This is a genomic window from Mycolicibacterium komossense (assembly GCF_025822605.1).
Lineage (GTDB): Bacteria > Actinomycetota > Actinomycetes > Mycobacteriales > Mycobacteriaceae > Mycobacterium > Mycobacterium komossense.
Map to the genome: position 1 here is coordinate 1 of NZ_JACKTY010000004.1, position 56,423 is coordinate 56,423.

62 protein-coding genes and 1 pseudogene (1 of these 63 running past the window's edge) are annotated in these 56,423 nt (G+C 66.3%); 27 read left to right on the plus strand and 36 right to left on the minus strand.

What is annotated here, in order from left to right; all coding sequences use genetic code 11:
- Positions 1-268 precede the first annotated feature (268 nt).
- Together H7J73_RS00115 and H7J73_RS00120 are read left to right on the plus strand one after the other, a co-directional pair.
- Positions 269-769, plus strand: a complete 501-nt coding sequence (locus H7J73_RS00115) for a hypothetical protein (RefSeq protein ID WP_264065178.1) — start codon at positions 269-271, stop codon at positions 767-769.
- A gap of 124 nt (positions 770-893) precedes the next feature.
- Positions 894-1,715: a phage major capsid protein gene (locus H7J73_RS00120; protein WP_264065179.1), complete on the plus strand. Its 822-nt coding sequence runs from the start codon at positions 894-896 to the stop codon at positions 1,713-1,715.
- Between the two features lie 8 nt (positions 1,716-1,723).
- On the opposite strand, the gene H7J73_RS00125 is transcribed toward H7J73_RS00120, so the two are convergent.
- Both H7J73_RS00125 and H7J73_RS00130 read right to left on the minus strand, forming a co-directional pair.
- Entirely contained in the window at positions 1,724-2,290 is a 567-nt protein-coding gene (locus H7J73_RS00125) for a hypothetical protein (RefSeq protein ID WP_264065180.1), read from the minus strand.
- 67 nt (positions 2,291-2,357) lie between these two features.
- On the minus strand, positions 2,358-2,630 hold the full coding sequence (locus tag H7J73_RS00130) for a hypothetical protein (protein ID WP_264065181.1): 273 nt from the start codon (positions 2,628-2,630) through the stop codon (positions 2,358-2,360).
- Between the two features lie 238 nt (positions 2,631-2,868).
- Here H7J73_RS00130 and H7J73_RS00135 point away from each other — a divergent pair, with 238 nt between their 5' ends.
- The 5 genes from H7J73_RS00135 to H7J73_RS00155 are packed head-to-tail and all read left to right on the plus strand — an operon-like array spanning position 2,869 to position 4,301.
- Positions 2,869-3,156: a hypothetical protein gene (locus H7J73_RS00135; protein WP_264065182.1), complete on the plus strand. Its 288-nt coding sequence runs from the start codon at positions 2,869-2,871 to the stop codon at positions 3,154-3,156.
- Positions 3,149-3,355 (plus strand): hypothetical protein, encoded by a 207-nt coding sequence (locus H7J73_RS00140; protein ID WP_264065183.1) that lies wholly within the window; start codon positions 3,149-3,151, stop codon positions 3,353-3,355. The genes H7J73_RS00135 and H7J73_RS00140 overlap by 8 nt, the downstream gene beginning before the upstream one ends.
- 9 nt (positions 3,356-3,364) lie before the next feature.
- Complete coding sequence (locus H7J73_RS00145; RefSeq protein ID WP_264065184.1) at positions 3,365-3,580, plus strand: ferredoxin reductase domain-containing protein; 216 nt, start codon at positions 3,365-3,367, stop codon at positions 3,578-3,580.
- Positions 3,580-3,957: a Gp19/Gp15/Gp42 family protein gene (locus H7J73_RS00150; RefSeq protein WP_264065185.1), complete on the plus strand. Its 378-nt coding sequence runs from the start codon at positions 3,580-3,582 to the stop codon at positions 3,955-3,957. The genes H7J73_RS00145 and H7J73_RS00150 overlap by 1 nt, the downstream gene beginning before the upstream one ends.
- A complete protein-coding gene (locus tag H7J73_RS00155) occupies positions 3,954-4,301 on the plus strand; it encodes a hypothetical protein (protein ID WP_264065186.1) in 348 nt (115 codons plus the stop codon). Before H7J73_RS00150 ends, H7J73_RS00155 begins: the two co-directional genes overlap by 4 nt.
- Positions 4,302-4,426: 125 nt before the next feature.
- On the opposite strand, the gene H7J73_RS00160 is transcribed toward H7J73_RS00155, so the two are convergent.
- From H7J73_RS00160 to H7J73_RS00175, 4 genes and pseudogenes are all read right to left on the minus strand, one after another.
- Positions 4,427-5,197, minus strand: coding sequence for a hypothetical protein (locus H7J73_RS00160; RefSeq protein WP_264065187.1), 771 nt, complete (start codon positions 5,195-5,197; stop codon positions 4,427-4,429).
- A 1-nt stretch (position 5,198) separates the two neighbouring features.
- The gene (locus tag H7J73_RS00165; protein WP_264065188.1) at positions 5,199-5,735 is read right to left on the minus strand and encodes a hypothetical protein; all 537 of its coding nucleotides are present in this window, start codon (positions 5,733-5,735) and stop codon (positions 5,199-5,201) included.
- A gap of 143 nt (positions 5,736-5,878) precedes the next feature.
- A complete protein-coding gene (locus tag H7J73_RS00170) occupies positions 5,879-7,429 on the minus strand; it encodes a recombinase family protein (RefSeq protein WP_264065189.1) in 1,551 nt (516 codons plus the stop codon).
- Between the two features lie 11 nt (positions 7,430-7,440).
- Positions 7,441-7,545, minus strand: a pseudogene (locus H7J73_RS00175) (HhH-GPD-type base excision DNA repair protein); the annotation flags it as partial.
- A 137-nt stretch (positions 7,546-7,682) separates the two neighbouring features.
- Here H7J73_RS00175 and H7J73_RS00180 point away from each other — a divergent pair.
- The 9 genes from H7J73_RS00180 to H7J73_RS00220 all read left to right on the plus strand — a co-directional run bounded on the left by H7J73_RS00180 (position 7,683) and on the right by H7J73_RS00220 (position 16,870).
- Entirely contained in the window at positions 7,683-7,979 is a 297-nt protein-coding gene (locus H7J73_RS00180) for a DUF732 domain-containing protein (protein ID WP_264065190.1), read from the plus strand.
- A 36-nt stretch (positions 7,980-8,015) separates the two neighbouring features.
- Positions 8,016-9,206 (plus strand): sensor histidine kinase, encoded by a 1,191-nt coding sequence (locus H7J73_RS00185; RefSeq protein WP_264065191.1) that lies wholly within the window; start codon positions 8,016-8,018, stop codon positions 9,204-9,206.
- A gap of 21 nt (positions 9,207-9,227) precedes the next feature.
- Complete coding sequence (locus H7J73_RS00190) at positions 9,228-10,007, plus strand: LytR/AlgR family response regulator transcription factor (RefSeq protein ID WP_264065192.1); 780 nt, start codon at positions 9,228-9,230, stop codon at positions 10,005-10,007.
- On the plus strand, positions 9,994-10,389 hold the full coding sequence (locus tag H7J73_RS00195) for a hypothetical protein (protein ID WP_264065193.1): 396 nt from the start codon (positions 9,994-9,996) through the stop codon (positions 10,387-10,389). Before H7J73_RS00190 ends, H7J73_RS00195 begins: the two co-directional genes overlap by 14 nt.
- Positions 10,386-12,116: a sodium/solute symporter gene (locus tag H7J73_RS00200; RefSeq protein ID WP_264065194.1), complete on the plus strand. Its 1,731-nt coding sequence runs from the start codon at positions 10,386-10,388 to the stop codon at positions 12,114-12,116. Before H7J73_RS00195 ends, H7J73_RS00200 begins: the two co-directional genes overlap by 4 nt.
- A 139-nt stretch (positions 12,117-12,255) precedes the next feature.
- A complete protein-coding gene (locus tag H7J73_RS00205) occupies positions 12,256-12,597 on the plus strand; it encodes a DUF485 domain-containing protein (RefSeq protein WP_264065195.1) in 342 nt (113 codons plus the stop codon).
- The gene (locus H7J73_RS00210; protein WP_264065196.1) at positions 12,594-14,231 is read left to right on the plus strand and encodes a monocarboxylic acid transporter; all 1,638 of its coding nucleotides are present in this window, start codon (positions 12,594-12,596) and stop codon (positions 14,229-14,231) included. Before H7J73_RS00205 ends, H7J73_RS00210 begins: the two co-directional genes overlap by 4 nt.
- 40 nt (positions 14,232-14,271) lie before the next feature.
- Entirely contained in the window at positions 14,272-15,480 is a 1,209-nt protein-coding gene (locus H7J73_RS00215; protein WP_435405398.1) for an MFS transporter, read from the plus strand.
- 73 nt (positions 15,481-15,553) lie between these two features.
- Entirely contained in the window at positions 15,554-16,870 is a 1,317-nt protein-coding gene (locus H7J73_RS00220; RefSeq protein WP_264065198.1) for an acyltransferase family protein, read from the plus strand.
- 47 nt (positions 16,871-16,917) lie between these two features.
- Here the strand turns inward: H7J73_RS00220 and H7J73_RS00225 are convergent, their stop codons facing one another.
- Together H7J73_RS00225 and H7J73_RS00230 are read right to left on the minus strand one after the other, a co-directional pair.
- Positions 16,918-17,091, minus strand: a complete 174-nt coding sequence (locus H7J73_RS00225) for a DUF5302 domain-containing protein (RefSeq protein ID WP_264065199.1) — start codon at positions 17,089-17,091, stop codon at positions 16,918-16,920.
- A 16-nt stretch (positions 17,092-17,107) separates the two neighbouring features.
- Positions 17,108-17,551, minus strand: coding sequence for a PPOX class F420-dependent oxidoreductase (locus H7J73_RS00230; RefSeq protein ID WP_264065200.1), 444 nt, complete (start codon positions 17,549-17,551; stop codon positions 17,108-17,110).
- Between the two features lie 82 nt (positions 17,552-17,633).
- Here H7J73_RS00230 and H7J73_RS00235 point away from each other — a divergent pair, with 82 nt between their 5' ends.
- A complete protein-coding gene (locus H7J73_RS00235) occupies positions 17,634-18,464 on the plus strand; it encodes a class I SAM-dependent methyltransferase (RefSeq protein WP_264065201.1) in 831 nt (276 codons plus the stop codon).
- 13 nt (positions 18,465-18,477) lie between these two features.
- Here H7J73_RS00235 and H7J73_RS00240 read toward each other — a convergent pair whose 3' ends face one another.
- Positions 18,478-18,840: an Rv1152 family transcriptional regulator gene (locus H7J73_RS00240; protein WP_264065202.1), complete on the minus strand. Its 363-nt coding sequence runs from the start codon at positions 18,838-18,840 to the stop codon at positions 18,478-18,480.
- 36 nt (positions 18,841-18,876) lie between these two features.
- Here H7J73_RS00240 and H7J73_RS00245 point away from each other — a divergent pair, with 36 nt between their 5' ends.
- The 3 genes from H7J73_RS00245 (at position 18,877) to H7J73_RS00255 (ending at position 22,298) form a co-directional block, all read left to right on the plus strand.
- The gene (locus H7J73_RS00245; RefSeq protein ID WP_264065203.1) at positions 18,877-19,605 is read left to right on the plus strand and encodes an NAD-dependent deacylase; all 729 of its coding nucleotides are present in this window, start codon (positions 18,877-18,879) and stop codon (positions 19,603-19,605) included.
- A gap of 201 nt (positions 19,606-19,806) precedes the next feature.
- Positions 19,807-20,907: an AMP-binding protein gene (locus tag H7J73_RS00250; RefSeq protein WP_264065204.1), complete on the plus strand. Its 1,101-nt coding sequence runs from the start codon at positions 19,807-19,809 to the stop codon at positions 20,905-20,907.
- Between the two features lie 2 nt (positions 20,908-20,909).
- On the plus strand, positions 20,910-22,298 hold the full coding sequence (locus H7J73_RS00255; RefSeq protein ID WP_264065205.1) for an aldehyde dehydrogenase family protein: 1,389 nt from the start codon (positions 20,910-20,912) through the stop codon (positions 22,296-22,298).
- Here H7J73_RS00255 and H7J73_RS00260 read toward each other — a convergent pair.
- The 8 genes from H7J73_RS00260 to H7J73_RS00295 all read right to left on the minus strand — a co-directional run bounded on the left by H7J73_RS00260 (position 22,285) and on the right by H7J73_RS00295 (position 31,125).
- Positions 22,285-23,013: a YoaK family protein gene (locus H7J73_RS00260; protein WP_264065206.1), complete on the minus strand. Its 729-nt coding sequence runs from the start codon at positions 23,011-23,013 to the stop codon at positions 22,285-22,287. The genes H7J73_RS00255 and H7J73_RS00260 overlap by 14 nt on opposite strands.
- An 8-nt stretch (positions 23,014-23,021) precedes the next feature.
- Positions 23,022-24,620, minus strand: a complete 1,599-nt coding sequence (locus H7J73_RS00265; protein ID WP_264065207.1) for a gamma-glutamyltransferase family protein — start codon at positions 24,618-24,620, stop codon at positions 23,022-23,024.
- 48 nt (positions 24,621-24,668) lie between these two features.
- Complete coding sequence (locus tag H7J73_RS00270; protein ID WP_264065208.1) at positions 24,669-25,457, minus strand: amino acid ABC transporter ATP-binding protein; 789 nt, start codon at positions 25,455-25,457, stop codon at positions 24,669-24,671.
- Positions 25,458-25,480: 23 nt separating this feature from the next.
- On the minus strand, positions 25,481-26,284 hold the full coding sequence (locus H7J73_RS00275; protein WP_264065209.1) for an amino acid ABC transporter permease: 804 nt from the start codon (positions 26,282-26,284) through the stop codon (positions 25,481-25,483).
- Between the two features lie 27 nt (positions 26,285-26,311).
- Positions 26,312-27,205: an ABC transporter substrate-binding protein gene (locus tag H7J73_RS00280; RefSeq protein WP_264065210.1), complete on the minus strand. Its 894-nt coding sequence runs from the start codon at positions 27,203-27,205 to the stop codon at positions 26,312-26,314.
- A gap of 103 nt (positions 27,206-27,308) precedes the next feature.
- Complete coding sequence (locus H7J73_RS00285) at positions 27,309-27,986, minus strand: TetR/AcrR family transcriptional regulator (RefSeq protein ID WP_264065211.1); 678 nt, start codon at positions 27,984-27,986, stop codon at positions 27,309-27,311.
- A 170-nt stretch (positions 27,987-28,156) separates the two neighbouring features.
- Entirely contained in the window at positions 28,157-28,861 is a 705-nt protein-coding gene (locus H7J73_RS00290; protein ID WP_264065212.1) for a TetR/AcrR family transcriptional regulator, read from the minus strand.
- The gene (locus tag H7J73_RS00295; RefSeq protein WP_264065213.1) at positions 28,858-31,125 is read right to left on the minus strand and encodes an MMPL family transporter; all 2,268 of its coding nucleotides are present in this window, start codon (positions 31,123-31,125) and stop codon (positions 28,858-28,860) included. The genes H7J73_RS00290 and H7J73_RS00295 overlap by 4 nt, the downstream gene beginning before the upstream one ends.
- A gap of 366 nt (positions 31,126-31,491) precedes the next feature.
- Between H7J73_RS00295 and H7J73_RS00300 the strand changes: the two genes are divergently transcribed.
- Positions 31,492-31,617 carry a hypothetical protein gene (locus H7J73_RS00300; protein ID WP_264065214.1) on the plus strand — a complete coding sequence of 42 codons (126 nt, stop codon included), beginning with the start codon at positions 31,492-31,494 and terminating at the stop codon, positions 31,615-31,617.
- 206 nt (positions 31,618-31,823) lie between these two features.
- On the opposite strand, the gene H7J73_RS00305 is transcribed toward H7J73_RS00300, so the two are convergent.
- Genes H7J73_RS00305 through H7J73_RS00315 form a run of 3 tightly spaced genes read right to left on the minus strand, consistent with a single transcriptional unit; the run spans position 31,824 to position 34,731 of the window.
- Positions 31,824-32,813: an NAD(P)H-dependent flavin oxidoreductase gene (locus tag H7J73_RS00305; protein ID WP_264065215.1), complete on the minus strand. Its 990-nt coding sequence runs from the start codon at positions 32,811-32,813 to the stop codon at positions 31,824-31,826.
- A gap of 7 nt (positions 32,814-32,820) precedes the next feature.
- Positions 32,821-33,585 (minus strand): 3-hydroxyacyl-CoA dehydrogenase, encoded by a 765-nt coding sequence (locus tag H7J73_RS00310; protein ID WP_264065333.1) that lies wholly within the window; start codon positions 33,583-33,585, stop codon positions 32,821-32,823.
- Between the two features lie 60 nt (positions 33,586-33,645).
- On the minus strand, positions 33,646-34,731 hold the full coding sequence (locus H7J73_RS00315) for a CaiB/BaiF CoA transferase family protein (RefSeq protein ID WP_264065216.1): 1,086 nt from the start codon (positions 34,729-34,731) through the stop codon (positions 33,646-33,648).
- A 125-nt stretch (positions 34,732-34,856) separates the two neighbouring features.
- On the opposite strand from H7J73_RS00315, the gene H7J73_RS00320 reads away from it, so the two are divergent.
- Positions 34,857-35,678, plus strand: coding sequence for an enoyl-CoA hydratase (locus H7J73_RS00320; RefSeq protein WP_264065217.1), 822 nt, complete (start codon positions 34,857-34,859; stop codon positions 35,676-35,678).
- 139 nt (positions 35,679-35,817) lie between these two features.
- Here H7J73_RS00320 and H7J73_RS00325 read toward each other — a convergent pair whose 3' ends face one another.
- A complete protein-coding gene (locus tag H7J73_RS00325) occupies positions 35,818-37,137 on the minus strand; it encodes a ferredoxin reductase family protein (protein ID WP_264065218.1) in 1,320 nt (439 codons plus the stop codon).
- 115 nt (positions 37,138-37,252) lie between these two features.
- Here H7J73_RS00325 and tet(V) point away from each other — a divergent pair, with 115 nt between their 5' ends.
- Entirely contained in the window at positions 37,253-38,548 is a 1,296-nt protein-coding gene (gene tet(V), locus H7J73_RS00330) for a tetracycline efflux MFS transporter Tet(V) (RefSeq protein ID WP_264065219.1), read from the plus strand.
- Positions 38,549-38,609: 61 nt separating this feature from the next.
- On the opposite strand, the gene H7J73_RS00335 is transcribed toward tet(V), so the two are convergent.
- The 4 genes from H7J73_RS00335 to H7J73_RS00350 form a co-directional block, all read right to left on the minus strand.
- The gene (locus H7J73_RS00335; RefSeq protein ID WP_264065220.1) at positions 38,610-39,317 is read right to left on the minus strand and encodes a CPBP family intramembrane glutamic endopeptidase; all 708 of its coding nucleotides are present in this window, start codon (positions 39,315-39,317) and stop codon (positions 38,610-38,612) included.
- Entirely contained in the window at positions 39,314-40,477 is a 1,164-nt protein-coding gene (locus tag H7J73_RS00340; protein WP_264065221.1) for an NAD(P)H-binding protein, read from the minus strand. Before H7J73_RS00340 ends, H7J73_RS00335 begins: the two co-directional genes overlap by 4 nt.
- An 88-nt stretch (positions 40,478-40,565) precedes the next feature.
- Complete coding sequence (locus H7J73_RS00345) at positions 40,566-41,102, minus strand: gamma carbonic anhydrase family protein (protein ID WP_264065222.1); 537 nt, start codon at positions 41,100-41,102, stop codon at positions 40,566-40,568.
- Positions 41,103-41,110: 8 nt separating this feature from the next.
- On the minus strand, positions 41,111-41,707 hold the full coding sequence (locus H7J73_RS00350; protein ID WP_264065223.1) for a TetR/AcrR family transcriptional regulator: 597 nt from the start codon (positions 41,705-41,707) through the stop codon (positions 41,111-41,113).
- A 91-nt stretch (positions 41,708-41,798) separates the two neighbouring features.
- On the opposite strand from H7J73_RS00350, the gene H7J73_RS00355 reads away from it, so the two are divergent.
- A complete protein-coding gene (locus H7J73_RS00355) occupies positions 41,799-42,839 on the plus strand; it encodes an aldo/keto reductase (protein WP_264065224.1) in 1,041 nt (346 codons plus the stop codon).
- Between the two features lie 121 nt (positions 42,840-42,960).
- Here H7J73_RS00355 and H7J73_RS00360 read toward each other — a convergent pair whose 3' ends face one another.
- A complete protein-coding gene (locus tag H7J73_RS00360) occupies positions 42,961-44,157 on the minus strand; it encodes an ABC transporter permease (protein WP_264065225.1) in 1,197 nt (398 codons plus the stop codon).
- 309 nt (positions 44,158-44,466) lie between these two features.
- On the opposite strand from H7J73_RS00360, the gene H7J73_RS00365 reads away from it, so the two are divergent.
- On the plus strand, positions 44,467-45,228 hold the full coding sequence (locus H7J73_RS00365; protein ID WP_264065226.1) for a fasciclin domain-containing protein: 762 nt from the start codon (positions 44,467-44,469) through the stop codon (positions 45,226-45,228).
- Positions 45,229-45,279: 51 nt separating this feature from the next.
- Positions 45,280-46,506 carry a hypothetical protein gene (locus H7J73_RS00370; RefSeq protein WP_264065227.1) on the plus strand — a complete coding sequence of 409 codons (1,227 nt, stop codon included), beginning with the start codon at positions 45,280-45,282 and terminating at the stop codon, positions 46,504-46,506.
- Here the strand turns inward: H7J73_RS00370 and H7J73_RS00375 are convergent.
- Complete coding sequence (locus H7J73_RS00375; protein ID WP_264065228.1) at positions 46,503-47,303, minus strand: crotonase/enoyl-CoA hydratase family protein; 801 nt, start codon at positions 47,301-47,303, stop codon at positions 46,503-46,505. The two genes, H7J73_RS00370 and H7J73_RS00375, sit on opposite strands and share 4 nt — an antisense overlap.
- Positions 47,300-48,445, minus strand: coding sequence for a thiolase family protein (locus H7J73_RS00380; RefSeq protein WP_264065229.1), 1,146 nt, complete (start codon positions 48,443-48,445; stop codon positions 47,300-47,302). The genes H7J73_RS00375 and H7J73_RS00380 overlap by 4 nt, the downstream gene beginning before the upstream one ends.
- 124 nt (positions 48,446-48,569) lie before the next feature.
- Here H7J73_RS00380 and H7J73_RS00385 point away from each other — a divergent pair, with 124 nt between their 5' ends.
- Positions 48,570-49,217, plus strand: a complete 648-nt coding sequence (locus H7J73_RS00385) for an SDR family oxidoreductase (RefSeq protein ID WP_264065230.1) — start codon at positions 48,570-48,572, stop codon at positions 49,215-49,217.
- Between the two features lie 180 nt (positions 49,218-49,397).
- Here H7J73_RS00385 and H7J73_RS00390 read toward each other — a convergent pair whose 3' ends face one another.
- From H7J73_RS00390 to H7J73_RS00425, 8 genes are all read right to left on the minus strand, one after another.
- Positions 49,398-51,146 (minus strand): DUF3556 domain-containing protein, encoded by a 1,749-nt coding sequence (locus tag H7J73_RS00390; RefSeq protein WP_264065231.1) that lies wholly within the window; start codon positions 51,144-51,146, stop codon positions 49,398-49,400.
- 41 nt (positions 51,147-51,187) lie between these two features.
- Positions 51,188-51,958, minus strand: a complete 771-nt coding sequence (locus tag H7J73_RS00395; RefSeq protein WP_264065232.1) for a DUF427 domain-containing protein — start codon at positions 51,956-51,958, stop codon at positions 51,188-51,190.
- 8 nt (positions 51,959-51,966) lie between these two features.
- Positions 51,967-52,500 (minus strand): DoxX family protein, encoded by a 534-nt coding sequence (locus H7J73_RS00400; protein ID WP_264065233.1) that lies wholly within the window; start codon positions 52,498-52,500, stop codon positions 51,967-51,969.
- 96 nt (positions 52,501-52,596) lie between these two features.
- Entirely contained in the window at positions 52,597-53,850 is a 1,254-nt protein-coding gene (locus tag H7J73_RS00405) for a WS/DGAT/MGAT family O-acyltransferase (protein ID WP_264065334.1), read from the minus strand.
- A complete protein-coding gene (locus H7J73_RS00410) occupies positions 53,847-54,776 on the minus strand; it encodes an alpha/beta fold hydrolase (protein ID WP_264065234.1) in 930 nt (309 codons plus the stop codon). The genes H7J73_RS00405 and H7J73_RS00410 overlap by 4 nt, the downstream gene beginning before the upstream one ends.
- Before the next feature lie 5 nt (positions 54,777-54,781).
- Entirely contained in the window at positions 54,782-55,453 is a 672-nt protein-coding gene (locus tag H7J73_RS00415) for a hypothetical protein (RefSeq protein ID WP_264065235.1), read from the minus strand.
- 50 nt (positions 55,454-55,503) lie between these two features.
- Entirely contained in the window at positions 55,504-56,205 is a 702-nt protein-coding gene (locus H7J73_RS00420) for an Rv1363c family protein (protein ID WP_264065236.1), read from the minus strand.
- Positions 56,169-56,423, minus strand: the final stretch of a protein-coding gene (locus H7J73_RS00425) for an MCE family protein (protein ID WP_264065237.1). 1,203 nt of this gene lie beyond the right edge of the window; 255 of the gene's 1,458 nt are visible here — the last part of the coding sequence; its start codon lies beyond the right edge, outside the window — the gene reads right to left on this strand; it ends in the stop codon at positions 56,169-56,171. The genes H7J73_RS00420 and H7J73_RS00425 overlap by 37 nt, the downstream gene beginning before the upstream one ends.

Below are 56,423 nucleotides of genomic sequence, written 5' to 3' on the forward strand. Positions count from 1 at the left end.
ACAATCGAGCTGGTCATCGCCTACCGATCCGAATCTCGCCCCGCGTCAGGCCGATTTGCTCTGAACCAGTGGACTCAACTCACCCTGACACGCAGGGGTGCGCCGGTCGCCACGGACAAGCTCCCGCAGATGGGAGCTGGAGACGCACAGCGTCTGTAGGCACGACCAGCTCGACGTTAAGAGCTGGCCAGCTCAGTCACCCGCAGGAGGCAGCTAACTGCAGCCAGACCACACCACAACCCTCGGAACGCCCTAAGGAGACCGCAGCATGAGCGACACCATCCCCGAAACCCCCACAATCGACGGAGCCAGCTCCGCTGGACTCCCGGCCACACCCGCTGCGCCGACGCACGACGAGGGCGCCAACGAGCCTCAGAAGGTCAACAAAGAGGCCCAATACCGAGTCCAGCGCAACGAGGCCCGCACCGAGCGGGACGCCCTGGCCGCGAAGGTCGAACAGATGCAGCGCGCCGAGGTCGAACGGCTGGCCTCTGATGGCCTGAGCCATCCTGCTGACCTGTTCTCGCTGTCGGGCAACGAGGTGGCCGACTACCTGACCGATTCGGGTGACGTGGACGCCGCCAAGGTGGCCGCGGATGTCTCTGCCGTACTGGCCGAACGGCCCGGTCTGCGGAGAAACTCACCTGCGTTTGACCCAACCCAGGGCCACGGCGGCGGCAAGGCACCTGAGAAGCGGCTCCCGACGATGGCCGATTTCTTCCAGGCCAGCACCGACCACACACAACTCCCGAGCGTTCGCGCCAACTAGATCTCGGGGCGGGCCGTCTGTGGCGGCTCCCCTCGCAACACAAGCCTCCGTGAGGCACCCGAGGCCGATCTGTGATCGGCCCTATTCCATTGCAGAACAACACATCTAACGAAAGGTGGCCCTCATGGCTACTCAGCACTCAAACACCGCCGATGCCTGGACTCCCGAGGACTTCGGCAAGGTTCTGAACAAGGCGATCCAGGCCCAGTCGACCGCGTTCCGAGCGGGTTCGCTGTTCGGCACCGACAAGGTGCGTGTGAGCTTCCCGCTGTGGAGCTCCGACCCGTCTGCCGCTTGGCTGGACGAGCTGGAAGTGATCGTTCCGACGGACGGTGCGACGGGCTCGGTCACCAGCACGCCGTCCAAGGTCGGCGGCATCACGACGCTGTCCAATGAGATCCGCAACGACACCGACCCGGCGATTGCCGATCAGGCTGCCGCCGGTCTGGCGAACGACATCGCCAAGAAGATCGACGCCGCGTTCCTGGCGAACACCACGGCCAAGGCGAACAGCGGCCTCCTGTCACTGACCTCCTCGGTCGTGGACACCGGTGCCACGATCGCCAACGAGGATCCGTTCATCGACGCTATCTTCGCCGCCGAGGCTGTCGGCGCCAACATTGATCGGTGGATCATGCATCCCGATACCGCGAAGGTGCTGTCGAAGATCAAGAAGGGCACCGGCTCTAACGAGCGGCTGCTGGAGCGCACCACCGATGGCGCGTTCATCGCAGGCATCCGGGTGCTGACCGATCCCGCTGTCGACGCCAACACCAAGGCGTGGGGCCTGGACTCGACCCGCACCAAGATCGTGCTCCGACAGGGCACCGAGATGCGGATGTTCGACGTTCCGCGCCAGGACGCCATCGACGTTCGCGGCATCGCCCGCGTCGGCTTCGCGTTCCTGCATCCGCAGTCGGTCGTCCGTCTGCACGACGCCGCCTGATCGACGGACTAGTGGTTGAACGGGGGGAGGGGTCCAACAAGGCCCTTCCCTTCCTCAGGGGCTGGAACAAAGTCCTTGCAGACCCAACGGTCTCGCCAACTATCTCGAATCAGCAACTGGCCGTTACTGAGTCGGATTTTCTTCGCGCGGGCGAGCATCTCTTCGGCGAGGTTCTGAACCTCTTGGGCTTCCCAGGCAGCCGACATCACTCCGTCCGCCCTCTCGTGCCAGTCCTCGAAGGTTTCCGCAGTAAAGATCTCGGCGTCGCGCTCCGCATAATGGATGAAAAGGTCCTGGTCGTCATTGTTCGCGTAGATGCACGTGAGGACGTCATAGAAAGTGAGGGCGTCGGCGGGCCGGTAGAACTTCACATGCGCCCAGGGCCCTCCGTAAACGCGGAAAGCATCATCTGCGGTTACGGACGAACAGTTTGTGCCGCCGCTCTCGGCGTCGTTGTTATTCCTGTCGCAGATGTCTATGTGCTCCACTGCGCCACGCGGCGTTTTTATTGCCGCGATGGCGTGGCCTGCTTCGTGGTACGCAGTGTGACGCCGTTCGGGGTAGTCCTCGTCCACGTGTCAGAGCTTAGATGCGGAGAGCCGCCGGGGCTATGTGCTGCACTACGCACTCGCTAGAGCGCCGCTACTCGCGGGCACCGCTCTGGCCCGCGTCGCTCGCTCGTAGCAATGCGTTCTTGTGGTCGAGCGCAATGTTGTACGCCTGGTGACCGCTCTTAACGCCACCCGGCGGTGTGAGCACTGTGACTGGACCGCCCTCGAACTGGTGGGTGGCCGCCCACCATCCGGTCTCTAGGCGTGCCATCACGTAGGAGTGGCGTTGCCACGTGAGGATGGACGCACAAGACCCGCGCTCGTTCTTCGGCTCGAGGTCGTTGAACTTGAACTTCGTTGTCACGTTAGTTCTTTCACACCTGATCGTCGTTGTCGTTCTTGGTGATCAGATAGTCACAGGCGAGGCGGTCTCGGGCAAGAGGCGAACGGCACGCGCCCATCATTGATGCCGCTCAGAGAACGGACCCCACTCCAGGGGGGATCCCCTCCCGGCACCCTTCCCGACCGGTCGGTTATGCGGGTGCCGAATCGTGCGAGCAATAAACCCCTGTTTTTCCGAGAGTCAGTTAGAAAGAGGAAATATGCGTACACCTGCGGGTTTGCAGGCGCAGGGCAAGGCTCTGTGGAAGAAAATCACAGGCGAGTTCGACCTGGAAACCGAGCCAGACAGGCTGGAACTGCTGTTTCAGGCGTGCAAAACCGCCGACCAGATCGCCGAGCTAGACGAGGCAGCCGCCGAGGGCCCGCTGACCGTTAGGGGCAGCATGGGCCAGCCGGTGATCTCCCCGTTCATTGCAGAGGCTCGAGTTCAGCGCGGCTTGCTCGCCCAGTTGCTGGGCCGAATGAACTTCTCGGACACCGATGAGTAGGGCCGGTCGCAAGACGAAGCGGAAACGCCAGGCGATCGCCAAGAGGCAACCGTCTACGTCATTCGTCGACATCCTCAAGCGCCGACTCACTTCCCCCGCCGTCTCGAGGCCCTGGAACGAGGACGACGAACGGCGCTACCAGAAGCAGTTCAACAAGGCATCGCCGCTGAGCCATCAGCTCAGCCGCCAAATCATCTAGGAGACAACCATGACCCCGAATCTCACCCCCGGCGACAAAGCCACCGTGACCGGCCCCCTGCGGGTCACCGAGACCACCCCCGGGGGCTGCGTGTTTCTCAAGCCAGGCGAGACCGTCGAGGTGCTCGAACCCGCCAACGCCGAGGGTTCGGTGTTCGTCCAGGGCAACGAGTCCGGGCCGCGCCAGTACATTGCGGCTTCCTCGCTTACCCCGGTGGCGGACTGATGGCATACGCAACCGCTGCAGACGTTCAGGCCATCGCAGGACGGGAGCTTTCGACCGAGGAGATCGCACTCGCTACACGCCGACTGGCTCAGGTGGAGCGGATGATCGTCCGCAGGGTTCCCGACCTCGCCGGCCAAACCGAGGCAGGCGAGATCGACCGCCAGGACGTGATCGACATCGAAGCTGAGGCCGTGCTGCGGGTGCTCCGCAACCCCGAGGGCATCCGGTCGGAGACCGATGGCACCTACGGATACCAGCTTTCCAGCGAGGCAGCCGATAACCGGCTGCGGATCCTCCCCGAGGAGTGGCTGACGCTGGGCATCAAGCCCAGCAAGATGTTTCAGATCTCCCCAGGCCGCGGAGGAGTCGCGCTGTGAGCCTCCTCCGCCGCGGGATCGAGACCGTCAAGGTGTTCCAGGAGATCCAGAACCCGATCACCGACTCAGACGGCAACACCTGGACCCGACCGGCCAAGATTGGAACGCTCGTCCGAGCCGTGGTGCAGCCGCTGGGCTTGCTCGGCGCTCCATCCGAGAACCAGGACGGCGGGTTCCACACCGAGAGCCGTTACCGGCTCCGGTTGATCAACTACCCGAATATTCTTGGCGCTCAGTCGCAGATCGAGTGGCGCGGCAAGCGGTACTCCATCGAGGGTGACGCGATGATCTACAACGGGAGCCACCGAACTGCTCACGTCGATTACGTGATGGCGCGGAGGTAATCCGGCACGAGGCCGTCGTCCTGCTTCTCACCGGTTGGCCCCCGCCTGTTGCCGCTGTCGTGTCGGCCGTCCCAGGATGGGGCCTCCAACACAGCGAACGTCGCCAGTAGTTCGACGTAGGGACGCTAAGCCGCCGCGGCCAGCCCCTCGGCAGCAGTCACACCCGGCGGCAGCAGGCGCGCGGTGCGCTCGTTCACGTCGTAATCGATCAGCCGGTCCCTATGAAGCGGCTTCAACACATCCTTCCGGAACGACGGCAAGCCAGGGTGCTCCAACCAACGGAGCAGATCTGATTCGGCGACATCGCCCGCCTCGGTCAAGAGCAACAAAAGGGTCTGCTGCTTCCACGTCAATCCCTTACGCAGGACACGCTTCTTGTCGCCATGGGTCCACACCCACGTCACCTCACGCTCAACGAGGCCCTCAACGATCTCGGTCGCTTCCTCGGTCGTGAGCGTATGGAGCAGGCGAACCAACTCGGCCATGAGCCACTTGGACGTGTACAAAACTGCGGTGGCGTCCATGTGGTTCGGATCAACATCAGCGCCAGCGTGGCCGACACCCCGGTTGTTCCGGATGTCGTACAGCCCCATCATCATCCGAGGTATGAGAATGCGTGCCGTCCGGCTGTTCGGCACCTGTTGGTAGGTGCGCTCCATGTCCCAGCACGTGTTTGGGAATCTGCTCGGCTTCTCCGCGCGCGCCGGGTATGTCCCGCCCTCCAGCCAGCCCTTGCAAATCGTGTAGACGGCCTCGCACAGCTTGCCGCCGTTTAACTCCGAGGGCTCCCATTTGCGCTCCCGGTAGTTCTTGACGATCTCGTTGAACGCATTCAGTAGGTCGTCACGCAGGGTGGTCGGCAGGACCGAGAACGCGTCGGCCGGAGCGAGGCTCACGTTAGGTCCCCTCGCCGCGCAGCATGCCCTGCACGTACACCAATCCCTCGTGCGTCACCTTGTAGGTCTTGCGAGCCTGCCTGGACTTGCCTGTCTTTTGCACCTGGACGATCCGCGCCGGCTTCTTCTGCATGTTCGCGGTAAGCGCATCTGTGATGTTGCTGATGGCGTGGCCTAGGTTCTTGAGTTCTTTCTGCAGGACCGCCGACTGCCAGGTGCTTTGGCTCTGGATTGTCTGCAACCAGTACGCGGCGACGAGGGCCTTATCAGGGTTGGTCTTCGGCTGAGCCTTATCGAACAGGTCGGCGAAGTGTTCGTACACCGGGGCTTCCTCAGCGATCTCCTCGTCAGTGACCTCCTCGCCGCCGCCGCCGATTCCATTAGCGGCACCGCCGCCATGGCGACTACCCGATGAGACGTTCAGGCTCACGCCGTATCGCTCTGCTGCCCAACGCAGGACACGGCCACGCGCATCATCTTCGAGGTCAGCCAGCGCTGTGGCGAGTGCCGACATGGCTTCGATCTCGGGGTCCGCCATGATGCCTCCTATTGGCCAATGGACCTCAAGAGTATACCCAATGTTGACGCCAATAGAGTTCATGTCGCCTTCGAATACAACCGGCTCGCGGAGGACAGGTGACCCTAGCTCGTCAGGACGACTGCGGCTGCGGAGTCAGGCGGCTATAAGACCCTGTCGAAATAACTGCGTTCACCTTTGCGGCACAAGACATACCGCAGACGGGCGTCTAGGTAGAGCTGCCGTCGCTCCCCTTCGTCGGCAGTCTTCCACGCCTCCGCTTTCGTCTGGCCAGTCTCCTCGGCCACCCAGCCGGCCACGCGGCTCGGCACGGCCGCGAGCTGATCGCGCTTGGCCACCTGAGCCTTCAACCGCTCCATCCATAGCCGTTCATCCTCCGGTGTCGTCAATAGACCCGCGTCGGACTCCATCCGCAGCCGTTCGATAGTCGCGTTGACTTGCTCTAGCTCGGCACTGTGGTCCTCCCCAGGAAAGAACACACTTCGAGTCATAGGTTCGTCACCTCGGTTGTAGGTGAACTCGTGTGCCAATTGGAAATCCACGTCGTCACCCCGCGCCGACACCCCGTTGCAGTTCAACGGAGTGCGTCCGCACCTGTACGTGCGCCACTCTCGCATCTCCCCCGTGGTCTTGAGATTCTTACGGGTGGTCTGCTGAGCCAGCGAGGCCCCGCAGATGCCCTCGGCGACACCACACGCTGGGCACCCGGTGCAACCGCACACGGCAACGCCCAAAACCGGATTTGTCGTCTTGCTCGGTGTCCGCTGGCCCAGCTTCCGGAGCTGGGCAGCCTTCTGTATCTGCCGCCAAGTGTCGGCGTCGAAGGTCGCCGGTCCAAGCCGGATCGGCTCCCCGTCGGCGTCGAGCACCGTCATCGTCTGCTTGCCCCGCCCGGTCATCTTCAAGCCCTGAGTCCTCGGTGAGGTGAGTGCGTCGATCACGACGTTGACCGACCACGGCCGAGCCTTCGCAGGCTTCCCGGCAGCTACCCGCGCACGGTCCATGTTCGTGAGGTGACCGGACTCGTTGAGCCACGCGGCGATACGGATGAAGCTCCAGCCTTCCAGCAGACGACTGGCCATCGAGTGGAGCAACGCCTTGCCGGTCTCGTCGGTGTCGAGACCCTTGCCCTTGCCGCTGGGGTGATCGATCACCTTGAACCCCAGTGGTGGAACTCCCGAGGCCCAGCGGTCCATGCCGCGTAGTGCTCGGTGGCTGTCCTGAGCCCTCGTCTTGAACCTGTTCAACTCCAACTGGGCGAAAAACGAGCCGAGGTAGACAAATAGCTCGGCCATCATCTCGTCGATGCCCTTGACGGCACCGGGCCCCTTGGGCCGATAGTCCAGCGTCAGGCCGTCATCCGCGAACGCGACGACCTTCCGCCGTTCTTCGGCCCAGCGGGCGAAGTCCACACAGTGACGGGTCGACCGGAAAGCCCGATCCATCTTCGACCAGACGATCACGTCCCACGCGGCTGCCCCCTCCTCGGTGAGCCACGGTCCGAGGTCTGGGCGATCTTCGGGTCGTTTCTCAGCTGACACCCCGAGATCCTCGAACTGGCCCACGACCTCGTACCCCTTGGCCTCGGCCCACTTCGTCGTGGCCTCCAACTGCGCCAAGTGCGAGACCTTCTGCGGCCCTTGGACTACCGAGACTCGTGCGCCGACGATCGCGCGTGGAGCTTGCTTCGACATGGTTGCAATCGTATCTCCACTTGCTGATCCAGCATCATCCCCACCAACAGAGCAAACGGATTGGCCGCGAGCAGCGCATCGGCCGCGGGATCCTGCACAAGCTGCAGCTTCGACATCCGGTCAGTCTAAGACGCCCCGACTCATCCATTCGGGCCCGAGTCCGGTCAATTCGGGAGTCTGCGCGCCGGGGGGTGTGCGATCGTAAAGGCCGATAACCGGTGGTCGCCGGCGGATAAGCCCTGAGGAGACGGACATGAGACGGGTCATCGCACCTCTTGTCGGGGCGGCCGTCACCGCCATTGCCTTGGCAAGCTCAGCCCAAGCGATCCCCGACCAGGGCACACCGGCCTTCGACGAATACCTCCAAGGCCTGCAACGCAACGGCTACAACCTCAATCCGGATACTGCGTGGCGGGTTGCCCATCAGGCATGCATCGGTGGCCTCCCGGGATACATCGGTTTGGAACTGGCCGCACAAGGGGTGATCGGCCCGGGCGCGCAAGATCGCGTGATGGACGTGGCCAGAAAGTACGCCTGCCCGGTTCAGTAGCCGACACCTCGTCATCGCGAGGCTAGATTCACCTCCATGTCCGGCGAGTTCGCGTTCGCGTTGGCCGCAGCGCTGCTCCTCGTCGCCGCAGCGGCAGCCGTGATCGTGGTGCGCACCCGCCGCGTCGTCGCCACCCCGACCGAGCGCGCGGTGCACGCCACCTTGCACACCGCCTCGCTCGCCGCCCGCGCCCTGCGCAAGGGACTGGACGCCGACTCCGCTGCCGCGGCGATCCCCTATCTGCGTGATCTCACCGGCACCGAGGGCGTCGCCCTCTACGACGGCGACGCGCACCTGCTCGCGCACGAGCCGCCCGCCGATCCGATGTGGACACCAACGTTGTTGACGCGCTGTCAGCGGGCGGCGCAAGTGTCGATCGCCGGCCAGCGACGGGTACTGGCCGGCGGCGAGGAGCCCGCGGTGGTCGCCCAACCACTACTGCCCGACGACAGCAGTGTCGACGGCGTGCTGGTCATCGTCACCGACACCACACCGGGCCCCGGCATGCTCGGCGCGGTCGGCGAAGTCGCGCGGTACGCGACCAGCCAGCTCGAGCTCGCCGAACTCGACGCGTCACGGGCCCGGCTCGACCGTGCCGAGGTTCTGGCGCTGCGGGCCCAGATCAGCCCGCATTTCGTCTACAACGCACTGAACACCATCGCGTCCTTCGTCCGAACCGATCCGGACCGGGCCCGTGAGCTGATCCTCGACTTCGCCGACTTCACCCGATACTCCTTCCGGGCGGCCGGCCCCTACACACTGCTGGCCGACGAACTGCGCAACATCGATCGCTACGTCACGCTGGAGCGCGCCCGGTTCGGCGCGGCACTGGACGTCAAGCTGCAGGTCGCCCCGGAAGTGCTCAACGTCGTCGTCCCCTTCCTGGCCCTGCAACCGTTGGTGGAGAACGCCGTTCGGCACGGCCTGGCCGGTCGCGCCGGCGGCATGATCACCGTGATCGCCCGCGACGAGGGCGCCGACTGTGTCATCACCGTCGAGGACGACGGCGTCGGGATGGATCCGGAGGTCCTGCAATCGGCGCACGCCGACGCGCTCGGCACCGACCCGAACGGCGACCAGACGGCCCACGTCGGGCTGACCAATGTCGACCATCGGCTGCGCGCCGCATTCGGCAACGATTACGGTCTGGTGGTCGAGACGTCCCTCGGGGCGGGCACGAAGGTGATCATGCGGGTGCCCAAATTCCGTCCCGGTGTCCATGTCTAGCGCAATCGGAGGTCACCGCACGTGACCCGGCTACTCGACGTGCTCGCCGTCGATGACGAACGTCCCGCGCTCGATGAATTGACCTACCTCCTAGACGAACACCCTTGTGTGGGCAGGGTGCACGGCGTCGGTGACGCGAACTCGGCCCTACGGGAACTGACCGAACGCCGTCATGACGCGATCTTCCTCGACATCAATATGCCCGGCCTGTCCGGCCTCGAACTCGCCGCGGTGCTGGCCAACTTCTCCCAGCCGCCCGCGGTGGTTTTCGTGACCGCGCACGAGGACAAGGCCGTCGCTGCCTTCGATGTCGGCGCGACGGACTATCTACTGAAACCGCTTCGCGCACAGCGCCTCGACGAGGCGGTCCGCCGCGTGCTCGCCGCGCGCACAGCCGAGCCGGCGGCCGCGGACGGCGGTGACGAAGTGCTGCCCGTCGAGCTCGGTGGCGTCACCCATCTGGTCCGCAGGGACAGCATCGGCTGGGTGGAAGCCGACGGCGATTACGCCCGGCTGCACGCGTCATCGGGTTCACATCTGGTCCGGATCCCGTTGTCGTCACTCGAAAGCCGCTGGCGCAACCACGGTTTCCAGCGCGTGCATCGATCGTATCTGGTTGCTCTGCATCATGTTTCGGGACTACGCAGTACCGACGGCGGCGTACTGGTCCGGGTCAAGGTCAACGGCGAATCCCCTGCCGTCGAGCTGCCCGTCAGCCGCCGCCAGACCCGGGAACTGCGGGACCGGCTGGTGCGGGAGCCGATGCGCAATTATCGCCCGGGCGCCAATGACCAATCCTGAACCCACTCCGCGCAAACGGGTGGTGCTCGCGCACCGCCGGGGCGCGCGCATGGTCCGGACCCGCGTCGAGCTCCAGGAGCAGACCGAGGTCGGTGACGCGCTGGTGCGCGGCCTGGTCCGAGCGCAGCTCGGTCTCGCCCTACGCCTGGCCACGGTGGTGCTGTGCATCATCGGGGCGATTCCGCTACTCGGAAACGCTTTTCCCGCCTTGGAGGCGCTGACGCTATTCGGCGTCAAGGTGAACTGGCTGATTCTGAGCGTCCTGCTCTATGCCCTGCTCTTTGGCGTCGGCCGACTGTTCGTCCGACTGGCCGAGCAGGGTGAGCGCGATTTCATCGGCATCGTGAACGACGGTCTCGCCGACAACGCCGACGAACCATGACCGCTCTGACAGCTTCCGCGCTGCTGTTGGCGGCGTTGGCGACGGTGCTCGTCGGCGCATACGGCGGCCGACTGTCGCGGACCACCTCCGATTTCCTGGTGGCCTCGCGCACCGTCGGCCCGCGGTGGAACGCCGCCGCAATATCCGGTGAATATCTCTCCGCCGCCTCGTTTCTCGGTGTCGCCGGGTTGGTCGCCAAATATGGTGCCGACGCACTCTGGTACCCGGTCGGATTCACCGCCGGGTATCTCGGCTTGCTGTTGTTCGTTTCCGCGCCGCTGCGCCGCTCAGGCGCCTACACAGTGCCGGATTTCGCCGAGTTCCGGCTGGGCTCGCCGCGGGTACGGACGGTGAGCATGCTCGTGGTCGTGGTGATCTGCGTGCTCTACCTGGTCCCGCAGTATCAAGGAGCCGGGCTCACCCTGAAAATCCTTCTCGGCGTGCCCGTCTGGATCGGACCAGTGGCCGTCGCTGCCATCGTGATCGCCAACGTCGTCGGTGGCGGCATGCGCTCGATCACCTTCGTGCAGGCGTTTCAGTACTGGCTCAAACTGACGGCCATCGCGGTCCCGGCGCTGGCACTGTCGGTGCTGTTCCTGACCGACCGCACCGACCTCGGTGGCCCGCTGCCGCCGGCCGTGCAGCAACAGACCACCGTCTCCGTCGAAACCGATGTGGTGGTCCAGGTCCCGCGACCGGCGGGGATCTCCGTCACGGGAACTCTGGATGGGCACCACCTCGACGACGCCACCATTCCCGGGCCCGGCCAGTACACCCTGGGCCGGGGCACCACGCTGACCTTGGCCGCCGGCGCCAGCACCCCGGTGGTGGCGGGCACTCCGGCCAACAGCGACCAGTGGCTCGCCTCCGGTGGTGGTCTGGGCGGGGGTCACCCGCTCTACCAAGTACTTTCGATCATCATCGCGACATTCCTCGGCACCATGGGCCTGCCGCACGTGCTGGTCAGGTTCTATACCAACCCCGACGGCAGGGCCGCCCGGCGCACGGCCCTGGCCGTGATCGCCCTACTGTCGCTGTTCTATCTGTTCCCCACTTTGCTCGGCGTGTTCGCCCGCCTCTACGTACCGCAGCTGCTCATCACCGGGACCGCCGATGCCGCGGTGCTGCTGCTGCCGAGCGCGGCACTCGGTGGTTGGCTCGGCGCCGGGCTGGCCGCGCTGGTGGCGGCCGGCGCCATCGCGGCGTTCCTGGCCACCTCGTCGGGTCTGCTCGTCAGCATCGCCGGCGCGCTGGCCACCGACGTGCTGCGCGGAGGGGTCCGCGACTTCCGGCTGGCGGCGCTCGTCGGCGGGGTGGTCCCGATCCCGCTCGCCCTGGCGGCGTCGTCGATCGAACTGTCCCGCAGCGTCGGTCTGGTCTTCGCGGTCGCGGCCTCCACGCTGTGTCCACTGCTGGTGCTCGGCATCTGGTGGCGACGGCTGACCAGCGTCGGCGCCATCTGCGGACTGGCCGTGGGCGGCGTCCTATCGGGAACGGCAACCACGCTGGCCGTCACCGGCGGTATCGACGACGGACTGCTCGGCGGCTGGCCGGCCGCGTTGATCGGCTATCCGGCCGCGGTCACCGTGCCCTTGGCGTTCCTGACGATGGTGGTCGCCAGCCGGCTGACGGGATCGACCGCACCCCCGGATGTGGCCCGCATTTTCGCCAGGATGCACGTGCCCGAACGGCTGGGGATGGGCGTCGAACGCCTGCCCCGCGACTGACCGCTCATCGCCGGCCACACACCGTTTGCCGCAGGGCTCTGGGCTTCCGCGGGCCACCCTGCCAAAGTCCTGTGAATGTGATCTCGGTCTCAATATGCTCGTGCGCACACGCAGTTCACATCGAGGTCAGGAGCATCCGGTGTCCACCACCGATCTGCCGTCCGCCCCCACCGGGGAGCAGTTCATCGCCGCCCAGGCCAGCCCGGAATTCCAGGAACTCCGGAGTCGCCTACGCCGCTTCGTCTTTCCGATGACGGCCTTCTTCCTCATCTGGTATGCCACCTACGTCGTCCTCGGCGCCTTCGCCCACGACTTCATGGCCACTCCCGTGTTCGGCAACGTCAACGTCGGTCTGCTGATCGGGCTGGGCCAGTTCCTGACCACCTTCATCATCACCGGTCTCTACGTCCGGTTCGCCAACCGTGAACTCGACCCACGGGCGGCCGCCATCCGCACCGAGCTGGAAGGGGGATCCCAGTGACCACCACGCTTCTCGCCGCCGAAACCGTCGGCAATCCCGTCGCCAATATCGGCATCTTCGCCGCCTTCGTCGTCGTGACGATGATCGTGGTCGTCAAGGCCAGCAAGCGCAACGCCACGGCCGACGAATTCTTCACCGGCGGAAGATCTTTCACCGGACCGCAGAACGGCATCGCGATCGCCGGTGACTACCTGTCAGCAGCGAGCTTCCTCGGCATCGCCGGTGCCATCGCGGTCTACGGCTACGACGGCTTCCTCTACTCCATCGGGTTCCTGGTGGCCTGGCTGGTGGCGCTGCTGCTGGTCGCCGAATTGTTGCGCAACACCGGCAGATTCACGATGGCCGACGTGCTGAGCTTCCGCCTGCGGCAGCGCCCGGTCCGGATGGCGGCGGCCACCTCGACGCTGACGGTCTCGTTGTTCTATCTGCTGGCGCAGATGGCCGGTGCCGGCGGCCTGGTCGCACTGTTGCTCGACGTCAAGAGCCGTGGCGGGCAGTCTCTGGTGATCGCCGTCGTCGGCATCCTGATGATCGTCTACGTGCTGGTCGGCGGGATGAAAGGCACCACATGGGTGCAGATCATCAAGGCGTGTCTGCTGATCGCCGGCGCCGGCCTGATGACCGTGATGGTGCTGGCCAAATTCGGGCTGAATTTCTCCGACATCCTTGGCTCCGCCCAGACCGCGGTGTCCGAAGCCACCACCAAGGGTGTCGCCGGCCGCGACGTCCTGGCGCCCGGCGCCCAGTACGGCGGTTCGACGACGTCGCAGATCAACTTCATCTCACTGGCGCTGGCGCTGGTGCTGGGCACCGCCGGTCTGCCGCATGTGCTGATGCGGTTCTACACCGTGCCCACCGCCAAAGAGGCCCGGCGATCGGTGGTCTGGGCGATCGCCCTGATCGGCGCCTTCTATCTGTTCACCCTGGTACTCGGCTACGGCGCGGCAGCCTTGGTCGGCCCCGACCGAATCCTGGCCGCGGCAGGCGGGGTCAACTCGGCCGCACCGCTGCTGGCCTTCGAACTCGGCGGGGTCATCTTGCTCGGCGTCATCTCGGCGGTCGCCTTCGCGACGATCCTCGCGGTGGTCGCCGGCCTGACCATCACCGCGTCGGCCTCGTTCGCGCATGACATCTACGCGAATCTGGTGCGCCACGGGGATAGGAAAGTGACCGAGCAGGAACAGGTGCGGGTCTCACGGATCACCGCCGTGGTGCTCGGTGTGCTCGCCATCGGTCTCGGCATCCTGGCCAACGGCCAGAACGTGGCGTTCCTGGTGGCCTTGGCGTTCGCGATCGCCGCCGCGGCCAACCTGCCGACCATCATCTTCTCGCTGTACTGGGCCCGGTTCAACACCCGCGGTGCGCTGTGGAGCATGTACGGCGGGCTGATCTCAACCCTGGTGCTGATCGTCTTCTCCCCCGCCGTGTCCGGCGCGAAAACGGCGATGATCCCCAGCGTCGACTTCGCCTGGTTCCCGCTGGCCAACCCCGGCATCGTCTCGATTCCGCTGGCCTTCATCCTCGGAGTCGTCGGCACGCTGGCCTCCTCGGAGCGTGGCGACCCGGCCATCAACGCCGAGATGGAAGTCCGCTCGCTGACCGGCGTCGGCGCCGAAAAGGCCGTCAACCACTAAGCCGGGAAGGGGTAGCCCTGCCGCGACGTTGCGGGGTTACATGACGCAGACTCGGACGGTGACACCGCCGACCAACACCGCGCGAAGGCGCTATGGATTCGCCCTCCTGACCTACGCTTTCGCTGCGGTGATGATCGGCACCACCCTGCCGACACCGATGTACGCGCTCTACGCGGACCGCATGCATTTCGCGGTGTTCACCACCACGGTCATCTTCGCGACCTACGCCGTCGGTGTGCTCTTCGCGTTGCTCGCATTCGGCCGCTGGTCCGATGCGGTGGGCAGGCGGCCGATGCTGCTGGCCGGGGTGGTGGCCGCGCTGATCAGTGCAGTGCTCTTTCTGGTGGCGCACACGGTGCCCGAATTGCTGGTCGCCCGGGTGCTCTCGGGGCTGTCGGCGGGGCTGTTCACGGGCACGGCCACGGCGGCGGTCATCGAGGCCGCGCCGGAGAGCTGGAAGTCCAGAGCCGCCGCGGTGGCGACAGTCGCCAATATCGGCGGACTCGGGCTGGGCCCGCTGGTCGCCGGCATCCTGGTGCAGTACGCACCGGCACCGCTGGCGCTGAGCTTCATCGTCCACATCGTGTTGATGGTGTTGGCCGGCGGCGCCGTGTTGTTCTCCGCCGAGACCTCCGAACGCCAAGGCACGATCGGCATCCAGCGGCTGTCCGTGCCGCCGCAGACCAGGGCGGTGTTCGCCACCGCCGTCACCGCCGCGTTCGCCGGTTTCGCGGTGACAGGCTTGTTCACGGCCGTCGCCCCCTCCTTCATCTCCAACGTCATCGGTATCGGCAACCACGCGGTTGCGGGCGCAATCGTCTGCTCGGTGTTCGCCGCCTCGGCGGTGGCGCAGATACTCGGGCTCCGGATACCGCCGCCGCGCGCGATCGCGGCCGGTTGTGCGCTGCTCGTGGTCGGGATGCTCATGTTGGCTGTGGCGCTGCATTTTTCGTCGCTGCCCGGTTTGATCGCGGCGGCCGTGGTGGCCGGCGTCGGACAGGGCATCAGCTTCGGCCGCGGCCTGGCCGCGATTTCCGATCAGACCCCACCGGAGCGTCGGGCCGAAGTCAGCTCGACCTACTTTGTCGTCGCCTATATCGCCATCGCGGTACCGGTGATCGGTGAGGGCGTGGCGAGCCAGCATTGGGGTCTGCGGACCGCGGGCGTGACGTTCGCGATCGCCGTGGCCGTGCTGTCGGCGGTGTGCCTGGTGGCGGTGCTGATCCAGGAACGTGCCGACAAGATCTAGTCCCCACTGCGCTCGCGATATTTAGGGACTTCTACTCAGGTGCCCGCGGGCCCCGAGAACCTACGTTGGCCGCATGCCATTGAGACTCGGGTTCCCCGGCCCCGCCGAGGTCGCCGCGCAGACCCCGCCCGATCGCGACCGGGCCATCGACGTCATCCGCATCGCCGCGCTGACCGGAGTGGTCATCGGCCATACCGTGATGGCCACCAGCATGATCCGCGACGAGGTGTTCATCTGGGACAACCTGCTGACCACATCCGTCGTGTTCCAGGCTCTGACCTGGGTGTTTCAGATCATGCCGCTGTTCTTCTTCGCCGGCGCCGCGGCCTGTGTGGAGTCCTGGCAACCGGGTGCCGGTTGGGGTGGCTGGCTGATGAAGCGCTGTACCCGGCTGTTCCGTCCGGTGTTCTATTACGTGGCGTTCTGGGTGGTCACTCTGCTGGTACTGCACCGGGTGCTGCCGGTGCACGTCTACGAACCCATCGCCGGGATCTCCATCCAGTTGCTGTGGTTTCTCGGCGCGTACGTACTGATGCTCGCCGCGGTCCCGCTGCTGTACCGGATCACCACCACAGCACAGCTGGCCGCGGCGGTCGCCGGGGTGTACACCACCGTGATGGTGGTCGACGTCATCCGGCTGCACCTGCCCGCCTTGGCGCCGCTCGGCTATCTGAACATGGCGGCCTGGGTGATCCCCGGTCTATTCGGCGTGGCGTATCGCCGCCGGATGATCGACGGTGCGGCCGCGCTCAAGCTGGGCCTGCTGATGTTGGGCGCCAACCTGGCCCTGCTGTGGTTCGGACCGTACGAACTGAGCCTGGTCGGTATCGAAGGACAGCGCCCGGCGAATATGACGCCACCGTCGCTGCTGCTGGCCGGCCACGCAATCATGATGTGCGCGTTCGCGATCGCGGCGGCACCGGCGATCGCCAGGTGGGCGCAGCGTCCCCGGGTTTGGTGGCTCACGGTGATCGGCAACTCCGGCGCGATGACGCTGTATCTGTGGCATATGCCCGCACTGCTGCTGATGCACCTGGCGTTCGACCAGCTGGGGCTCTACCGATATCCAGGTCAACCAGACCTGCTGCCACTGAGCATCATTCAATTGGCCATCATGCTCGTCGTCGTAGGCGTGCTGTTCCTGACGCTGCGCCCGCTGGAGAACAATCCGCTGCCCGGCTGGGATGGCCCGATAGCCACCGAGCCAGGACCGCGCAGCGGGATTGTCGGTGCGATGCTGTGTCTGGCCGGCGCGGTGACGTTGGCAGCGGTGAAGTGGGGCCTCAAGGACGACGGTCTCTACTGCGTGGCGGTCATGGTCGCAGCATTGATCGGCGCCCGGTTGCTCAGCCGCACGTCCCGGCACGCCTCAGTGTTGAGTCAGAGCTGAGTGCGGCTCCCACTCGAACCTATCCGCACTGAGCTCTGACCGATTGCCTAGCCGCTCTTGCGGCGGAACTCGCGGCGGTTCTCGGCCGCACCGTGCGCCTTCAACTGCTTGGCGCCCCCGTCGCGGTGCTCGTTGCCCGACGCCGACTTGGTGTTCTTACGTTCCAGCGCCTCGCGGAACTTACGTTTCGTGTCATCCTCCGGTGCGGAGTCTTTAGCCATACCGGCAGCGTAGCGCTTATCTCATGCCGGGCGGCATACCGTAGAGATGCGAGATCGGCAGCGTGAGCAGCACCCGCCGGTCGGTCACCATCGCCCGCCGGTAGTCGCCCCAGTCGGGGTGTTCACCGGCGATGTTGCGGTACAACGCAATCAGCCCTTCGACGGTGTCGTCATGTGGTGTGGCGGCAGGCGGTGTGAGGATCGCGTCACCCTCGGCGACGGCGTAGGACCAGCCGTCGTCAGAACTCACCAGTACCGATGCCCGCGGATCACGACGCAGGTTGCGCGTCTTGGCGCGCGGTTCGGTGATCGACACCTGGATGACGACGTTCTGCGCGTCGAAGTGATACGACACGTTCGACAGCTGCGGTCTGCCGTCGCCCTTGATGGTGGCTAGCACGCCCAGCGAGTTGCCGCTGATGACGGCGAGCAGTTTGTCATCGAATACCTGTCGGCCCATGCTCCGAGCGTACGTCGCGCACGCAGGGAGGAGACCGTTTCACCCGGGGACGGTTCGCTGCCCGAGGGTAGGGTTTCTGGGGATGAGTGCTGCGATCCGACACAAAGCCGAACTGACCGGTGTCTCCGAGACTGCGTTACTGACCCTCAACGCGCGGGCGCGCGAGGCGCGCCGGGCTGATGCGATCATCGACGACCCGATGGCGATCCGTCTGGTCGACTCGATCGACGCCGATTTCGGCAAATTCGGGTCGGCGCGCCAGGAGATGGCACTGCGCGCGCGAGCCTTCGACCTGATCACCAAGCGCTATCTGGCCAGTCATCCCGATGCAGGAGTCGTGGCATTGGCCGAAGGGCTGCAGACCAGCTTCTGGCGGCTCGACGACAGCTTGCACGCCAGCCGATTCCGTTGGCTCACAGTTGATTTGCCGCCCATCATCGAACTTCGGCGCCGACTACTGCCCGAGAACCCGCGGGTGGCGCTGTGCGCCCAGTCGGCGCTGGACTACAGCTGGATGGACCGCGTCGAGACCGAGCACGGAGTCTTCATCACTGCCGAGGGTCTGCTGATGTACCTGCAGCCCGAGCAGGCTCTGGGGTTGATCGCCGAGTGTGCCAGCCGTTTCCCCGGCGGGCAGATGTTGTTCGACTTGCCGCCGACCTGGTTCACCGCGGTGGCGCGGCTCGGTCTGCTGCGGCCGTCGTTGCGCTACACGGTGCCCGCGATGCCGTTCAGCCGGTCGACCGACCAGCTGGCGGACCTGGCCGATACCATTCCCGGGATCCGGGCGGTCCGCGACCTGCAGATGCCGCCGGGACGGGGCTGGGTGTTCAACACGCTGCTCTCGACGGCGTATCAGGTACGGGTACTGGACCGGCTGCGGCCCACCTTGACCCTGCTGGAATTCGGCTGAACCGGTTGGGTTCTCAGCCGAACTCGGTGTCGAGATAGCGCAGCGCCTCCGCCTTGCCCAGCCCGAGCGCCCGCGCCACTTCCCCGTACGCGTGCGCCGCGGCGGCCATCGCGGCATCGGCCGGATCCGCGTGGGCGATGAAACTGCCGAACCTGCCCCTGGTTTCGAGAATTCCAGCAGTCTCCAGTTCGCGGTAGGCCCGCGCTACCGTGTTCACCGCCAGACCGAGCCGGGACGCCAACTCCCGCACGGTGGGCAACCGGGTGCCCGGCGGCAACCTGCCGTCGCGAACCCCCTCGATGACCTGCGTGCGTAATTGATCGAACAACGGCTTGGCCGCATGCTCGTCAATGTGTAACCAGTCCCCCAACTCCACGTGTCCAGTATCCAACAGACCAGCTATTTTGGTGATGTGCGCATAGCGGTTCTCAGTGGTGCGGGAATCTCCGCCGAGAGCGGGGTGCCCACCTTCCGCGACGACAAGAACGGGTTGTGGGCGCGTTTCGACCCCTACGAGCTGTCCAGCACGCGGGGGTGGGCGGAACACCCCGAGCGGGTCTGGGCCTGGTATCTGTGGCGCCACCATCTCGTGCAGCGGGTGCAACCGAATGACGGGCATCGCGCGGTCGCCGCCTGGGGCAACCATCCCGGGGTCACCGACGTCGCCGTCATCACCCAGAATGTCGACAACCTGCACGAGCGCGCCGGCAGCGCGGCGGTGCATCATTTACACGGCAGCCTCTTCGAATTCCGTTGCGATTCTTGCGGTTCCCGCTACACCGGACCACTGCAGGATGTCGACGAGCCGACGTTGGAGCTGACACCGCCGGTCTGCGCGCTCTGCGCCGGCCTGATCCGGCCGAGCATCGTCTGGTTCGGCGAGCCCCTACCCGAAAGACCGTGGCAGGCCGCCGTCGACGCCGTGAGCATCGCCGATGTGCTCGTCGTGGTCGGCACTTCCGGGCTGGTCTACCCCGCCGCGGGCCTACCCGATATCGCGCTGTCCCGGGGCGCCGTGGTCATCGAGGTCAACCCGGAGGCGACCCCGCTGTCGGGCACCGCGACGGTCACCATCCGGGAAAGCGCCAGCACCGCGCTACCCACCCTGCTGGAGCGCCTGCCGGTACTGCTGGGCGGCTAGCGGCTCGCCAAGATGGCGGGCGGGTATCGCCGCGGCCGACGCAGGCCGAACAGTTGCCGAACGATCCGGTCCGGCACACGCCCTGATCACCGAAGACAGATCCAAAAGTGTTGCCGTTCAGCATATTCAGACCATATCCATGAGTCGCTGAGCAGTCTACGAAGGTTGCCCGCCCCGACGCGGGTACGTCAGGATCGACCCATGCCGGTCTTCGATTTCACTCTGCTGGATGTGCCGCGCGCGGCACCACCTGCCGACCCTGACGAATACCTGCGCACCGCGATCGCCTGGCACTTCGGCGAGGCGACGGGTTCGGCGTTCTGGTTGGCCACCGCCAAGGAGTTGGACTTCGACCCGCTGACCGACGTACAGACCTACGCCGACCTGCGGTGGTTCCCGAATCTCGTCAACGAGCTCCGGGATGTACCGGTGGCAGACCTCATCCCGCGCGGCTACGGCTCACCGCCGCCGGTGCCGCTGATCTTCGAGTCGGGCGGCACGACTGGCGCCCCGAAGCGGACAGTTCAGCTGCCCGACTGGGTGGAACAGGTGCTCCAGTGGCAGGTCCAAGATTTCAGGTCAGCCGGGTTCGCCCCTGGCCGCGACATGCTGTGCCTGATGCCGTCGGGTCCGCACGGCGTCGGATACTTCACCCGTCGGGTCTCGGCTCAACTCGGATCGACGTTTCACGCGGTGGACCTCGATCCGCGCTGGGTGAAAAAGCTCGTCGCCCGCGGGGCGTCCGCCGAGGTGTCGGCGTACGTCGATCACGTCCTCGACCAGGCACGGTTTGTGCTGCGCACCCAGGATGTCGCCAATCTGCAGACCACCCCGCCGCTGCTCGAAGCGATCGCCCGGCGGGATGACCTGGTTGATCTGGTCAACGACACGGTGCGCTTCATGATGCTCAGCGGTGCTCATGTCACCCCCGACTCCATGGACATCCTGCGCCAGATCTTCCCGGCGACCACCATCTCGATGGTCTTCGGCAGCACGATGATCCTGTCCCAGGCCATGACCAGAACACCCGAGGCCGACAGCGCCCACTTCATTTTCGACCCCCGCTCGCCCTACGTCGTGTTCTGGGTCGTCGATCCCGAGACCCGGGAGCCGGTGGCCGATGGCGAACGTGGGCAGGTGGTGATGCACCACATCAGCAAGGGCATGTTCCTTCCGAACAATCTCGAACGCGACTCCGCCATCCGTAGCCAGGGACCGCAGGGACAGGTCGGCGACTCGTTATCCGTGGTGACACCGGTAGGGAGCCATGACGGTGAGACTGTGGTCGAAGGGGTGTACTGAGCGTGACCGATACCGCGCCGACTCACCTTGTCGATGTCGACGCCCTGGGCCCCGGCGGCGAGTACCGGACCCGCACCAGGGAAACCATCACCGACACCGCCGGTGTCGCAGCCGCCGAGCTCAGTATCGTGCCGCCGCTGTACGTGGCCCGCACCATCAGCACGCAACGTAAGACCCGTCCGCTGCCGTTCGCGCGACGGCAGGCCGCGCTGACGGCCACCAGAGCGATTTTCACCGACGCGGTGCTGGCGGGCCTGGACTTCGAGCAGTACGTGGCGCTCACCAGCCGGGTGGCCGGCCTGCCGATCGGCGTCGCCAGGGCCGGCGCGACGTCAGTGGCAGCGGCCGCCGCAACCGCATTCGACAGCGTCGCAGCGGCCATGCCCACCGGCACCGTCGCCGATTGGCGCGATGAACGGACCCGCACTGGCGCCGCCGTCTGGACCCGTCGCGGTGAGGTGTTCGCGGTGCACGCCTCGGGTAATGCCCCCGGCATACACGGCCTCTGGCTGCAGGCGCTGGCCCTCGGCTACCGAGTGGCGGTAAGGCCGTCCCGGCGTGAGCCGTTCACCGGCCACCGGCTGATTCTGGCGTTGCGCGCGGCGGGGTTTCGCGATGTCGACATCGCGCTGCTGCCCACCGATTACACCGGGGCGGACGCCATCATCCGGGACGCCGACCTGGCGATGGTCTACGGCGACCAGGACGTGGTGGACAAGTACGCGACGGATCCGCGGGTCTTCACCAACGGCCCGGGCCGGACCAAGATTCTCGTCACCGCCGACCGGGACTGGCGTGACTACCTCGACGTGATCGTCGAGTCGATTGCCGGCCTCGGCGGTACCGCGTGCGTCAACACCACCGCGGTGCTCTACGAGGGTGACCCGGCACCGCTGGCACATGCTGTGGCCGAACGGCTTTCGGCGATCGCGCCCCTGCCCGACTCCGACGAGCTGGCAGTTCTACCGACCCGGCCGATCGCCGAGGCTGAGGCGCTCGCCGCCTATCTCGGCACGAAGACAGCAGGCGCCACGGCCGTGCTCGGTGCCGATCAAGTGGTGGCCGACCTCGGCGGCGGACGGGCCGCGCTGCGTCCCGCCGTTCACCTGTTGTCGGCGCCCAACGTCGAGCAGCTCAATATCGAACTGGCTTTCCCGTGCGTGTGGATTGCGCCGTGGTCGCGGACCGACGGCCTCGCCCCGCTACGAAACTCCTTGGTGCTCAACGTGATCACCGGGGACGAGGACCTGCTCGACAGTCTGATCTGTGAACCCACTATCACCAATGTCCACAGTGGGCGCCATCTGACCCAGGTGTCGAACCCGGAGATGCCGCACGACGGCTACCTCGCCGATTTCCTGATGCGCAACAAAGCGGTCATCCGCGACTGAGTCCATGACGGCTTTCCGAGGCCGCCGCTCGCTCCCAGTAGCGGTGCCCGATCCCGCCGCAACCGGCCGTGATCACCGCCGCCACGTACACGGGTACGCAGATGTGCAGCTTCATCATCAGACCGCCGGCCAACGCCCCGGCGAAGATCGCCACCACGGCCCAGAGCCGCCGGTGGGTGAACCAGGACAGCCCGCCCTTGAACAGCGTTTCGCTGGCATAGGAGGTGATGGTCGACGTGACCACCACCGTCGTCATGTCGGTCACGGCGAGGAAGCGCGCGATGGACGCCTGCGCCCCCATGACGACCGCGATGGTGGCTGCCGCGGCGATGCCACCCCATGACTGGCCGGAAACCGGCACCAGCAGTAAGACGGTGGCGACACCGGCCAGGACGGCGGCGTTCACCCAGATCGTCGTCGTCACCACCGCATTCCACGCCCGGACGCGGCCACGAATCAGCCGACCGGTCATCGCCGCCCCCAGCACGTAGCCGACCAGGGCGATCATGGGTCCGGCCACCGGCAGGCCTTCCTCGGCAGCGATTCCCATGCCGAGGATCACGACGTTGCCCGTCATGTTGCCGGTGAACACCCGATCCAGCCCCAGGTACCCGACCGCGTCCAGAGCACCGGTGACCACGGTGAGCGTCATCATCACCCACAGGTGCAGGTGGCGGTGCGCGAACGGACGCGGGTTCTCGTGCTCAGTGCTCATCTCCACACCTAAGCAAAGCGGCGGTGCCGGGCGTACTGGGCCACCACCGCCGAACCGTCGGCACGCGGATCGGCCGCGGCGGCCAGCTCTCCGTCCCCGCCGACCACGACGACGTTGGCTTGGCCGAGCGCCTCGGTGTGCCGGGGCACCTCGGTGATCGTCAGTCCGGATGTGTCGAGCGAGGCGGCAGCCGCGACATCGATATCGGACTCGATGACGGCGGAATCCGCTGTGCAACCGAGTATCTGGGGTCCGACGATCGCGCGTGGCGCGGCGACGGCGTCGACCGCCGTGGCGCCGCCGAGCACGCGCAGCAACACCTGGGTGAGGATCTGCGGCTGCCCCTGCCCGCCCATCGTCGCCAGCACGTGCCGGATCCTGTCCCCGTCGGTGGTCATTACCGGCATCAGTGTGTGCAGGGGCCGCTTCCGCGGCGCGAGCACATTCGGCGACTGCGGATCCAACGAGAAGCTGGTGCCACGATCATGGAACAGGATGCCCGTGCCCGGGTCGACGAGTCCGGAACCGAAGGCGTGGTAGACGCTCTGGATGAGCGAGACGGCGATGCCGTCGCTGTCGGCTGCGGCGATCCCGACGGTATCGCCGCGAGGCACCGATCGCACGGCACCGACGGGTTCGCCGACCGGGGTGGCTGCCCTGAGGTCGCCGTGCACGAGTGCCGTGACGTCGACCGCTTGGACGCGGGGGTCGGCCAGCAGCGTCGACCGTAACCTGTTGCCATGGTGGAACAGTCGCATCAGAGTTCCGATTCCGTCCCCCAGCGGATCCACGGTGGCGAGTTCGTCGAGGGCGGCCAGGGCACGCAGAATCATGAATCCGTGCGTGTTGGGTGGGCTGGTCAGGACTGACAGTCCCCCGTGTTGCACGGAGATCGGGTCGGTGGACTCCGGCCGGAAGTCGGCGAAATCACCGGCAGTCAAGACTGATTGGTGCGAGCGCAGGTACTCCACGGTCCGGGCCGCCAGTGCGCCCGTGTAGAACTCGTCGGCCCCACCCTTCCGTAACGTGGCGATCGTCTCGGCGAGGGCCGGCTGGCGAAAATCCGCGCCGGCGCGCATGATTCGTCCCTCAGGCCGGAAGACCCGGTCGAAGTCGCCCTGACCGACTAGGTCGTCGTTCTCGGGATCGACAAGGTGAGCAGCCAACGACTGGGCCACGGGAACGCCGTCCCTGGCGGCCCGCTCCGCGGGTTCGAGCAGGCGGCTCCAGGGCAATCGACCGCCCAAGCGCGACAAGGTTTCCCAGCCTCTGACACCGCCGGGCACGGTGACGGTGTCGGCTCCGCGATCGGGCAGTGCCGACCCGTGTTTGGCGCGCATCGCGGCCGCGTCGGTAGCCGCCCCTGACCAACCGGAGGCGTTCACACACGTGACCACCCCGTCTGGTGTCCGCACCAGGGCGATGAGGTCGCCGCCGAGGGCCACGTTGTGCGGATACACCACCGTCAGGACAGCGGCCGCAGCGATGGCCGCGTCGACGGCACTGCCGCCGTCACGGAAGGCACCCACCGCGGCCTCGGTCGCCAGAGTGTGCGGCGTGGCGATGGCACCACTGAATGACGACGTCGAGCCGTCGAACCTAGGCACGTGTTAACCCCTCATGAGAATGTGTTCCGGTGACCGTCTGTGGGACGGTCAGTGGATCGTCGACAGAAACGACTTGGTCCGTTCGTTTTTCGGGCTGGAGAAGAGCTCCTGCGGTGGGGCGGCCTCGATGATGCGGCCCGCATCCATCACGATGATCCGGTCGGCCACATCGCGCGCGAACCGCATTTCGTGGGTCACCACCACCATCGTCATCTGCTCGCGCGCAAGTTCACGCATCACTTCGAGTACCTCACCGACCATCTCGACGTCGAGCGCACTCGTCGGCTCGTCGAAGAGCATCACCTTCGGTCGCATGGCGAGCGCACGCGCGATCGCGACCCGTTGCTGTTGACCGCCGGAGAGTTGACTCGGACGGGATTCGCCCTTGTCCCCCAAACCCACTCGTTGCAGGAGAGCTCGCGCATCCTCCTTGGCCTCGGCCTTGGGCCGGCCGAGCACCCGGACGGGGGCATTCCACACGTTCTCCAACGCCGTCATGTGCGGAAAGAGGTTGAAGTGCTGGAAGACGAAACCGATCTCACGTCGACGGCGGGCGAGTTCGGTGGTGCTCACCTTCCGCTGGGAGCCTGCCTCCCGGTGGGCGATCGACACACCGCCGATGAGAACCTCGCCACTGTCCAAGGACTCCAGGTGGTTCAACGACCGCAACAGGGTGGTCTTGCCCGCGCCGGACGGCCCGATCAGGACGACCACCTCTCCTCGCTCGACATCGAGATCGACCTCGTCGAGTACCCGCCGTCCGCCGAGCGTGCAGCACGCCTTCCGGACGACGACGATCGGGTCCTCTGGCGGCGTGGGTCGGAGTTCCGCATTCATAGTGATTTCCTTGCGCAAGAGGATCATCCGTGTGGCTGCAGGGTTGGGGTGGCCGTGGGACCTACCGCGGCTCCGCGCCGGGTGCCGAGCAATCGCTGAGTGATCGGCACCCGTGCCGCGATACCGAGCTGGCGGGTCAACCGATTCTCGATCCCCGCCTGGATGAACGTCCAGACGGTGGTCAGGGCGAGGTAGTAGATGGCCGCGACGATGAAGATCTCGAAGGTGTGGAACGTCGCGGAACTGATCGACTGCGTGACCAGAAACATCTCGCTGACGCCGATCACGGACAGCACCGATGTGGTCTTCATCATTCCGTTGAAGGAGTTACCCATCGGCGGAACCATGACCCGCAACGACTGCGGGCCGATGATGAACCGCATCAGCTTGGCCGGCGTCATACCGAGGGAGGCGGCCGCCTCGAACTGTCCTTTGGGCACCGAATCCAAACCAGCCCTGATGATCTCGGCGATGTAGGCGCTCTCGTTGATCATCAGCCCGAGGATCGCGGCCTGTACCGCGGCCTTCACCGACAATCCCAGTAGCGACACGTCGTGGAACTGATAGAGGCCGATCGCCGCCAGACCGGTGTAGATGATGACCAATTGCACCAGCAGGGGCGTCCCGCGGATCACCCAGATGTAGAGCCCCGCGCACCACCGCACCGCGGCCACGCGCGATCGACGCATCAACGCGATGGCCAGCCCCACGACGGTGGCCAGCACCATGGCGATCACGGAGATCGCGATAGTGAGGATCAGCCCGTCGAGAAACGCCGCACTGGGCCGCAGGAGCGAATTCCAGAAGAATACCCAATCAAATTGCACGACAGACCCTTTCGACCAGCCGGCCGGTCAACTCTTGATGTTGAGGTCGGTCATTCCCCACTCGCCGAGGATCTTGCCGTAGGTACCGTTTGCCTCCAGCTCGCCAAGTGCCTGCGCGATGGCGTCGTGCAGGGCAGTGTTGCCTTTGAGCGTCGCGGCACCGATCTTGATGGTGCCGAACGGCTGTCCCACGGACTGGATCTGCGCGCCGGTCTTGGTGGCGTAGTAGCCGAGCGTCTCCGCGGTGTCCATGTATGCGTCGACCTGGCCGTTCTGCACCTGCTGGATGGACACGTCGGCCTGGTTGCTCCGGGTGATGTCCACCGGCGCCTTACCGGCCGCGGTGCACTTGCCGGACTGTTCCTGAGCCAGAGACTCGGCCGTGGTGGCCACCGCGAGGATCACCTTCTTGCCGCACAGACTCTCATCGAGACCGGTGATCGCTGCGGGTTTGGCCTTCGAGACCGCGATGCCGGTACCCGAATAGACATAGGGCACGAAGTCGACGACGGCCTCGCGCTCAGGTTTGATGTAGAGCTGCGCCATGATGACGTCGCATTGCTTGGCCTGCAACGTCGGGATGACGGTGGCGAACGACGACTCGTGGAACTCCGACTTGAGGCCCATCTGAGTGGCCAGCGCTTTACCGAGATCGACCTCGCTGCCGACCAATTCGCCCGATTCGTCGTGGTAGACGTTGGGCGGGGTGCCGTCATTCGGCGCGCAGATCGTCAGCGTGCCCGCCTCCAGTATCGCCGGCGGTGCCACCTTCGCCGGGCCTGCGGGCGCCGGTTCCGCCTTCTCCGACGACGCTGAACACCCGACGATTCCGAACACTGCCGCGCCGGCCATGCCGACGATGAACGCCTTCTTCAACTTTCCTCCAAAGATCAGTTTCAGCGGGGTGACTGCAGGCCACACCCGTCGTCCTATCGAACGATAGGGGCCTATCGATCGATAGGGAACTGTTTGGACAAAGTTTTACTTGGTTGTCACAGCGGCTGATTGTTCGGCGGAACCGCGGCTAGGTGGACGCGGCCGGCTCGAGTTGGTGCAGTCGAGTGCCGGTGGCGGCGCGAATGGCCGCCAATCGTGACTGATCGACGAGCAGGGAGCGCACCACGAAGTCCGCTGCCTGAAGCGGCCGCTCATGGCGCATGGGACCGGCGGGGCCACCCTGCTCACGCAGCGTCTCGAAGAGCACACCGTTGATGGCCCGCTGCACGAAACTCGGATCCAGCGCCACGAATTCACCCGATTGCCGGCCGGCCTCGATGACCCGCTCGACCTGGTCATGGAACAGCGCGATGCCCTGGCGTTCGGACTCGAAGTGCTCGAGGGCAAGAACGGCGTCCTGATAGAGACCCCTGGCATCGAACGGCTGCACCAGGATTTCGCGCACATCGTAAGCAATCGACAGATGCAGCTTCTCCGCCCAGCTCGACTGCTCCTCGAAGCGTTGGTTCATCCGGTCGATCGACGGGCCGAGGTCCAGCTCGACAAGAGCACGGAAGATCTCATGCTTGGCCTGGAAGTGATGGAACAGCGACGGCTGGCGGATCTGCACGGCCTCGGCGATATCTCGCGTCGAGGTGCCGAAGTACCCGCGCTGGGCGAACAGCACCGATGCCGCCAGCAGGATGCGCCCCCTGGTCGAAGACCAGTCGACCGGCTTCGGCTCCCAGCCCTGTCCGTACTTCACCGATCAACTGTGACACACGTCCGGGAACGAAGATCATCGACTATGCCGGGCGCCGCCGAGGCTGGGGGGGTTCAGGTGGACCGCCTTGGTCGTCGTGAAGAATTCCCTTGCGGCAGTGTCTTGTTCGCGCACGCTGTGGCCGCGCGAAAGGCGAGTTGTCGAGCTTCGTTTCAGACACCGCTGTCCTGCCTGGTACCCGGATGCCCGAACAGCCACTCCAACGTCTGCGCCGGGGTGGCGTCCGCGCCGAGGATGCCGCCGACGATCTGCCCACAGCACACCGCGCGCAGCACCCGGTCGGCGAACGCGTCGACGTCGCCGAACGGCAGGTAGGGCTTGGCGATGATCAGGGCCGCGATGCCATGCCCGGCGCTCCACAGCTGCAACGCCACCGCGGTCGGATCGTCTTGCGCATAGATACCCTCGTCCATCAGCGTCTGAACCGAATCACGCATATGCGCGAACGCCGAACTCGCCAGTGCCGCATCGACATCGCTGTCCGGCGTGCCCTGACACATCGTCGCGATTCGGTACAGCTCGGGCGTTGCCGTCGCGAACCGCACGTACGCCAAACCCTGGGCCCTCAGCACATCCAGGGTGGTCGGCTGGTCGATCGCCGCGTCCTGCATCGCCTCGTCTAGCTTCTCGAAGTAGCGGGCGCACACGGCGTCCAGCAGCGCGTCCTTGTCCGCGTAGTGCAGGTAGATCGACGGCGGAGTGACGCCGACCCGCTGGGCCACCGAACGGATCGAGACGGCCTTGGCGTCACCGGTCTCCAGCAGCAGTTCGGTGGCCGCATCGAGGATCTCGTCGTGCAGCTGCTCACCGGATCCGCGGGGCGCGCGGCGTCGGCGCACCTCCGGCGTCAACGTCATCGTGCCGCCACCGATTGGGCGGACGGCTCTGCAGGAGAACCTGATTCGCTGATTCCGATTCGGTCGTGCAGCCAGACCAGCGGCTTGGGCGCCCACCAGTTCCAGCGGCCGAGGACGTGCATGAACGCGGGCACCAGGATCATCCGCACCAGGGTGGCATCGACGAGGACCGCCAGCGTGAGCCCGACTCCGAACATCCGCATAAACGCCACCTGCGCGGCGATCAGGGCAGCGAACGTTATGGACATCACCAACGCCGCGGCGGTGATGACCCGGCCGGTCCGGGCCAGGCCCAGCGCGACGCTCTCGTCGTTGTCAGCCCGGGTACGCCCGCTCTCCAGCCAGTATTCGCGGATCCGGGACACCAGGAACACCTCGTAGTCCATCGAAAGTCCGAACGCGATGCAGAACAGCAGCACCGGCATATTCGCGACGATCGTGCCGGTCGACGTCGTGCCGAGGGCGCCGAGATGGCCGTCCTGGAAGATCCACACCAGTGCCCCGAACGCTGCTGTCAGCGACAGCACATTGAGCACAAGGGCTTTCAGCGGCAGCACGAGGCTGCCGGTGAGCAGGTACAGCAGTACGAAGGTGATCACGGCGATGGCGCCCAACACGATGGGCAGTCGTGAGGTGATGGCGTCGACGCTGTCGCGGTTGACCTGTGCGACACCGGTCATCTCGACCGCGCGATCTCCGGGGCCGGCCACCTGGTGCAGGCCGACCAGCTGGGCTTCGGATGCGTCGGAGAACAGCGGCGCGGTGCTGCCGACGGTGAGGAACGCGCTGCCGTCGGTCATCCCGGTGGCCGCCGCAGGGGGGCCCACCATCTTGCCGGCGGCGAACGTCCCGGTCGGTGCCGTCACCGTGGACACATCGGTCACCCGGGACAGCTGCGCCGCGTACCGCTCGATATCTCCCGGCGTCAGCCCGTTGGCGTCGGGGATGACGACGGTGACCGCGGTATCGGTGTTGTCGGCGAAGGACGACCGCAGGTCGTCGCCGACCTGATGGGCCGACGCCGAACTCGGCAGCACCCGGTCATCGGGGAAACCCCACTTCACGCCCAGGAACGGCGCTCCCAGCAGCAGCAGAAGTGTCACCCCGACCAGGCCGATCGGGATCGCCCGGCGCATCACGACTTTCGTCGAGCGGTACCAGAACAACTGCTCGACGGGCTTCGGTACCGGCTCGGGCCGGCGCAGCGCCCGGCGCGCCAGCCGACGGATGTCGAACGCGTCCAGCCGCGGGCCCATCAGCACGATGGCCGCGGGCGTGACGATGATCGCCGCCAGCGCGGCGAACCCGACCGTCGCGATCCCGGCGTAGGCGAAGGATTTCAAGAAGTACATCGGGAACAGCACCATGGCCGCCATCGACAACGCCACCGTGGTGGCCGAGAACAGCACCGTACGACCCGCCGTCGCCATGGTACGGATGAGCGCCTGCTCGCGCGACGAACCGGTTGCGAGCTCGTCGCGGTAGCGACTGATGATGAGCAAGGTGTAGTCGATCGCCAACGCCAGTCCCATCGCCGTGGACAGGTTCAGCGCGAAAATCGAGACGTCGGTGGACAACGTGATCAACCGCAACACCGACATCGAGCCGACGATCGCCAGCGCCCCGACAGCCATCGGCAGTGCCGCGGCAAGCAGCCCGCCGAACACCCAGACCAACACCAGGAAGCTCAACGGGATCGCGATCGATTCCATCAGCAGCAGATCCCGCTGGGTCTGGTCGTTGATCTGCGAATAGACCATCGCCGAGCCGCCGGCGAGCACGGTGACGCCGTCGTGCTTGGGTAGCACGTCGGCCGTCACGGTGTCGGATAGGGCCTTGGCGTACTTCTGGGCATCGTTCTCACCGCCGCCGATACCGACGACGATCAGGCCCGACTTTCCGTCCTTGCTGATCAGATCGGCCGCGGCGGCGGGCGGAGCCGTCCACGGCGACACCACGCTCATGACATGCGGAGCACCGTCGACCCGGCTCAGGATGTCCATCCCGGTGGCGCGTGCCTGCGCACTCTTGGCACCGTCGGGTGCGGTGACGGTGAACAGCAGCTGCATATCGCTCTGCCCGAATTTGTCGGCGAGCAGGTGCGCCGCGTGGGCCGACTCCGAGGTCGGATCCTGGAAACCGCCCGAGGACAAGCTCTTCGCGACCGGGACCCCGAAGACGGCGGCGCCGATCATCACCAGAATCGCAGCGGTGATGATGCGTTTCGGCGCGGCGATCGCCGACAAAGCGATTCTGTGCAGCACGGCCCGTCCTTCCATACCCAGTCCCCACCGGTAAGTTATCGCCGATAACTTAGCAAAGATCACTCTCCGTGAGTAGAGGTCTCTTCACTTGGACGGGCTGCACGGCCGCACTGTTCACGGTCCGAGGGCATTGCCAGGCAATCCTTACCTTCTCGCCAGCCTGGTCGGCGGGTTCCGTGTCGCCGGCAGCGGATCAGCCCAGCTCAGCGGCATAAACGTGGCTCATAGTGATGTTCCGGAGCCGGTTTTCGCCCTACTCGCGAGTAGCAAGCCGGGGCCGGCGACCCTACCCGGGAGTAATAATTGCCACCATTTTCCGAATCGTGACTCAAAGATCTCTTAATAGTTACCCATACGCTCAGTGTCATGTGGATCGACGACACCAACGCAGATGTCATCAAGGTTGATTTCGAAGCGCTGTACCACGGGGACTTCCTGGTAGAGGGCGATACCTCGGAGCAGCTCGACGAACTGCACCCGCTCGCCAGCTAGCTGACTCCCGACGCCTCAATCGCGCGCATCTCTGTCATGACGACGGCCTGCGCGCCCTGGGATATAGCGTTTGCTCGACCGGTGCCGTGCCCTGATCATCAGGCGCGGCACTTTTTTTGTGGGTTCGCCTGATACGAGAATGCACTGAGGGCTGCGAATCGGATCGATCCACAGCCCTCAGAACAACCTCCGCACCATGTCGTGACCTAAGCTGACACGCCCTGCGCCACCATCCCCGCCAGACGGCCGGTGATGATCTCCTCGGCGTCCGACACTATCCGCGCCACCAGGTCGCCGACCGTCGGAATGTCGTTGATCAGGCCCATCGCCGTTCCGACGCTCCAGATGCCGGCGTCGACATCGCCATCGTCGTAGACCCGGCGGCCACGGACACCCGCGACCAAATCCTTGACGTCCTCGAACTGGCCGCCGCCCTTGAGGATCTCGACGACCTCGCGCGAGACCACGTTCGACGCCACCCGCGCGGTGTTGTGCAAGCTCCGGAAGATCAGTTCGGTGTCCGTCTCCTTGCCCGCGACGATCGCTTCCTTGACGTTCTGGTGGATGCACGACTCCACGGTGCACATGAACCGCGACCCCATATTGATGCCGTCGGCACCCAACGCCAGCGCGGCCACCAGGCCGCGGGCATCGGCGAAACCACCGGAGGCGATCATCGGGATCTCGATCTGGGCCGCCGCCGCCGGGATCAGCACCAGGCCGGGGATGTCGTCCTCGCCCGGATGGCCGGCACATTCGAAACCGTCGATGCTGATGCCGTCGACGCCCAGGCTCTGCGCCTTCACCCCGTGGCGTACCGAGGTGCATTTGTGCAGCACCTTGATGCCGTTGTCGTGGAACATCGGCAGGTGCGGCGCCGGGTTGGAGCCGGCGGTCTCGACGATCTTGACCCCGGAGTCGACGATGACTCGGCGGTACTCGTCATACGGCGGCGGATTGATCGACGGCAGGATCGTCAGGTTCACCCCGAACGGCTTGTCGGTCAGATCGCGGGTGCGGGCGATCTCGTTGGCCAGATCAGCCGGAGTGGGCTGCGTCAGCGCCGTGATGAAACCCAGTGCACCCGAGTTCGCCACAGCCGCAACGAGTTCCGCGCGACCGACCCACTGCATACCGCCCTGGGCGATCGGGTGTTCCACCCCGAACGCCTCGGTGAACTTCGTCTTGATGGTCATCGCTTCATCACCTCGGAGCCATCCGGATCGCGCCGTCGAGGCGGATGACCTCGCCGTTGAGCATCGGATTCTGCACGATGTGCGTGGCCAGCGCGCCGTACTCGTCCGGGTCGCCGAGGCGGGCGGGGTGCGGCACCTGAGCACCCAGTGACTTCTGCGCTTCCTCGGGCAGACCGGCCAGCAGCGGGGTCTTGAACAGGCCGGGCGCGATGGTCATCACGCGGATCAGTTCCCGGGACAGGTCGCGGGCGATCGGCAGGGTCATCCCGACCACGCCACCCTTGGACGCCGAGTAGGCGGCCTGGCCGATTTGGCCGTCATAGGCCGCGACGGACGCCGTGTTGATGATGACGCCGCGCTCCTGGCTGCCTTCGGGGCCGATCGGTTCCGTCTTGGCGATCCGCTCCGCGGCCAGCCGCAACACGTTGAACGTGCCGATCAGGTTGACCTGGATGACGGCGTTGAACGCGTCCAGCGGGAAGGCGCCGTTCTTGCTCAGCGTCTTGATCGCGTTGCCGATACCGGCGCAGTTGACGTTGATCCGCAGCGGCCCGAGAGATTCGGCGAGGTCTAGCGCGGCCGACACCGACTCCGGATCGGTGACGTTGGCCTTCGCGAAGCGGGCGCGGTCACCGAGTTCGGCCACCACTTCCTCACCCTTGAGGTCGATGACCACTACTTGGGCACCCGCATCGAGGAGGCGCTTGGTGGTCGCCAGACCCAGACCGGATGCACCGCCGGTGACGACGGCTACGGCGTCTTTGATCTCCACTGAAGACATTCCTTTCATCACAATCGACCTACTGGTTGGTTGGGACTATATCGCGGAGCGTTACGCCCAGTCCCGCAGCACCGCATCGTTGTCGGCGCCAGGCACCCGCGGCGGGGTCGGGGTTTCCGGCTGGCTGCGGGAGAACCGCGGCGCGGGCCTGGGCTGCAACCCGTCGGTTCCGCTCTCGTAGAAGGTGCCGCGCTCGGCGATGTGTGGCTCGTCGAGCACCTCGCCGAAGGACAGCACCGGCGTCACGCAGGCATCGGACGTGGCGAACACCGCCGCCCAGTGATCGCGGTCGTGCTTGGCGATGGTCTCGGTGAAGACGGCCCGCAGCTCCGGCCACCTGGCCATATCGTTCTGGGCGGGCAGGTCAGCCGGGTCGAGGCCCAGCTTGTCCAGCAGCTCGGCGTAGAACTGTGGCTCGATAGCACCCACCGCGATGTAGCGGCCGTCGGCGGTTTCGTAGGTGTCGTAATACGGCGCGCCGGTGTCGAGCATGTTGACGCCGCGCTCGTCGGACCACAGGCCACTGGCCCGGAATGCCCACATCATCTGGATCAGCACGCTGGAGCCGTCGACCATGGCGGCGTCGACGACCTGACCCTTACCCGAAGTCTGGCGTTCGAACAGCGCGGAGAGGATGCCGACCAGCAGGAACATCGAACCGCCACCGAAATCGCCGGCGATGTTCAGCGGCGGTACCGGGCGCTCACCGTTGCGGCCGACCGCGTGCAGCAGCCCGTTGAGCGAGATGTAGTTGATGTCGTGGCCGGACTGCAACGACCGGGGACCGGTCTGGCCCCAGCCCGTCATCCGGCCGTAGATCAATCGCTCGTTGACGGCGGCACAGTCGTCGGGACCGAGGCCGAGGCGTTCGGTGACGCCGGGCCGGAACCCCTCGATCAGCACATCGGCCTTCGCCACCAGTGAGAGCACCAGCTCTTTGCCTTCAGGCGATTTCAGGTCGGCGGTGACCGACCGCCGATTGCGCAGCATCGAGTCCCTGGCGGGATTCGCGCTCGCCGTTGGTCGTTCGACGCGCACGACGTCGGCGCCGAGATCGCCGAGGATCATCGCCGCGTGGGGGCCGGGGCCGATTCCGGCCAGTTCGACAACGCGCAATCCCTGTAGTGGTCCCGCCATGGTGCAGCCTCCCGTTAATCCGGTCACTCGTTACCTCACACCCGCCAAGGCATCTTCGCAGGCGCGAGTCAACCAACTGGCGGGTGGGCTGCCCTTTGGCGTCGCGGGGTTTCTATGGTGTCTGTATGACCACGACAGATTCCGGCCTCGACGCGCTCGACACAGTCAACGGGTTGCTCGTCAGCCTCGACGGCGGCGTGCTGTCGGTGACCATCGACCGGCCGGAGAGCCTGAACTCGCTGACGGCCCCCGTCCTCACCGGCGTGGCCGAAGCGCTCGAGCGGGCGGCGGGCGATCCGCGCGTCAAGGTCGTCCGGCTCGGCGGCAGCGGCCGCGGCTTCAGTTCCGGCGCGGGTATCGGCGCCGACGACGCCGGCAGCAGCGAGGCCGGTGGCGACCCCGTCGACACGCTGTACATGGCCAATCGTGCGATCAAGGCGATCGTCGACATGCCGCGGCCGGTCGTGGCCGTGGTCCAGGGTCCGGCCGCGGGGGTAGGGGTTTCGCTGGCTTTGGCGTGCGACCTCGTATTGGCTTCGGAGAAGGCCTTTTTCATGCTGGCGTTCACCAAGATCGGGTTGATGCCCGACGGCGGGGCGTCAGCTCTGGTGGCGGCGGCGGTGGGCCGGACCCGGGCGATGCGGATGGCGCTGCTGGCCGAGCGGATCAAGGCCGAGGAGGCGCTGGACTGGGGCCTGGTCAGCGCCGTGTACCCCGCGGACACCTTCGCCGCCGATGTCGACGCAGTGATCGCCGGGCTGCTCGCCGGCCCGTCGCGGGCCTACGCCAACAGCAAGAAGGCCATCAACGCCGCGACACTCACCGAGTTGGACAACGCGTTGCAACGCGAGACCGAAGGTCAGATCTCGCTGCTGTCCGGCACCGATTTCCGCGAGGGCATCAAGGCGTTCCAGCAGCACCGCAAGCCGACCTTCACCGACACCTGAGCGCGCCGATCGAGCCGGATCATCTCAACACGAGGGCGAAGGCAAGGCATCCCAGCAGGACGAGCGCCGTCACCGCGACGGCGGTGAACTGCGTGTATCTGTGACGCACGGCGCCTCCCCTGTGTGCAGATTCGACTGGTCAGACGAAGTTGAATCGCTCGGTGTGAACTCGGTCGCCGGGCACACCGAGATCCCCGAGAGCGTCTTCCATCGCGTCCTGCATGGCGCCCGGACCACAGATGAAGTATTGCAGGACGCCATGATCCGCCGGGAGATGCCTGCTCAGTACGTCACCGGTGATGAAGCCACGCTCACCCGTCCAGTCCGGCGGCGGATCGGAGACGACGTAGACCACCGTTAGCGCGAGTTGTGTTGCCAGAGAGTCGATCTCATCTTGAAACGTGGCATCCTCGACACGCGGTATCCCGAAGAACAAGTAGCACGGCCGCGTCTCACCACGAGAGGCGAATGTACGCAAGATGCTCATCAACGGCCCGATTCCGACGCCACCGGCGAGCAGGACGAATCCCGGACCTTGATTGCGGTCGGGGGTGAACACCCCGTGCGGCCCGTCGAGGTAAGCGGTGGTACCCGGCTCGAGAGAACTGATGGTACGGGTGAAGTCACCGAGCTCCTTGATGCTCATCTGCACCGAGCCGGCGTCGTCACCATTCGAGGAGAACGAAAACGGATGCTGCGTCAGGGCGAACGGTGAACGGTGAATCGATAACCATCCGAATTGCCCTGGCTCGAAGGTGAATCCGCGGTGCCCCTTGGGCCGCATCGTGATGGTCGTGACCCCGCCGGCTTCCTTGCGCACTGACGCGATGGTCCAGGGTCGGCGCATCCGGGTCACGGGCCTGATGATGCGCACCCAGCCGAACATGCACAGAAAGCCGGCGGTCATCACGATCCACAGCACACGTTTCCACGGCAGGTTGACGTAGTTGCCGATGAGTTCGACGTGCACCAGCGCGGCGATGATCGCCACCGTCGACAGCACCAGATGTATCCCCTGCCACACCTCATAGGAAATGCGCAGCGCCGCACGCCATATCGAGGTGATGATCACCGCGAGCAAGCACAGAATCGACAGCGTGCCGAACCGACCGGCCCACGGTGCCGTGAAAGGGTTGACCCGCTCCAGATAACTCGGGTCCACCAGCAGGATCAGCAGGATCGGGTGCGCCAGGATCAACGCCGTCCCCGTCACCCCCATGTAGCGGTGAAAGTGGACAAGCGCGTCTTCACCGAAAGGTGCGGCGACAGTGCGCACGCGGGCGACCAGCACGAATTGCAGCCCCATCATCGACAAACCGACGAAGCCCAAGGCAACCGCAAACTCGCGCCAGAAGCCACGGTCGCCGGCCACCACACCGATGGCCGCGAAGATCAGCGGGACCAGGACCACCGCGAGATACAGTCCGAGCCAGACCACGGCACGAGCAGCAGTTCGCATGCGCAGTTCTCCTCGGCTGGGCTGCGGACATCGTAGCGGTGACACCTCGACGACCCGAACCAGCCAGCGGAAAATCGTTGGACGCCAACCCACCCGGTCGGCGACGATCATGAGCATGGGTGCGCCGATCGACCAACAACCGCAGGCGCGCGAATCCCGCGCGCCCGGCGGCTGGCGCGTACTCGCCCCGTTCCAGGTCCGCGAATACCGCCTGCTGATCGCCGCGCTGTCGGTATCGATCTTCGCCGAGGGCATGTGGGCCGTGGTGATGGCCCTGCAGGTCATCGCCCTGGACCACGATCCGGCTGCGCTATCGATGGTGGCCGCCTGTCTCGGCGGAGGCCTGGTGGCGTTCGTCCTGGTCGGCGGTATCGCCGCCGACCGGTTTCCGCAGCGCCGCATCATCATCGCGGTCGAGACGGTCAACCTGATCGCGGTGTCGGCAGTCGCGGTGCTCGGAGCTACCGGCCGGCTGCAGGTGTGGCATATGGCGGTGGCGGCCGGCACCCTCGGTATCGCGGCGGCGTTCTTCTTCCCCGCCTACAGCGCGTACCTGCCGCGCATCCTGCCCGCCGATCAGCTGCTGGCCGCCAACGGTGTGGAGGGCGTCGTGCGGCCGGTGCTGCAGCGCGCGCTCGGCCCGGCCGCCGCCGGTCTTCTGGTCGGAGCGACGTTCCCGTCGCTGGGCGCCACGACGGTGGCGGTGCTGTTCGGTGTCGGCCTGACGCTGCTGATCGCGACGCGGCCGGTGACCGCCAGCCACATCGACGAACCCGAACACGAGAAGCCGCACGTGCTGGCCGATCTGCGCGACGGGTTCGCGTTCATGGTCCGGACGCCGTGGCTGTTGTGGACGGTGCTGTTCGCCAGCGTGTTCGTGCTGTTGGTGCTCGGCCCCATCGAGGTCCTGCTTCCGTTCATCACCAGTGCACGGTTCGAGGACGGCGCCCGGATGTACGGATTGGTCATCGCCGCGTTCGGCATCGGAGGGGCGATCGGCGCTCTGGTGGTGTCCTCGGGGCGGCTACCGCGGCGATATCTGACGGTGATGATGCTGATGTGGGGTCCCGGCGCGCTGCCGTTGATTGTGGTGGGCTGGACGCATTCGTTCCCGCTGATGGCGGCCGCGGTCTTCATCGTCGGCGTCACCGACGGTGCCGGCTCGGTCATCTGGGGCACGCTGCTGCAGCGCCGGGTGCCCGCCCAGATGCTGGGTCGGGTGTCGAGCCTGGACTTCTTCGTGTCACTGGCGTTCATGCCGTTGTCGATGGCCATCGCCGGACCGGTGTCGAAGGTGGTGTCGATGCAGACGATCTTCCTGATCGCCGGTGTCGGCCCCGTGGTGCTCGCCGCGGTCGCGTTCCTGGCGGCCCGCATGCGCCGCGACGAGATCGCCCATCCGCTGCAGTAACCACGCGATTTCGGCGTGTTCCGTCGCGCTCAGCGCGACGGAACACGCCAAAATCACAGGGTCAGAGACCGAAAACCGGGGGCAGTGCGAGCACCATGATCAGACCCCACACCAGGTGGGTCAGCACCGGTGCGAGCACTCCCCCGGTGGCCCGACGTTCCAGGGCGCACACCCCACCCAGGATGACGGCCGCGAAGCCGAGCATCGGGTTGCCGCCGGCCGACGTCGCGATGGCATACACCACCGTCGACACGATCACCGGATGGTATTTGCCCAATGCGGGATATACCGCACCGCGGAAGAACATCTCCTCGGCCACCCCGTTGACCAGAGTGATCACCACGATCAGCGGCAAACTGCCCTGGTGCGCGAATTCCAGTACCCGCGTGATGAATTCGGCCACCGGGGGGATCTGCCTGGCCACCAGGCCGCCGACGACGAAGGCCCCTCCGACCGCCAGGCCGATGAGCGTCCCGGTGAGCACCGGCCGGCGGCGACGACCCTGCCAGGGCACACTGCCGTAGCGCAGTGGCCCGGACAGCAGCGCACCACCCGCCCACACTGCGGCCAGACCGAACGTCAACCAGTAGAAGCTGGGGTCGCCTGGTTTACGGGACAGCGAAAAGCTCAGGAGCGCAGCACCGACCACGATCACGGCGACGACCACGATGCGCCGCCGGCGCGCCACCGCGGGCGTCTCGGAGACCGGTTCGGCGACGTGGGTGACGACGCCGATGATTTCGTCGCGAATGCTGGGCGTTTCCGTCACGCCGGGTCCGCCTTCGGTATCAGTCCCACCAGGGCATCGAGACCGGTGCGCACCGCACCCGCCAGGGGTCCCGGCACGGAGGTCAGCAGTGCCAGTGCGGGCCGGGCGATCGGGAGCACGAACGGTCGGGCGAGCTGACGGAGCCGCAGCACGTCACCGCCGGCCCACGTCGCGTCGCTGTCGGCCAGGTGGTGGGGGTCGGCCAGGCGGTCGACGGGCTGGGGCGGTGGGGATGCAACCGCGGCGTCGATCGCGTCGTCCACGCTGGTCAGCCCGCCCGGGGGATCCGGCACGACATCGCTGAGCAGCGAGCCTGACGCCGTCATCGGGTAGTCCAGCGACTCGATCAGGTCCACCGCGAGCCCGGTGGGCACCGGCACGATCACACCGGCCACCCGCGACATCAACGTCTTGGTCAACAGCGCCTCGTGGAAGGAACTGATCGGCACGCCGGCGCGCAGGGTGCGGGCGGCCCGGACGTAGCTGCCGATCAACCCGCGATAGGTGGTGGTGTCCGGCCCGACGATGTCATAGGCGCCGGCGGGCACCAGTTCGCGGTCGGCGGCAGCCACCAGGTAGTACAGCACGTCGCGGATGGAGATCGGGTCGATCGCGTGTTCGGCGAAGGGCGGCAACGGAATCAGCGGCAGACGGTCCCCGATGTAGCGCACCATTTCGAACGACGTGGAGCCGGCGCCGATGATCACCGCCGCCCCCAGCCACACCACTTCGGCGCCCGCCTCGATGCTCAGCGCCCCGGCCACCTCTGCGCGACCGGCCAGATGCTCAGAGAGCGTGTCGTCGGCAGGCACGAAACCGCCGAGGTACACGATGCGCCCGACCCCGGCGTCTTTGGCTGCCAGCGCCACGCTTGCGGCGGCGGCGTTGTCGCGCTCCCGGTAGCCGGGTTCGCCGATGCCGTGCACCAGGTAGTAGATGACCTCGACCGAGGCCGCCGGCGCACCGGGCGCGAAGGCCGCGGCGACCGCTGCCGGGTCGTCGGTGTCCAGCGCGATTCCGGTGACCTCGTCGTGCCAGCCGAAGCCCGCCAGCTTGGCGGGGTGGCGGGTGGCGACCACCACCTCGTGCCCAGCGTCGAGGAGCTCGCCGACAAGGCGTGAGCCGACGTACCCGGTGGCGCCGGTGACCAGAATCCGCATTGTTTTCACCGTAGGGGGTTACCCATCAGCGGCAAGTTAGGACTGTGACATTCGACCGAGGCGTTTCGAGGCCGATTCAGGGGCCGGCTCACGAAGGGGTGGCCACTCGGTGGACCTCGGCGAGATGACGGTAGACCTGCGCGTTCATGGCATTGCCCGCCACTTCCTCATCGCTGAGTTCACGACGGACCTTGCCCGGAACTCCGGCTACCAGCGACCGTGGGGGGACCACCATGCCCTGGGGAACGAGTGCGCCGGCCGCGATCAGGGAGCCCGCACCGACGACAGCGCCGTTGAGGACGGTGGCGCCCATCCCGACCAGCGCGCCGTCCTCGACGGCGCACCCGTGCAGCACCGCGTTGTGCCCGACGCTGACATTCGCTCCGATGCGGGCGGGAAAGCCGGGGTCGACGTGCACGGTGCAGCCATCCTGAATGTTGCTGCCTGCGCCGATCTCGATGGGTTCGTACTCTGCGCGCAGCGTCACCGAATACCAGATGCTGGCCCCTTCGGCGAGGCTGACCTGCCCGAGCAGGCTCGCGTTGGGCGCCACCCAGGCCCGCTCGTGCACCTGCGGGGTGTGTCCGTTGACGGTCAAGATGAGGGGCTCAGGCATGGCCGACATCCTAGGTCTCAGCTACGGACGAAGACACCGGCGGTAACCGCTGCCATGGCGGCGTCGACAGCGCGCTCGGCATCACTGACGGTCAACGACCTTGTTGTTGTGAGGAATTGGTAGTACAGCGGCGCCGAGATGTAGCGGATCACCTCGGCGGCGTCGGTGCCTCGAGGCGCTTCGCCGCGCGCAATCCCCTCGGTCACGATCGGCGCGAATTCGGCCAGCCGGGCGGTGTAGAACCCGGCCAGCGCCTGCGCGGTCTGCGGGTCACAGGCCGCTGCCGCGATGATCGCCTTGAACAACCTGCCCTGCCGTCGGTCCGACAGCGTCCGGCGGACCAGAACAGCGTTGGCCAGCAGGTCCCCGCGCAGTGTGCCGGTGTTCGCCCGCGGCAGTGACGTCTCCGCCATGTCGACGAGCAGGTCCGCGACCAGTGCCGGCACGGTTCGCCATCTCCGGTAGACGGTGGATTTCCCGACGCCGGCCCGGTCCGCGACGGCCGTGAGTTCGATCCCACCCAACCCGGCTTCGACCAGCAGATCCGCGGTTGCACTCAGTACCGCGTCCCGGACCGCGGCGGTCCGACCGCCCGGCCTGGCCGACGATGTCATGCCAACCAGCTTAACGGGACTTAGGTTTCGTTAAGTCACACCGGGTGTTACGGTGTCCCTATCGGGACTATCTTCCCATTAAGGAGCGGTGATGGAGTATCGGCGAGTTGGTCGTTCTGGTTTGGTGGTATCCGAATTAAGCTTCGGCGCAGCCACTTTCGGCGGTCGCGGCGAGTTTTTCAGCGCGTGGGGCAGCACTGACCTTGCCCAGGCCAGAGCCATCGTGGAGGTGTGCCTGGAGGCCGGCATCACGATGTTCGACACCGCCGACGTGTATTCCGACGGAGCGTCCGAGGAGGTGCTGGGCGCAGCCCTGGATGGACGGCGGGACGACGTGGTGATCTCCACCAAGATGGCGTTGCCGCTCGGTGGCGGCCCCACCGACTGGGGCACGTCCCGCTCGCGGCTGATCGGGGGTGTGGAGAAGTCGTTGCGCAGGCTGCGAACCGACCGTATCGACCTGTTCCAGCTGCACAGCTACGACGCCTACACCCCGATCGCAGAGGTGCTCGACACTCTCGATGTACTGGTCCAGCAGGGGAAGATCCGCTATACCGGGGTGTCCAACTTCCACGGCTGGCAGTTGATGAAGTCGTTGGCGATGGCCGACGCCAACCAGCAGCCTCGTTATGTCGCGCATCAGGTCTATTACTCGTTGATCGGCCGGGACTACGAGTGGGAACTGATGCCCCTCGCCCTGGCGGAAGGGGTGGGCGCCCTGGTGTGGAGTCCACTCGGCTGGGGGCGGCTGACCGGCAAGATTCGCCGCGGACAGCCGCTGCCCGCGAGGAGTCGGTTGCACGCGACGGCCGACGCGGGGCCACCCGTTGAGGACGCGATGCTCTACGACGTGGTCGACGTACTCGACGCCGTCGCGACCGAGACCGGCAAGTCGGTTCCGCAGGTGGCGTTGAACTGGCTGCTGCGCCGCCCGACAGTCTCCTCGGTGATCGTCGGGGCGCGGGATGAAGCACAGTTGCGGGAGAACCTCGGCGCGGTCGGCTGGCGGTTGACCGACGACCAGATCAGCCGACTCGACGCGGCCAGCGGCCGGGAGGCCCCGTATCCCTATTTCCCATACTTCCGCCAGGCGGGATTCGCCCAGCTCAACCCACCGCTGCTGCGCCGATAAACCGTCAAACCCCTTGATAGAACTTGCGGTAACTCGACGGGGAGATGCCGAGTCCTGTTCGATCCCCAGCGCCAACGATCACAGCATGCCGACGACGGTGGCGGCGGGGCTGCTGTGTCTGTCAGTCCGCCGACCGCGCCTTGCGGTAGACGACCATCTCGCGGGACAAGACGCGACGCAGCCGGGGCTCACGGCTGCAGGCGACCGCCAGCACGGTCAGTAGCAGCCACAGGATCACTGCGCTGGCCAGCACCATCGCAAAAGCCGCCCAGGTGCCGCCCTTCATCTCGGCGGCGGCCGTCTGCCGGGCCCACAGCCGCCAATAGATCATCAGGTTGACCGTCAGCCCGACACCGTAGGAGATGGCGAACGAGAACAGGTACGGCAGCCAGGTCCCGTCGCCGAATCGGGCCGAAAGTGGTTCGTGCCGAATCGGATACACCACCGACAACACGTTGCCGACGCCGAGCCAGATGAACACCATGGTGATGAGCTGGTCGACGAGCGCCGCCGGATTGCCGAAGCCCGCGACCGCGAGCAGCACGACCACCGGCAGCCCGGCGGCCGTCACCAGGGCGGCCATCGCCAGGTTTTTCGACACCAGCAGACGCCACAGCCGCTCACCGGTAGCCAGTGCACTGCGGACCCGCTCAGCCTCGAAACACAGGGCGTTGGTGCACACCACGCTGCCGACCACGGCCGAGAACAAGTACAGCGTCAACCGGGGCGCGTCGTAGTCCGCGAATCCGCTGATCTCGTAGAACGCCACCAGCGACAGGCTGACGGCCAGCGTGATCACCAGGCGGATCAGGATGGACCGCGGCTTGTCGGCCCAGACGTGCCGCACCTCGTCACGGATGCGGGCACCGAGATCGCGCAGCGCCGTGCCCACCCCGCCGAAGACATCGCGCCGCCCCGCGGGGCGCACGGCTGTGTCGGCGGTCAGCCGATTGGCCTCGGCCACTGCCAGGATCGCCTCGGCCACCGCCACCCGCGCCAACCCGACCGCGACGAGAGCGTCGGCGTCCGCCGATACCGATGCCGATGCCGCCCCGATGTCTGCGACGCCGCGCAGATAGTCATGGGCGCGCGCCCGCCAGTGCGGTGAGGCCCCGGCCACTCCGATATCGCCGATGACCGCCGCCTCGGCTGCGATCAGCTGCGAGCGCGCTCCGGCCACCACAGCGGCCAGTGCGCTGCCGTCATCCCACTGGGCGGCCGCCACAGCGGCGTCGATCCGGGCGAGTTCGCCGACGAGTGAGCGGAGTTCTTCGAGGGCAGCGGACGCCGCTGCGGACGGGTCGGCCTCCGAGGTCATGGAACTACTGAACCATTACTGCGCCGGCGGCGCGTTCGCGGTGCAGGCGGGCCCGGAGTCACCGCCGGCGGGTGCGCAGGGCCTCTACCTGCGGCCGGGGCCGCACTGCGGCGGTCCACCCGAGCAGCCCCTGACCTGCTCGTTTTGGGAGCCCCGCAAGGCTGTGCTTACGATTCGAGGTGGTTTGATGCGTGACACGATGCGCACCGTCGGATCTCGGTGACCAGAAAAGACACCGCATTCGTGCGTAACGCCCGACGATGGCGCGACGACGTACGAGGCAATAGGAGCCAGCCAAATGGAGCAGATGTGACGACTCGCACCAAGACCTTAGGCGTGGCCGCAGCCATCACTGCCATCGCGTTTTCCATCCCCACGGCCGTGACCGCTTCGGCAGATGACCCGACGCCGACGCCGACCACCACGGTCTCGACGCCGGTGGCTCCCATCCCCGACCCGCAGGGTCCGGGATGCGACGCGTACAAGGCGGGCCTGCCTGCCGGAGGCGCGACTGCCGTCGCGAAGCTGTCGGCCAGCCAGGCGATCGCCGCCAACCCTGATCTCAAGACGTTCAACGCAGCGATCTCGGGTCAGCTGAACCCGGCGGTCAACATCGTCAGTGTCCTGGACAACGGCCCCTACATCGTGTTCGCTCCGACCGACGAGGCGTTCGCCAAGCTGGATCCCGCGCAGCTGGACGCGCTCAAGGCCGATCCGGCCGCGCTGACCTCGCTGGTCTACTACCACATGGTGTTGGGTCTGCTGGGCGCCGACGAGGTGCACGGCAAGTTCCCGACGCAGCAGGGCAAGCAGATCACCGTCACCGGCAAAGGCGGCGACATCAAGGTCGACGATGTCGCGAAGGTCGTCTGCGGCGACATCCAGCCGGCGAACTCCAGGATCTACATGATCGACACGGTGCTGAATCCGGCCGACGCACTGCCGGGCAACGAGACGGCTACCACCTCGCCGACGAGCACCACGGCGACCACCCCGACGACACCGTCGACCACGGCGGCGACACCGACGTCGTCCGCACCGGCCGCCGCGCCCGCGTCTCCGACAGCTTGATCGGAACCGCACCACAGCGCGGGCGGCGGTATCGATGATTCACTTGCGGGCGTGAGAAACAAGCTTGCGATCCAGCGTCGGGATCGTCCGTGGCCCGATCTGTTTGTCACGGTACTGTGCGGGCCATTTGCGATGCCGACGGCGGACGAGCTCAGAAACGCGGTGGCCGAGCTCGCGCAACGCTATCCGCACAGTCGACTTACCTGGGGCTTCGATCCGACCAAAAGATACTGGCTGACCGATCGACCACCGGAATCCGTTGTGGTCGAACGTGACTGGGACGACTCCACAGATATCGGCTCGCGCCTCGATGCGATCGCGCTCGACGACGAGATCGCCGCCCCCCTGACCTACATCCGCTACCCCGCCCACCTCGGGCTGAAGATCTCGCACAGCGTGGGCGACGGCCGGGTGTTCCAGACCATCGTCGCGGCAGTGCTGCAGACCGCCTTGACCGGTGTGGTGGTCCCATGGTCCGCCAACCGCGCCGGTCGGTTCCCGTTGGGTGCCGCGGCACTTCGTACGTTCGGCCGGCGTCCAGCGTTGATCCGGGCCGCGATCAACGACCGACATCGCCACGACGATCCCCCGTCGATCCCGGCCCCGCCACAGTCCTGGTCGCCATCGCGGCGGACGGTGCACCGTTCCCTGACCAAGACCCGAGCCGACGAAATCACGGCGTGGGGAAACGAATTCGCACCCGGCGCCAGCCGGTTCGCCCTGCAGGTGACACTGGTGTTGCGGGCACTCAAAAAGGTCGGCATGGAGATCTCGTCTGACGTGCGCGTCGTCGTCGACCTTCGGAGATATTTGGGCTGGCGCTACATCGACGGCAACTTCATCAACTCGGCAGCGATGAACATCGGCGTGGAGATGGACCCCATGCAGATCTCGTCGACGATCCGGGCGACCAACCGCTCGGCGAGACCACTGATGGCGCAGATGGCGGCGCAGACACAGGCGGCCATCTTCGGCGGTGTGGACACCGGAGTTCCGACCGCGGTCGACCCTCGAGCGCTGCCGAGGGTGACGTTCAGCAGCCTCGGCCTCTCCCCCGAAATCGACAGCCTGCCGTTCCTGCCCGACTCGCCCGTCGTCTACGGGGGCAGCGTCCCGGCCGAGGGCCCGTCGGGGTTGACCTTCCTTTTCATGGAAACGTCGAAGGTCATGAGCATCGATGCGATCTTCCACGACAACGTCATCGATGCCGACCTCGTGGACCGGGCTTTACACCTGGTGACGTCCGATCCACGAAGCCTGCTGTCCGACCACCCTTAGCGCGCAGTCCACACCGGTGGCCGCTTCTCGGCGAACGCCCGCGGTCCCTCTTTGGCATCTTCGGAGCGCATCAGTGCGCCGATCTCCGTCATCGTGCGCGACCAGCCCGGCCCGTCACTGGTGACCACCCCGTCGTCGACACCGTAGGCAACCCGCTTGCTCGCCGACACTGCCAGCGGCGCGTTCACGGTGATGCGTTCGGCGAGCTCCAGCGCGACATCCAGCACGGTCCCGTCGGGAACCACCGTGTTGATCAGCCCCCACTTCAGAGCCTGCTCGGCGGTGATCGACTCACCGGTGAACAACAGTTCCATGGCCACCTTGCGGGGCAGCTGCTCGACGAGCCGGAACACCCCGCCCGCGGCGGCGATGAGTCCGCGTTTGACCTCCGGCAGACCGAACCGCGCGCTTTCCTGCGCGACGACGAGGTCGCTGGCCAGCGCCAGTTCCGTGCCACCGCCCAGGGCGGTGCCGTTGACGGCCGCGATCGTCGGCTTGTCGATGAAGTGGCTGACGTACCCGGCAAATCCCCATTCTGGATGCTCGGGGTGAAAGATGTTCTCGCGCCGCGATATCGCCTTCAGGTCGGCGCCCGCGCAGAACGATTTGTCACCGGCACCGGTGATCACCACGGCTCGGACTTCGGGATCGATCTGCGCCTCGTGCAGCGCGTCACCAAGGTCGGTACTCACCGCGGCGTTGACGGCGTTGCGCGCCTCCGGCCGGTTGATGGTGATCAGCAGGACGTTGCCCCGCCGCTGCGTCAGAGCGGCGGGGCTGGTTACGTCGTCGGTCACAGCAGTTCGAGAATGGTCGCGTTGGCCTGGCCGCCACCCTCGCACATCGTCTGGAGTCCGTACTGAATTCCCTTGTCCCGCATGTGGTACAGCATCGTGGTCATGATGCGGGCACCTGATCCGCCGAGCGGGTGGCCCAGTGCGATGGCACCGCCGTTCGGGTTCAGTTTCTTCTCGTCGGCGCCGATGTCCTTGAGCCACGCCAACGGAACCGGGGCGAATGCCTCGTTGACCTCGAACACCCCGATCTCGTCGATCGAGAGCCCGGAACGCGCAAGCGCCTTCTGGGTCGCCGGGATCGGTGCGGTCAGCATGATCACCGGGTCGGCGCCGGCGAGTACGGCGGTGTGCACCTTGGCCAACGGCTTGAGGCCGAGTGACTGCGCTTTCTCCGCGGACATGAACAGCAGGGCAGCCGACCCGTCGGAAATCTGCGAGGCATTACCGGCATGGATCACGCCGTCCTCGCGGAAGGCCGGTTTGATCTGCGCCATCTTCTCGATCGAGCCACCGCGGCGGATGCCCTCGTCCTTGAGCACCGGGTTACCCTCGTGGTCCTTAATGGCGACGATCTGGTCATCGAAAGCCCCGGAATCCTGTGCGGCAGCTGCCTTCTCGTGCGAACCGAGGGAGAATTCGTCGAGCGCGGTCCGGTCGAATCCCCACTGCTGGGCGATCATCTCGGCGCCGACACCTTGGTTGGGAGTCTGGGTGTAGCGGGCCCGGAAGGCGTCAGGGTAGGGATGGCCACCGTTGGCCAGCGACGCGCCCATCGGGGTGCGCGACATGGACTCCACACCACCGGCAACGACGACGTCGTAATGCCCTGCCACCACACCGGCGGCGGCAAAGTGCACCGACTGCTGACTCGAACCGCACTGGCGGTCCACGGTCACACCGGGAACGGTCTCGGGCCAGCCCGCGGTCAGCAGCGCGGTCCGCGCGATATCGAGCGCCTGCTCCCCTGCCTGCATGACACATCCCCAGATGACGTCATCGACGATGCCCGGATCGATACCGGCCCGCTCGACCAGGCCGTTGAGCACCTGCGCCGACAACTCGGACGGATGCACTCCCGAAAGACCACCGTTGCGCTTACCGACCGGTGATCGCACCGCCTCGACGATTACGGCTTCCGCCATGGATCTCTCCTCCCACTCGTATCAGCGCCCAACCAAGCAGTTGGTTTTCGCTCTGTCGTTCTTAACACCCGGCCGGTTTCCCGCGCCCGGTGGGGTCGTGCGGGGAGCGAGTAGCGTCGAGAAGATGTCACACATCGTCATCGTCGGCGGCCACGGCAAGGTCGCATTGCACCTGGCCAGGATCCTCAGCGCCCGCGGCGACGAGGCATTGTCCGTGATTCGCAATCCCGCGCACACCGATGACGTCGCCGACGCCGGCGCGACGCCGGTGGTCGCCGACATCGAGGATCTCGACACCGACGCGCTGGCCGATCTGCTCGACGGCCATGACGCGGTCGTCTTCACCGCGGGCGCCGGTGGCGGCGACCCGGCGCGCACCTACGCCGTCGACCGCGACGCGGCGATCCGCATCATCGACGCCGCGGGCCAGGCGGGTGTGCAGCGGTTCGTGATGGTCTCCTACTTCGGTGCCGGTGCCGACCACGGCGTGAGCGAGGACAATTCGTTCTTCGCCTATGCCGAAGCCAAGGCCGCCGCGGATGCCCATCTCCGCGCCAGCGGACTGGATTGGACCATCCTCGGCCCCGGCGGGCTGACCTTGGACCCAGCCACCGGGCGCATCACCGTCGGACCCGAGGCCGCCGACGGCACGGTGTCCCGCGAGGACGTCGCCCAGGTGATCGCCGCCGCGCTCGCCGACAACTCGACCATCGGCCGGACGATCGAGTTCAACAACGGGGACACCCCGATCGACGAGGCCATCGCATCGTGATTTCGGCGTGCTCGCGACCGGTCAGCAGCGATGAGCACGCCGAAATCGCAAAGATCGTGATGCGGCGAACCTGACCTGGCCCGCGCCGTAACGCTGAACCCACCGGTGGCCCGCCTGGGCGGGAACGACTTCCGCCGGCGACGCCGGTCGGCGCGCGGCATTGGCCTAGTGGACCGGCAGTCAGCGAGCGTCGGCGCCCGCATTCCGGTAGACCTGCACCGGCACCGTGTAATCCCACGGTTGGCGGGTCACCATATCGGCGACCTGGACGACGCCGCGCTCGAATTCGCCGGTGGCCGCGTCCACCAACCGGTACTCCTGGGTCTGCCGGTGGATGGGCTGACCGTCGAGCAGGACCACCCGCACCTCACCGGGTTCGAAGTGACAACGCTCCTGCATGGCCGCGATCAACTGCTCGTTGTGCATATGCCCGTCACCGAAATTCCAGCCGACGGCCGTGCTGCAGAGTCGCTCCCCTTCGGTGACCACGTACTCGCCCTGGTGTCCGGCCGGCATCGCCCGTTCGACGAGTGTGAACAGCGCCCGGCCATGGGTGTTCATCGAACGAAATGCGTAGCCGGAGTACAACATCACCTCAGCCTGTTCGGGGCTGCCGTAGATCTTCTCCAGCTGCGACTGGGGCATGCTGGCGATCGACACCAGGCCGTTGTCGATCTTCTCCAGCGCCGACGGCTTCATGCACCACTGCGTGGTGTCCCAATTGCCCGCGTAGTACCGCATACCGGGGAGGAAGGAAACCTTGCGCGGGAACAGGTTTCCGAGCGCGACGGTCACCGCGAGAACGGCGAACAACACCAACGGCAGTGGGCTGGTGAGGTCGGACAGCCCGATACCGGCGTGCCCGACGAACAGCGTCAGGACGCAGAAGATCATGAAGACGTTCCACTCCAGCGGGACCCCCATCGGGATCGACGTCAGGATGCCGAGGTGGAAGCACACCATGACGAACGCGGCAATCGCCGTGGGCCAGCCACCGTGGGAGAAGAACAGCACAACGGGCACCAGGCCCTCCACCACGGTGGAGAAGTGCGCCACGAACCGCGACACCCGACCGGGCCGCAGATCGTCGGGGAAGTGCTCGAAGAACATCCGCTTCAATCTCTTGGTCCGCACGATCGGACTGTTGGACATCATCGTCGAGATGACGAACGGGAAGTGCTTGTTGAGTTTGGAGGTGGCCGCGCCGATCCAGATGACCATGCAGACGAGCTTGGCCGCCAAGATCATGTCGACGGCGCTGACCCCGGCGAACAGGAACGCCACCGTGAACGATCCGTACACCTCGCCACGGGCGGCCAGGAAGATCACCTTGTCGCGCAGGCCCAGCACGGCCAGCAGCCCCAGCACCGTCCAGATCTGCCACATCGGCAACAGCCCGACGGTGCTGTTGATGGCGGGTATCGGTCCGGTGCCGTCCGAGAAGAGCGCGACCAACAGGATCACCAGCAGGGCGCCGTACAACCCCGCATCGAGTGGGGTGCGGGCGGTGCCCTTGGTCAGCGGAATCCGGCCGGGCCAGGGTGGCAGCCGGATGGTGCCCGGTCGCAACCAGTAGAGGATCGAGCCCATCGGCGGGAAGAACCGGTTGTTCAGCGGCCCGAACCCGCAGCCGAGGCCGGTGACCTCGAACAGCATCGTGAACAGGACGACCTTCTGGAAGACGATCGGTTCCGTCCACCATGAGCCCACGTCGGTGAAACCCTCAATACCGTTGGTGGCCAAGGCGAAAAGCCACCCACCCAGGATGTAGAGCAGGATCTTGACGACGTAGAACAGGTGCAGCGCGATCGGCGTGCCGAACCCCACCTCGGCCCAGTGCCGGGCCAGCGGCTGAATCCGTTCGGAGCGGGTGCCCTTGCTCCACTCGGGGTAGTCGACCTGCGGGAGGTCGGGCTTGAGAAATCCCATGGCCCGAGACTAGAACGTGTTCTAGTCTCGGCGCTAGAAGATCAGCTGAAATGGGTTTTCGGCCGCGGCAACGGGACACCGTCGACGATGATGTCGAGCTTCTCGTTGTAGAACGCGACCATCCTGGCGATCGCGGCCACCTCGGGCAACGGATAGTCATAAGTCCAGGCCAAGTCCTGATGCAGGGTGTCGCCGACGCGCACCGACCAGTAGCCCGACGTCACCCCCTTGTAGGGGCACAGCGTCTGGGTGTCGCTCGGCTCGAGATGATCGAAGACCACGTCGGTGCGATCGAGGTAATACCGTGTCGGCAGCCCTGTTTCGAACAGCAGCACCGGGTCATGCGCCTCGGCCAGCACAACCCCGTCGAGCTCGACACGAACGTGCCGGTGCGAGCGCAGCGCGTCGACGCGCACGTACGGGCTGCGAGGATGCCCGACGATCGGCTCGTCCTCCTCGAACCAGGCCAGCGCGTCCCACTCGAACCGGACGCTGCCCGCCACCGGACCGTCGCCGGCGTCGAACACCCGCGCCACTGACTTCTGCACCCGCCCGCCCGCAGTCAGCGAGAACAGCCGCGAGGGCCCCAACTGAACCTGCTGCGGATGGTCGTCGTCGGAGAGCATCTCGGAGCGGACATCGGCGAGCGGGACGTAGTACTGCGGGTAGTACGGCACCTCCCACACGTAGTGGGCCGCGGTGGTGTCGAAGACGAGTTCGCCGTCGCAGAAGCCCCGCACCCGCCGCGGCGCGGGTTCGATCCGCCCGCGCTGGGCGGCCATCGAGGGAAAGTCGGGAGACTCAGAGGCCATCACCCAGGCTAACCGCCCTGCTTGGCCGGCGGACGGTAGAAGATCACCAGCTGGCCGATGCCCCCGGCCAGGCCGAGGACAACCGCAATCGTCAGACCCCACCAGCCATGCAGCAGACTGGCGAGGTCGGAGGTGCCGAACAGCGCGTAGTCAAGGCTGAACCGGCCCGCGCCGGTGGTGGCGAGCCCGACCGCGGAGGCCGCCAGGATCAGGTTGTACTCCCAGCCCTCCTTGACGATGAAGAAGCCGTTCTTGCGGTGCACCGTCCAGGCCGCGACGAACATCAGCGCGACGAAGCCGGCGGCGGGGATCGGCGTGAGCAGCCCGACGGCCAAGCCGAGGCCGGCCGTCACCTCGGTGGTGGCGGCGATTCGGGCGTGAAACATGCCCGGTTTCATCCCCATGCTGTCGAACCAGCCGGCGGTTCCCGCCAGCCCGCCCTTACCGAAGAACTTGTTGTAACCGTGCGCGGCCATCGTCAGGCCCAGCACCAGTCGCAGGATCAGCAGGCCCACGTCAGCCGCAGAATCATAGGCAGTCATGTAACAAAACTTAAGCTATGTGTTAACCGACCGGCTAGGCAGGACCGTCTCTGCGGAGGTATGCCGCTCCGCGGGGAGCAGGGCATAGCGGGCCGCCTAGCGACCCAACGCGCAGTCCAGCCGCGCCGTGTAATCGTCGATGTCGACGCCGGATTCGGCGCCGTGCACGCTGACCGCGATGGTGTCGCCGAGCCCGTGCACCCCGTGCGTCAGGCCCATCATCGGCGACAGCGCCGGGTAACCGGCGGTCCACAGCACCGGCGCGGGGCCGAAATGCAGGTCCGCCGGCCCCCGGTTGACGCTCGATACCACCGTGGCTCCCGTGACCCGCGCGGCCCGAACGGCCGGGTCGAACTGCGCGACCCCCCAGCGCAACAATGGGGCGGGCGTCGCGGCGAAGGCACGGTCGGCCGCCAGCGTGGCCGGATGTTCGGCCCGCGACCGGCCGGCCCGCAGGTCCGCGTCGATCGCGCCGGCGCGGGCAATCGGATCGAGCCGGGGATGCAGCCCGACTCCGATACTGCGGAAATGGTTCTGCGCCAGCCGGATTCCTGGCTTGGCCAGCAACACCTCGGCGCTCAGCCGAGCCGGATCCTCGATGCGGTCACGCAGATATCCGTCCAGCGCAACGCCGATCGCGTTCAGCACCGCGACGGTCACGGTCCGGCCGGCTGGCAGCGCGGAACGCTGGCGCAACAATGTCCGTATCCGCCGCGGGCCGGCGGGTGCGTTGTTGGTCAATATCGGCAGCTGGGGCTCACCGGCGGGCGCCAGCCGACCCGCCTCGAGATCGCGCACCATCGCCCGGTGGCTGCAGGCGGCGGTGATACCGCGCAGGACGAGGCTGCCGCGACGGCCCGCGGCGAGCGGGCGGACGGGGACGTCACGGCCGAACAGCCACGCCGCCAACTCGGCAGAGCGGGTGCCGTCGGCCAGGCAGTGCGCGATCTGCACGACGGCGACCGTCACCGGCGATGACGCGCCGGGAGCCCCGCTCACCGAGGCGAAGACATGCAGCCGCCACGCGGCGCTTCGCGGGTCGAGCTGGTCGTCGGCCAGGGCCGCGACCACGCTGAGACAGGCCGCCCAGCTCAGACCCGCCGCATGCAGCCGAACCTGATTCGCGTCGACCGGAGCAGGGACCCAGCGCGGGTAACGCAGCGCACAACCGTCGGCGACCCGCATCGTCAGGTCGGGGCAGGCGCGGGCCCGATCGGCCAGGCCGGCCAGCACGTCGTCCAGTCCGTCGAAGACGCCGGCGAATGTGTACAGCAGGAACTGATCGTTGGGCACCTGAGTCGACATCCAGAAGGTCTGCGCATCGACCGCCGCGAGCCGGCGCACGCTCAGAGGTGGGCGAATTCGATGATGAGCTCGGCCACCCGCTGCGGCTGCTCCAGTTGCAGGAAGTGCCCAGCGTGCTCGACGATGCCGGTGCTGCTACCGGGCGCCAGCACCTTCTCCACCCACGGCGTGAAACCCGGTGTGAAACATCCGTCGTCGTGGCCGTGCAGGTACAGCACCGGAAGCTTGGGCGCGGATAGCCAGTGCCGGTGGAGCTCGCTATAGGGTGCGGGCGGCAACGTATTGCGGCCCATCGCCCGGTAGGTGCCCAGTGCCGCCCGCCACCGGGCGGGCGCGCCGATCGCCGCCTCGACATGGGCCAGATCGTCGGCGAGGTCGCCGCCGGTGTAGCCGGGCGACCAGCGCCGCCACAGCAACGGCAGCATCCGGGCTTTGGAACGCTCTGGCAGCCAAGGCAATTGGAAGAACAGGAGGTACCAGCTGCGCAACACCTGAGCCGGCAGCTTGGCCAGCAGCCGACCCCGGTCAGCTGCGCTAGAAGGAGCCCGGAACCCCGCGGACGGTGGAACCGACATGATCACGGCTTTGGCGAATGGGACGGGTAGGTGATCAGCGGGGAGCGCGGCCAGCCCGGTCGCGGCGATCGCCCCCCAGTCATGCCCGATCAGCAGGTCGCGGTCGGACGGGCCGAACTCGTCACGCACCCGCAACGCGTCATGCATCACCGCGCCGATGTGGTAGCTACCGTCGGTCGGTAGCGACGACGGTGCGTAACCGCGCATGAACGGGGCCACCACCCGGTAGCCGGCCGCGACCAGCAACGGCGCCAGTTTACGGAAGCCGTAGGCGGTATCGGGAAAACCGTGCAGGCACAACGCAATAGGCGCGTCGGGCTCGGGGCCGTCCCAGACCAGTACCCGCAGGGTCACCGCGGGTGTGGCGATGTCAACCGATCGGGGTTCTGCGTTCACGTGACCTAGACGGGATCGAATTTGGAGATCAGCCAGCGGTCGCCGACCTTGTCCAATGTCACCTGGACGCTGGAGGCAGTGGACGTGGGTGCGTCACTCCCGACGATCACCGACTGGTTGACGAACACCAGCACCACCGCATGGTTGGGCTCGGCCGATACCGACGCGACGGCGGGAACCGACGCCACCGCGGAGATCTGCTTCTCCTTGGAACCCGGGATCACCACGTCGTTGGTCAGCTGCGTGTAGGAGTCCCGGAAGTCACCGGCCAGCAGGTCGCGGGCCGAGGTGAGGTCCTTTTCGACGGTGTCGGGCTTGTACGACAGCAGCTTGATCGTCGAATCCTTGGCGGCTGCAACCGATTCGACGCGCGCCAGATCGGCGTCCCGGACCGACGAGTCCTCCCATTTGAGGAAGCCGGCACCGAGGCCGAGAATCAGCGCGAGGCCCGGCAGGATGCCGTAGGCCAGCACCCTGGCCCAGTTCACGCCGGGCTTCGCCACCTTCTCCGCTGGCGCTGCGCCGGGTTCGTCAGCCGCGTCCGTCTCGCCGGTTTCCGTTTCGTCGGTTTCCGTTTCGGCGGCCTTCGACTCGTTGGCATCCGTCAGTTCGGTGGCACTGGATTCGGTCAGCTCGGTGGCCGCGGAATCCGTTTCAGCGCCTGTGTTAGAGGCCACAGCCCGATCGTCCTTCTCTGTCGTCGATTCGGTTTCGCCGGTGTCCGGGGTCACGGGACGAACTCGACGTTGGAGACTTTTGCTTCGTCATCGCCAGTCTTCTTGACCATGATCCGCATCCGCCATGCCCGCGGCTGCTGTTCTGCGGCACCGGCATTCGACGTCTTCACGGTCACTGCGACGAGCACCTGCCCGCCGTCGTTGTCTTCGGACTCCAGACCCGCCGAGGTGATCGTGCCGACTGACTTCGACTGTGCCTGCTTGACGACGTCGACGAACGGCTGCGACCGCTTGGAGAAGTCGTCGTAGAACGTGTCGGTCGCCGAATCTAGGATGCGCTGCACATCGGCATCGGCATGCTCGAAGTCGATGGTGGTGAGGTTCAGCGCCCCCTGCCGACCGACCTGCAGGAACAACTCCCGCTGCCGTTCGGCGTTCTGCGATTCGTAGGCGCGGAAACCCAGCCAGCCGACCAAGCCGCCCAGCGCGAGTACGACGACCAGACCGATGATCGTGGCGACCCGCACGTGCGACATCCCCGGTTTCGACTCCGCCGGGGCGGGTTCAGCCTCGACGAGATCGGTGTCCTCGGCATCCTCGTTTACGTCCACCGCGTCGGTGGGCTCAGCATCGGCCTTCGACGGCGATTCCGGTGACCCGTCGGAGGAAGCGGTGACGTCTGCTCGGCTGCTCAGCTCCTCGTGAGTCGACTCGCTCAGTTCCCCTTCGGGGGCAGCAGCATCGTCTGCCATGTTTGCTCCTCTTTGGCATCTCTGGCCAAGTTAGCTTGTGTGTACACGCGCCCGTCCGGTCCAACGTACGTGCCGGTGGCTGGGTCATATTCGGCAGCCGCGATGGGCGGGGGTGCCGGATTCACAGGTTGCGCCGCTTGCGCAGGTGGCGTGCCCGGCGGCAACTGTGGAATGGGCTGGCCAGACAACGTGGCGTTGGGGTCACCCTTCCAGTTGAA

Coding starts and splice junctions, on each gene's coding strand:
- H7J73_RS00115 (WP_264065178.1), top strand. CDS start 269: ATGAGCGACACCATCCCCGAAACCCCCACAATCGACGGAGCCAGCTCC.
- H7J73_RS00120 (WP_264065179.1), top strand. CDS start 894: ATGGCTACTCAGCACTCAAACACCGCCGATGCCTGGACTCCCGAGGAC.
- H7J73_RS00135 (WP_264065182.1), top strand. CDS start 2,869: ATGCGTACACCTGCGGGTTTGCAGGCGCAGGGCAAGGCTCTGTGGAAG.
- H7J73_RS00140 (WP_264065183.1), top strand. CDS start 3,149: ATGAGTAGGGCCGGTCGCAAGACGAAGCGGAAACGCCAGGCGATCGCC.
- H7J73_RS00145 (WP_264065184.1), top strand. CDS start 3,365: ATGACCCCGAATCTCACCCCCGGCGACAAAGCCACCGTGACCGGCCCC.
- H7J73_RS00150 (WP_264065185.1), top strand. CDS start 3,580: ATGGCATACGCAACCGCTGCAGACGTTCAGGCCATCGCAGGACGGGAG.
- H7J73_RS00165 (WP_264065188.1), bottom strand. CDS start 5,735: ATGGCGGACCCCGAGATCGAAGCCATGTCGGCACTCGCCACAGCGCTG.
- H7J73_RS00170 (WP_264065189.1), bottom strand. CDS start 7,429: ATGTCGAAGCAAGCTCCACGCGCGATCGTCGGCGCACGAGTCTCGGTA.
- H7J73_RS00180 (WP_264065190.1), top strand. CDS start 7,683: ATGAGACGGGTCATCGCACCTCTTGTCGGGGCGGCCGTCACCGCCATT.
- H7J73_RS00185 (WP_264065191.1), top strand. CDS start 8,016: ATGTCCGGCGAGTTCGCGTTCGCGTTGGCCGCAGCGCTGCTCCTCGTC.
- H7J73_RS00195 (WP_264065193.1), top strand. CDS start 9,994: ATGACCAATCCTGAACCCACTCCGCGCAAACGGGTGGTGCTCGCGCAC.
- H7J73_RS00200 (WP_264065194.1), top strand. CDS start 10,386: ATGACCGCTCTGACAGCTTCCGCGCTGCTGTTGGCGGCGTTGGCGACG.
- H7J73_RS00215 (WP_435405398.1), top strand. CDS start 14,272: ATGACGCAGACTCGGACGGTGACACCGCCGACCAACACCGCGCGAAGG.
- H7J73_RS00220 (WP_264065198.1), top strand. CDS start 15,554: ATGCCATTGAGACTCGGGTTCCCCGGCCCCGCCGAGGTCGCCGCGCAG.
- H7J73_RS00225 (WP_264065199.1), bottom strand. CDS start 17,091: ATGGCTAAAGACTCCGCACCGGAGGATGACACGAAACGTAAGTTCCGC.
- H7J73_RS00230 (WP_264065200.1), bottom strand. CDS start 17,551: ATGGGCCGACAGGTATTCGATGACAAACTGCTCGCCGTCATCAGCGGC.
- H7J73_RS00235 (WP_264065201.1), top strand. CDS start 17,634: ATGAGTGCTGCGATCCGACACAAAGCCGAACTGACCGGTGTCTCCGAG.
- H7J73_RS00250 (WP_264065204.1), top strand. CDS start 19,807: ATGCCGGTCTTCGATTTCACTCTGCTGGATGTGCCGCGCGCGGCACCA.
- H7J73_RS00260 (WP_264065206.1), bottom strand. CDS start 23,013: ATGAGCACTGAGCACGAGAACCCGCGTCCGTTCGCGCACCGCCACCTG.
- H7J73_RS00270 (WP_264065208.1), bottom strand. CDS start 25,457: ATGAATGCGGAACTCCGACCCACGCCGCCAGAGGACCCGATCGTCGTC.
- H7J73_RS00290 (WP_264065212.1), bottom strand. CDS start 28,861: ATGACGTTGACGCCGGAGGTGCGCCGACGCCGCGCGCCCCGCGGATCC.
- H7J73_RS00300 (WP_264065214.1), top strand. CDS start 31,492: ATGTGGATCGACGACACCAACGCAGATGTCATCAAGGTTGATTTCGAA.
- H7J73_RS00305 (WP_264065215.1), bottom strand. CDS start 32,813: ATGACCATCAAGACGAAGTTCACCGAGGCGTTCGGGGTGGAACACCCG.
- H7J73_RS00315 (WP_264065216.1), bottom strand. CDS start 34,731: ATGGCGGGACCACTACAGGGATTGCGCGTTGTCGAACTGGCCGGAATC.
- H7J73_RS00320 (WP_264065217.1), top strand. CDS start 34,857: ATGACCACGACAGATTCCGGCCTCGACGCGCTCGACACAGTCAACGGG.
- H7J73_RS00325 (WP_264065218.1), bottom strand. CDS start 37,137: ATGCGAACTGCTGCTCGTGCCGTGGTCTGGCTCGGACTGTATCTCGCG.
- H7J73_RS00340 (WP_264065221.1), bottom strand. CDS start 40,477: ATGCGGATTCTGGTCACCGGCGCCACCGGGTACGTCGGCTCACGCCTT.
- H7J73_RS00345 (WP_264065222.1), bottom strand. CDS start 41,102: ATGTCGGCCATGCCTGAGCCCCTCATCTTGACCGTCAACGGACACACC.
- H7J73_RS00350 (WP_264065223.1), bottom strand. CDS start 41,707: ATGACATCGTCGGCCAGGCCGGGCGGTCGGACCGCCGCGGTCCGGGAC.
- H7J73_RS00355 (WP_264065224.1), top strand. CDS start 41,799: ATGGAGTATCGGCGAGTTGGTCGTTCTGGTTTGGTGGTATCCGAATTA.
- H7J73_RS00360 (WP_264065225.1), bottom strand. CDS start 44,157: ATGACCTCGGAGGCCGACCCGTCCGCAGCGGCGTCCGCTGCCCTCGAA.
- H7J73_RS00380 (WP_264065229.1), bottom strand. CDS start 48,445: ATGGCGGAAGCCGTAATCGTCGAGGCGGTGCGATCACCGGTCGGTAAG.
- H7J73_RS00385 (WP_264065230.1), top strand. CDS start 48,570: ATGTCACACATCGTCATCGTCGGCGGCCACGGCAAGGTCGCATTGCAC.
- H7J73_RS00390 (WP_264065231.1), bottom strand. CDS start 51,146: ATGGGATTTCTCAAGCCCGACCTCCCGCAGGTCGACTACCCCGAGTGG.
- H7J73_RS00395 (WP_264065232.1), bottom strand. CDS start 51,958: ATGGCCTCTGAGTCTCCCGACTTTCCCTCGATGGCCGCCCAGCGCGGG.
- H7J73_RS00400 (WP_264065233.1), bottom strand. CDS start 52,500: ATGACTGCCTATGATTCTGCGGCTGACGTGGGCCTGCTGATCCTGCGA.
- H7J73_RS00420 (WP_264065236.1), bottom strand. CDS start 56,205: ATGGCAGACGATGCTGCTGCCCCCGAAGGGGAACTGAGCGAGTCGACT.